Genomic DNA, 54,531 nt, shown 5'->3' on the forward strand with positions numbered 1-54,531 from the left:
GGAGAGCGCCTACGGCCTGGGCGCCACCACCTGGGAGGTGATGAAGGGCGTGGTGCTGCCCTATACCCGGGTCTCGGTCGCCGGCGGCGTCATGCTCGGCCTGGGCCGGGCGCTGGGGGAGACCATGGCGGTCACCTTCGTCATCGGCAACGCCAACCGCATCACCACCACGCTGTTCGGCCCGGGCAATACCATCGCCTCGGTCGTGGCGCTCGAGTTCGGGGAGAGCGAGACCGGCTCGCTGAAGCTCTCGGCCCTGCTGGCGCTCGGCTTCATCCTCTTCGTGCTGTCGTTCATCGTGCTCGCCACCTCGCGCTACCTGCTGCGCTCGCGGCTGAAGGTGTGACCCGATGAGCGCCTCCGCCTCCCACCCCGCCCTCACCCCGGTCAAGGACCGCGCGATCGCCACCCGGCTCGGCCGCCGCCGCCGCCGGACCGACCGCATCGCCCGCACCCTCTCGCTGGTGGCGACCGGCATCGGCCTGGTCTTCCTCGCCTCGATCCTGGCGACGCTCTTCGTGAAGGGCTTCGGCGCCCTCAACCTCTCGGTCTTCACCGAGGTGACGCGGCCGCCGGGCTCCGACGGCGGGCTGCTGAACGCCATCGTCGGCAGCCTGATCCAGGTGGCGCTGGCGACCCTGGTCGGCACCCCGATCGGCATGCTGGTCGGCACCTACCTGGCGGAATACGCCCGCGGCTCCCGCTTCGGCGACGTGGTGCGCTTCGTCTCGGACATCCTGCTCTCGGCGCCCTCGATCCTGATCGGCCTCTTCGTCTACCAGCTGCTGGTGCTGCCCTTCGGCGGCTTCTCCGGCTGGGCCGGGGTGGTCGCGCTCAGCATCATCATCATCCCGATCGTGGTCCGCACCACCGAGGACATGCTGAGCCTGATCCCGAACACCCTGCGGGAGGCGGTGATCGGCCTCGGCAGCCCGAAGTGGAAGATGATCGTGCTGGTCTGCTGGCGCTCGGCCATCTCGGGCATCATCACCGGCATCCTGCTCGGCATCGCCCGCATCGCCGGCGAGACGGCGCCGCTGCTCTTCACCAGCCTCGGCAACAACGCCTGGTCCACCGACCTCAGCCAGCCGATGCCGAGCCTGCCCATCACCATCTATTCCTACGCCGGCTCGCCCTTCCAGGACTGGATCGAGCTGGCCTGGGCCGGGGCGCTGCTGATCACCCTCGCCGTCCTGCTGTTGAACATCGCGGCCCGCAGCCTGCTGCGCGGCGGAAAGTAAGGGAGGCCCTCATGAGCTCGACCACGACGACCGCCACCAGCCGCCCCGCCCTCGGCGCGATGCAGGCCCGCTCCGGCGCCGCCCTGAACGAGGCCAAGGTCGCCATCCGCAACCTCGACTTCTTCTACGCCGACAACAAGGCGCTGAAGGGCATCAGGCTCGACATCCCGGACCGCCAGGTCACCGGCATGATCGGCCCCTCCGGCTGCGGCAAGTCGACCCTGCTTCGGGTGCTGAACCGGATGTACAGCCTCTACCCCGGCCAGCGGGCGACCGGCGAGGTGCTGCTGGACGGCCAGAACATCATCAGCGACGACATGGACCTGAACGAGCTGCGCTCCAAGGTCGGCATGGTCTTCCAGAAGCCGACCCCCTTCCCCATGACCATCTACGAGAACATCGCCTTCGGCGTGCGGCTGCACGAGCAGCTCTCGAAGGCGCAGATGGACGAGCGGGTGGAATGGGCGCTGACCCGCGCCGCGCTTTGGACCGAGGCCAAGGACCGGCTGAACTCCTCCGCCATGGGCATGTCGGGCGGGCAGCAGCAGCGGCTTTGCATCGCCCGCACCATCGCGGTGCGGCCCGAGGTCATCCTGTTCGACGAGCCCACCTCGGCGCTCGACCCGATCAGCACCCTGAAGATCGAGGAGCTGATCGACGAGCTGAAGCGCGACTTCACCCTGGTCATCGTCACCCACAACATGCAGCAGGCCGCCCGCTGCGCCGACCAGGTGGCCTTCTTCTACCTGGGCGAGCTGATCGAGGTGGCGCCGGCGCTCGAGATGTTCACCGCGCCGAAGCACGCCAAGACCCAGGAATACATCACCGGCCGGTTCGGCTGAGGCAGGGGCCAGGATCATGGAACAGATGGCCAAGCACACCGTCCGCAGCTACGCCGAGGAACTGCGCCGTCTGCGCGACATGATCGCCCGCATGGGCGGCCTCGCCGAACGCCAGGTGAACGATGCCGTCGCCTCGCTGCTGCGGCGCGACACCGACCTCGCCACCGAGGTGGTCGGGCGCGACGCCGCGATCGATGCGCTGGAGCGGGAGGTGGAGCAGTTCTGCATCCAGATCCTGGCGCTGCGCCAGCCGGTCGGCCAGGACCTGCGCCTCATCATCGCCTGCCTCAAGATCAGCCACGGGCTGGAGCGCATCGGCGACTACGCCCGCAACGCCGCCAAGCGCAGCATCGTCCTGTCGCAGCAGCCGGCGATCGGCAGCCTGAACGGCTTCAACCGCATGGCGAAGCTGGTGCAGGAGAACCTGAAGGGCGCCATCGACGCGCTGGTCAACGACGACGTGGCCCGCGCCGACGAGGTCTGGGCCGCCGACGAGCCGGTCGACCAGGTCTACAACGGCATCTTCCGGGAGATGCTGACCTTCATGATGGAGGACCCGCGCAACATCACCGCGGCGACCCACCTGCTGTTCGTGGCGAAGAACCTCGAGCGCATCGGCGACCACGCGACCAACATCGCCGAGACCGTGCATTACGCCCTGCGCGGCGACAACCTGCCGGACGAGCGGCCGAAGGGCGACAGCTCGGCCTATGCCGTGGTCCGGCCGCCGCTGGACCAGCTCGGCGGATGAGCGGCGTCCGCGCCGCGCCGGACCTCGCCCGGCCGACCATCCTGGTGGTGGAGGACGAGGCGCCGCTCATCACCCTGCTCCGCTACAACCTGGAGAAGCAGGGCTTCCAGGTCGACGAGGCGACCGACGGCCAGGAGGCGCTGCTGCGGGTGGCCGAGGCCCGGCCCGACCTGATCCTGCTGGACTGGATGCTGCCGACGCTCTCGGGCATCGAGGTCTGCCGCCAGCTCCGGCGCAAGCCGGCGACGCGGGACCTGCCGATCATCATGGTGACGGCGCGGACCGAGGACCAGGACGCGGTCCGCGCCCTCGACACCGGCGCCGACGACTACATCGCCAAGCCCTTCGCCATGGACGGGCTGATGGCCCGCATCCGGGCGCTGCTGCGGCGCTCGGGCAGCATCGCCACCAAGGGGGTGCTGGCCTTCCTCGACATCAGCATGGACCAGGACGCCCACCGGGTGACGCGGGCCGGCAAGCCGCTGCACCTCGGGCCGACCGAGTACCGCATGCTGGAATTCTTCCTGCAGAACCCCGGCCGGGTGTTCAGCCGGGAGCAGCTGCTGGACGCCGTCTGGGGCCGCGACATCCATGTCGAGCCGCGCACCGTGGACGTGCATATCCGCCGGCTGCGCAAGGCGATCAACATCCCGGGCTGCGTCGACGTGATCCGCACCGTGCGCTCCGCCGGCTACGCCCTGGACCAGGACGGCGACTAGGCCGCGGCTTCGGCCAGCCGCCCGTCCTGCACCCGCAGCGCCCGGTCGTGGTACTGCGCGACGGCCGGGCGATGGGCGATGGAGATCAGCGCGGTGCCCGGCAGCCGTTCCTTGAGCAGGGTGTAGAAGCGCGCCTCGGCTTCCGGGTCGAGGCTGGCGGTCGCCTCGTCGAGGAACAGCCAGGCCGGCTTCAGCAGCAGCGCCCGGGCCAGCGCCACCCGCTGCTGCTCGCCGCCCGAGAGCTGGCGATCCCAGGCCTCCTCGGTATCGAGCCGGGGCGCGAGATGGCCGAGCCCGGCGTCGGCCAGCGCCGCCTGCACCGCCGCCTCGGGGAATTCCGCGGCATCGCGGGGGTAGCAGAGCGCCCGCCGCAGGCTGCCGAGCGGCAGGTAGGGCCGCTGCGGCAGGAACAGGCTCGCCCCGGCGGAGGGCCCATGCACCGTGCCATGGCCGAAGGGCCAGATGCCGGCCAGCGCCCGGAACAGGGTGGACTTGCCGCTGCCGGACGCCCCGGCGATGACCACCGAGTCCCCGGCGCCGATCCGCGCTGCCGCCTCCCGCAGCAGCACCCGGCCATCCGGCAGCGCGACCTCCAGCCCCTCCAGCACCAGCGCATCGCCGCCGTCGGGCCGGGCCTGGATGCCGCTGCCCGCCGCCACCGCGGCGCGGGCGGCGGCGATGGCATCGAGGAAGCCGGTGACGCGCAGCACCGTCGCCCGCCATTCGGTCAGCGCCGCGTAATTGTCGACGAACCAGGAGAGCGCGCCCTGCACCTCGGAGAAGGCGCCCGAGGTCTGGGTCAGCCCGCCGAGCGGGATCCGCCCGGCGAAGAAGGCCGGCGCCGCGACGATGAAGGGGAAGATGATCGCCGCCTGGGAATAGGCGGCGGTGAAGAAGGTCAGCCGCTTGGTGGCGACCATGATCGCCCACCAATTGCCGATCAGCGCGCCGAAGCGCTCGACCAGCCCGCGCTTCTCGTCCGCCTCGCCGCCGTAGAGCGCGATGCCCTCGACATTCTCCCGCAGCCGCACCAGGGCAAAGCGGAAGTCCGCCTCCACCCGCTGCTGGGCGAAGTTCAGGCGGATCAGGCTGCGGCCGATCAGATGCGCGAGGCCGGTGCCCGCCAGGGCATAGAGCAGCGCCACCCAGACCATGTAGCCGGGGATGTCGAGGCCGAGGACGGTGAGCGGCCCGGACAGGCCCCAGAGCACGATGACGAAGCTGAACAGCGTCACCACCGAGCGCATCAGCCCGAGCCCCAGCGCCAGGGTATTGTCCACGAACATGCGCAGGTCCTCGGCGATGCGCTGGTCCGGGTTGTCGGTGCCGGGGTCGGAGAGCGCGACCCGGTAGTAGGCGCGGTCGGCTAGCCAGCGGTCCAGCACCTCCCGGGTCAGCCAGCTCCGCCAGCGGATCTGCAGCGCCTGGCGGAGGTAGAGCGCATAGACCGCGATGAGGATATAGAGCGCGGCGACGAAGACGAAGCCGGGCATCGGCCCGCTGTCGGTGCTGCGCCACCAGAACAGCAGCGACCAGAAGGCCTCGGCGTCCTTCTCCTGCAGGCTGTTGAAGAACTCGCGGTTCCAATAGCTCAGCAGCACGCTCATGCCGACCAGCGAGAGGTTCAGCAGGACGACGACGCCGAGCAGCAGCCGGGCGCGCCAGCGCTCCTCGCTGCGCCAGTAGGGGCCGGCGAGGCGCCAGGCATCGCTGAGGAAGTGGCCGATGCGGCGCATGGCGGTCTCCGGAAGGCTGGGTCGTGAAGGGGCGGGCGGTCAGCCCTGGCGCAGCGCCGCCTCGAGGGCGGCGAGCCAGCGGTCCACCCGGCGGCGGTTCACCCCGAGGTCGGACCAGCCGAGCAGGCTGCGGGAATAGAGGTACAGCCCGGCGCCGCCGGGCAGCGGCACCACCTCGGCGGCGATGATGTCGGGGTAATTGACCAGGGCGGAGCGCTCCACCCATTGCGCCTGGCGGCGGTCGGGCCAAGCCTCGATCAGGCTGGTGCGGGGGAAGCGCTCGCCGAGGCTCCGCAGCACGCCCCAGGCGGTCGCCGCATCCACCGGCAGGAGTGGCACCGTGACATGCGCGCCGGGATGCCCCCCTGCCGGGGCGGCGAGGCAGGTATTGGGCGAGGGCGGCAGCACCAGATGGGCGAAGTCGACCGGCACGGCGGGCGGCAGGCCCCGGGCGCCCCGGCCGAACAGCAGGCCGAGCTTGCTCATATCCCCTCCCCTTCGGTACCGGCCTGGTCGGGCGGCAGCGCCGCCTCCTGGTCCCGGGAAGCGGCCTCGGGGGGCGCCTGGCGCAGCCGGATCACCCCGCGGACCTGCTCGGCCGGGACCGCCTTGCCCTTGCGCAGGATCTCGATCGCCCCGGCCTGCTGCAGCACCAGCGCGGCCTGCCGCACCGGGGTCATCAGCGGCCGCCAGGGGCCGTCGTCGCCCCCCGCCAGGGCGCGGGCGACCTCGCTCGGGCAGATCGATTTGTCCGGGCCGCGCTCGGCGGTCAGGCGCAGGATTTCGGCGGCGATGCTCGCCTCGGTCGGGATGCTCATGCGGGCGGCACCATAGGCCGGAATGCCCGGCTGTCAGCTTGGTTTTCCGCCATCCCGGCGTCATCCGAGCAGGGCGGCCGCCAGCGCCTCCCCGCTGTCGAAGGCGGCCTCGGCCCGGCCGCCGAGGCACCAGTCGCCGGCCAGGCCCAGCCGGCTCGCCGGGTCCCAGAGGCAGGGCTGGCCGAGCGGCGCCTCGACCAGGGAATAGCGCCAGCGATGCGCGGCGGCATGGTCCAGCGCCGGCAGCGGCCCGCCCGCGAGGTCCGCCAGCGCCTGCAGCAGCGGTGGGATGACCGCGGCCGGCGCGGCCTCGAGCCAGGCGCGGGACCAGTCCGGCCCGGCCTGCACCACCCAGCATTCCCGCCCGGCATCCCGGCCGGGCTTGCTGCTGTCCCGCGCCGCCCAGCCGATCGGGCCGGTGCCGGGGCGCAGGCTGTCCGGCAACGGCAGCCGCGCGGCGAAGCCCAGCATCACCGTCCAGCAGGGCGCGATCCGCACCGCGGCGAGGCGCGGCGGCAGGCCCGGGGCATGGGCGGCGACCAGCGGCGCGGCCTGGGCCGGCGGCAGGGCCAGGGCGACGGCGTCGAAGGGGCCGTCCTCCTCGGGCGCGATCCCCGGCAGCGGCCGGCCCGGCCGGACCAGCGCCGCATCCCAGTGCCGCAGCCGCCAGGCGCCGGGCCCTCCGGCGAGGCTGCCGACATGCCGTGCCGCGCGCAGGTCGAGCCCGGCCGCGAGGGCCCGCGGCAGGGCCGACATGCCGGGGGTGCCGACCCAGCGCCCCGCCCCGCCCCAGGGCGCGGCGCCGGCCGCGGCCAGGGCGGCGGCGAAGCCCGGGCCGCGGGCGGTGAGGTATTGCGCCCCATGGTCGTATTGCCCGCCCTCCCCCCGGCGGGTGGCGAGGCGGCCGCCGGCGGCGCGGCCCTTGTCGAAGAGGGTGGCGACGGCGCCGGCGGCGGCCAGGGCGCGGGCGCAGGCGAGGCCGGCGAGGCCGGCGCCGACGACGGCTACCCGGCGTGGCTCGATACGGGAATGGGACATGCGCTGCCAGGAATGGGAAGGCCGGCGCATCCCGCAAGGGGCCCGGCCTGCTCCCAGGCGCGGCGCAGCGCCTCGGCGGGCATCGGCCGGCCAAAGAGCCAGCCCTGCGCCTCGATGCAGCCGATGCCGCGCAGGAAGTCCCGCTGCGCCTCCTGCTCCACCCCCTCGGCCACCAGCCGCATGCCGAGGGCGGTGGCGAGCCCCTGCACGGCGCGCAGGATCGCCTCGTCCTCCCGGTCGCCGGGGATGGCGCGGAGGAAGCTACGGTCCAGCTTCAGGGCGTTGAAGGGCAGCCGCCGCAGCCGGGCGAGCGAGCTGTAGCCGGTGCCGAAGTCGTCGAGCGAGAGGCTGATCCCCTCCCTCCGCAGCGCCAGCAGCAGCTCGCGGGTCTCCGGCCGGTCCTCGACCGCGAGGGATTCCGTCAGCTCCAGCTCCAGCCGCGTGGGGGGCAGGCCGGACCCGGCCAGGGCGGCGGCGACCTGGGCCGAGAGCAGCCCGGTTTCCAGCTGCCGGGCGGAGACGTTGACCGAGATGGTCCCGGCCGCCGCCGGCCAGCGCGCGGCCTCCAGCGTCGCCTGCCGCAGCACCCAGCCGCCGAGCCGCAGGATGAGGTCCGAGGCCTCGGCCAGGGGGATGAAGACATGCGGCGGGACGGCGCCGTGCCGCGGATGCTGCCAGCGCAGCAGCGCCTCCGCCCCGGCCGGCTGGCCATCCGCCAGGAAGATGCGGGGCTGGTAGTGGATGGCCATCTCGCCACGGCCGATGGCGCCGCGCAGGTCGTTGGTCAGCCGGCGGCGCAGGCCGCGATCGAGCATGTCGATGGCCGGGGCAAGCGAGTCGGTCATGCTGGTCGGCGGCATCAAGCCCTTCCTTTCCGGCTCCGCCCAAAAGCGCAGGACCGGATGAAGGAACCGCTAAATCAGCCGCCCCGACCGGCCTCGGCCTCGGCCGCCACCCCCTCCCGCACCGCCCGCCCGAGCAGGATCGCCAGCAGGCAGACCAGGCCGCCCGGCAGCCAGGAGAGCTGCAGGCCGCCGCCGAGCTGGCCCCGCACCGTCGCCTCGATCAGGCGCGAGCCGAAGCCGCGCCGGGCCGGCGGCCGCAGCACCGGCGGCCCGCCGGTCTCCGACCAGCGGAGCTCCAGGAACCCCGGCCGCGCCTCGACCGACCAGGCGACCTCGACCTGCCCGGCGGGGCGGGACAGGGCGCCGTACTTGGTCGAGTTGGTCGCCAGCTCGTGCACCACCATCGCCAGGGGCTGCACCGCCTCGGCGCGCAGCATCAGCGGCGGGCCGGCCAGCCTGGTCCGCCCGGCGGCGCCCGGCCTGGCCGGCAGGAAGGGCGCCAGCTCGCCGGCCACCACCGCTTCCAGCTCGGCGCCGCTCCAGCCGCCATGCGCCAGCAGACCATGCGCCCGGGCCAGGGCGGCGACCCGCGCCTCGACCGCCGCGGCATAGGCGGCGGCATCCTCCTGCGGCGTGAGCCGGATGGCGGCCTGCACCACGGTCAGGGCATTGACCGCGCGATGCGCCAGCTCCCGCGTCAGCAGGCGCTGGCGCTGGGTATCGCGATGCCGGCCGGACATGTCCTCGAGCACGACGACCACCCGGGGCGGCTGGACCGCCGCGTCGCGGATCGCGGCCAGCCCCAGCTCGAGCCAGAGCGTCGCCCCGTCCGGTCGGGCGTATTCGGCCGCCAGGGTCACCGCCCGGCCCTGGCCGAGCGCGGCCCGCTGCGCCTCGGTGAGGGCGGTGGCCAGGAGGGTGAAGAGGTTGCCGCCGTCCAGCAGCGCCGCGGCCGGGTGGCCGAGGATGCCGCAGAAGCGGTCGTTGGCGAGCAGGATGGCGCCGGTCGCCAGATCGATCTGCGCCATGCCGATCACCGGCGCCTCGAAGGCGGCCCGGAAGCCGGCCTCGCGCCGGGCCAGGGCGGCCTGGGCGGCCTCCTGCCGGGCCCTGGCCCCGGTCAGGGCGGCGGCGGCGGCGTCGATCTCGGCGAGGCCCTGCCGGTATCCCATGCGCTGCGGCACCGGATCGGCCAGGGTGCCGAGCCAACCGATGCCGCGGCTGACCCGCCGCGCGAGCAGCAGCAGCAGCAGCAGCGCCGCCAGCACCAATCCGCCGCCGGCGAGCAGGGCGAGCAGCAGCGTGGTGCCGAGCCGCGCCAGGAAGGCGTCCTGCGCCACGCCGATGGCGATGCGGAAGCCGGAGGCCGGGGCCCGGACCAGCCCGATGCTGGCCGGGACGCCGTCGACGCGGCGGGTCCGCACCACCGCCTCAGCCTCGCCGGCCTCGACGGTGGCGCGCACCTCGGGCACCAGGCCGGTACCGGCGTATTCGCGCTGCCCGGGGCTGCGGGCGACCACCACCCCGGCGGTGTCGATGAGGGCGGCGACGGTGCCCGGCGGCAGCCCCTGCGCCGCCAGCGCCTCGGCCAGGCCGTCGGCCGGCAGCGCCAGGCTCAGCACGTAAAGGTCGGCCGGCCCGGCGGCGGGGCCGGGCACCGGGACCGCGACCAGGACCACGCCGTCGAACAGGTCGCTGACCGCGGTGCGGCCCGAGGCCGCGGCGCGGCCGATCGCGGTGTTGCCCGCCAGCCCGGCCGGCGGCGCCGCGCCCTCGACCGCCCGGTGCAGCAGCAGGGTGCCGTCGGCCCGCGACAGGGCGAGGCTGCCGAGCCGGGCGCGGTCGGCGGCCGACCCCAGGTCGCGGCCGAAGGCCTCGAGATCCCCGGCGCGCAGGCTGGGCGAGACGGCGAGGCCCTGCAGCAGCGCCGCCGCGGTGGCGAAGCGGTAGTCCACCATCTGCGCCAGCGCCCGGGCGGTCGCCAGGGTCTCGGCCTCGGCCCAGGCGCGGGCGCCGGCATGCGCCCGCTCGATGACGAGGGCGGAGAGGCCCAGCAGGGCGCCGGCGACGACCGCCACCAGCAGGATGAACCGGCGGCGGAGGCTGTCGCCGCGGGTGACCGGCAACAAGGACGACAGGGCGGCCATCGGCGTCTCCCAGGACCGCCTGCCGCGGCGACGGAGCCGACGCATCGGGTCGGACCGGCTCCCTATAGCCGCGACCAATGCCACCGTTGTAGTATGCAATGGTTACATCGCCACCGAAAACCTCGGGCCATGGGTAACGTTTCCGGGATCGAACCGGTACGGCGCCGGCTCAGGCAAAGCGTTCGGTCGACGGCCCGGCCGGCGGCACCGCGGCGATCTCGCGGATGATCTTGCGCCGCACCGCCGCCTCGAAGGCTTCGAAGCCCTCGGCCACCACCAGGAAGGCGCCGGGGCCGCCGATCACCTCCTGCTGGTAGTAGGTGTCGAGCGGCGGCAGGGCGGAGGCGAGCGAGAGCGGCGTCGGCGTCCTGTCCAGCACGGCCAAGCCGTTCAGCACGATGCCCTGCGCCAGCGCCTCGGCCCGCGCCTCGGCGACCGGGCGGCCGGAGTTGTTCACCCCGTCGCCGGAGATGTCGACCACCTTGCGGGTGCCCTCGAAGCCCTGGCCGAACTGCCGGGCGGCGAAATCCATGGCGCCGGAGATCGAGGTATAGAGCCAGGTGCGGCGGGGCGCCCGGGCCACGGCATCGGCGAAGCGATGGGCGCCGGCGGCGCCGTCCAGCAGCATCCAGGGCACCACCGTGTCCTGGATCTGCCAGTCCGACCAGGTGAACATGGTGACGGCGATGGCGCCGAGCGGCCCGCCCATGATGCCCTCGATCAGGCGGCGGTCGCGGAAGGCGGCCTCGTAGCCGGAGAACTGCATCTCCTGCTCCTCCGGATCGACCGAGCGGCTGACGTCGACCGCCAGCACCAGCTCCACGTCGACCGGCACCGCGGCCCTGGCCGGGACGGACCGGAGCAAGGCTGGCATCGCCAGGGCGGCGCCCAGCATATCGCGTCTACGCATACGACCCCTTTCTGGCCGCGGGGCGGTGGCGCGGGCTGCGCGCCAGGCCACGCGGCATGGATAGGCAAGGCCGTGACTGCCGTGGCTCCCGAGTTTGCGGACTGATATCCGGCCGCATGCGGCGCCGCAAGGTTTTTGCTGCGTCGCAGCAATTCGTGAAGCCGGCTGCCGGCGAAGGCTCAGCCGCTGCCGGGCTGGGCGAGATAGGCCGCCTCGGCCGGCGTGTCCTTTCGCCCGAGGGCGGCGTTGCGGTGCGGGAAGCGGCCGAAACGGGCGATGACGGCGCGGTGGCGCCAGGCCTGGTCGATGCCGCCGCCGGGGGCGGCCGAGACCGGGTCGTCCCGCAGCCCCTCGAAGAGCGCGACCGAGAGGTCCTGCTCCGGCATCGCCTCGGCATGCGCGAAGGGGAGGTACAGGAAGCCGCGCTCGGTCGCGGTCAGCGCCAGGTCCAGCCGGTCCCGCAGCACCGCGGCGCGGGCGACGGCCCGGGCCCTGGGGTCGAGCGCGAAGGCGGCGGCGCTGCCGCGGCGGAGGTTGCGGGGGAATTGGTCGAGCAGGATGACCAGCGCGAGGGCCCCGGCGGGGGTGGTGGCCCAGGCGTCGAAGGCCCCTGCCCCGGCCGGCGCCAGCAGGCCGCCGAAGCGGCCGGCGATGGCCGCGTCGAAGGCCGCATCCGCCCGGAACCAGCGGGGGCGGAAGGTGGTGCGGTCGCCCTCGAACCAGAATTCGAGGATCGCCTGCCTCACGCCAGCGCCAGGTCCAGCACCCGCACGCTGTGCAGCGCCTCCCGCCCGGTCAGGTCCTTGATCTGGTGCCGGCAGGAGGTGCCGTCGGCGACGATGAGCTGCCCGGCCGGGATGGCGCGGATGGCCGGCAGCAGCGCCAGTTCCGCCATGGCGCGGGAGACCGCGAGGTTCTTCGCCTCGTAGCCGAAGCTGCCCGCCATGCCGCAGCAGGAGGAGGCGATGGGCGTCACCTTCAGGCCGGGGATGCCCGCCAGCACCGCCACCGCCGCCGGGAAGGCGGAGAAGGCCTTCTGGTGGCAATGGCCATGGATATGCGCGGCCGTCGCCACCGGCTTCAGCGCCAGCGCCGGCTTCTCCCGCGCCAGGAACTCGCCGATCAGCACCGCCCGCCCGGACAGCGCCTCGGCCGCCGCCCCCGGGAGCAGCGACAGGAATTCGTCCCGCAAGGTCAGCAGGCAGGAGGGCTCGATGCCGACCACCGGCAGGTCGAAGGCGGCGAGCGCGTCCAGGGTCCGCCGCGCCTCGGCGCGCGCCTCGGCCACCAGCCCGGCCGCCAGGTAGGTCCGCCCGCTGTCGAGTGGCCGGGCGCCCTTCGCCGGGCGGGCGACCACCGGCCGGTAGCCCGCAGCCCGCAGCACCCTGGCGGCGGCGCGGATGTTCTCCGGCTCGAAGTAGCGGTTGAAGAGGTCGGGGAAGAGGATGACCTCGCCGGCCGCGCCCGAGGGTGCCGGCAGCTCGGCATCGTGGAAGGCATTGCCGACGAAGCGCGGCAGGCTGCGGCCGGCGGCGAAGCCGAGCAGCTTCTCCGAGAGCCAGGCGAGGCCCGGCACCCAGCCGCGGGCATTGGGGATGAAGGGCGCCATGGCGGCGAAGGGCGCCCAGCGCGGCATGGTGGCGATGACCCGGTCCTTCAGCGAGAGCCCATGCGTGGCGGCGCGGGCGGCCTGGACCTCTATCTTCAGCTTGGCCATGTCGACGCCGGTCGGGCATTCCCGCTTGCACCCCTTGCAGGAGACGCAGAGCTCCATGGCGGCGGCGACCTCGGCCGAGGCGAGGCCACCCGGCAACTGCCCGGTCAGCGCCAGCCGCAGCGTATTGGCGCGGCCGCGCGTCAGGTGCTGCTCGTCCTGCGTCGCCCGGAAGCTGGGGCACATGACGTTGGCGTCGGACTTCCGGCAGGTGCCGTTGTTGTTGCACATCTCGACCGCGCCGAGCAGCCCGCCCTGCGGACCGGGCCAGGCGGACCAGTCGAGCGCCGGGGCGATGGCGGGGTCTGCGGCATAGTCCGGGCCGTAGCGGAACAGCGTCCGGTCATCCATGCGCGGGGCGCGGGTGATCCTGCCGGGATTCAGCAGCCCCTTCGGGTCGAAGGCGTCCTTGACCTGCTCGAAGGCGCCGACGATGCGCGCCCCGAACATGCTCTCGTGGAACTCGGAGCGGACGATGCCGTCGCCATGCTCGCCGGAATGCGATCCCTTGTATTCGCGGACGAGCGCGAAGCATTCCTCGGCGATGGCGCGCATCTTCGCCACATCCTCGCCGGCCTTCATGTTCAGCACGGGACGGACATGGAGGCAGCCGACGCTGGCATGGGCGTACCAGGTGCCCTTGCTGCCGTAGCGGGCGAAGACATCGTTCAGCCGCTCGGTGTAGTCGGCGAGGTCGGGCAGCGCGACGGCGCAATCCTCGATGAAGGAGACCGGCTTCCCGTCGCCCTTCATGCTCATCATGATGTTGAGCCCGGCTTCGCGCACCTCGGCGATGGCGGCCTGGAAGCCGGGCTCGACCACCCGCACCACCTGCCCGGGGTGGCCGAGGTCGGCCATCATCTCATCCAATGCATCGAGCGAGCGCAGCAGCGGCGCATCCTCATGGCCGTGGAATTCGACGATGAGCAGGCTGTCCGGCTCGCCGATCAGGATGCGGTCGATCGTCGCCCGGTACATGGCGATGGAGCGGCCGAGGTCGATCATGGTGCGGTCGACCAGTTCCACCGCCTCGGGGTCCAGGGTGACCAGGTGCTGCGAGGCCTCCATCGCCTTGCGGAAGCTGGGGAACTGGCAGATGCCCAGCACCTTCCGCGGCTTCACCGGTGAGAGCTTGAGGTCGAGCGCGGCGGAAAAGGCCAAGGTGCCCTCCGAGCCCACCAGCAGCCGGGCAAGGTTGCCGCGGCCGGCGGCGCGGGCGGCGGGGGTCAGCGCCTCGATGTTGTAGCCGCCGACGCGGCGGAGCTGGTCGGGGAAGCGCGCGGCGATCTCGGCGGCTTCCCGCACGCCGAGCGCCCGCAGCGACTGGATGAGGTCGGCGACGCCGGCCGGGACCCCGGCCCCGAGGTTGTCGGGCAGCTCGCCGAAGTTGAAGCGCGTGCCATCGGCGAGCAGCGCATCGATCGCCCGGACGTTGTCGGCCATCAGCCCGTAGCGGATGGACTTGCTGCCGCAGGAGTTGTTCGCCGCCATGCCGCCGATGGTGCAGCGCTGCCAGGTGGAGGGATCGACCGGGAAGAACTTCTTCTCCTTGGCAAGGGCTGCGTTCAGCGCGCCGAGGGTGATGCCGGGCTGCACCGTGGCGGTGTCGCCCTCAACCTTCAGGACGTTCCGCAGGTACTTGGTGCAGTCGATCACCAGGGCCCGGTTCACCGTCTGGCCGCATTGGCTGGTGCCGCCGCCGCGGGGCAGGACGGGAATGCCCTCGGCCCGGCAGAGCGACATCGCCGCCTCCACATCGGCGACGGTGCGGGGGACCAGCACGCCGACCGGCTCCATCTGGTAGATGCTGGCATCCGTCGCGTAGCGGCCGCGGTCGCCGGGCGAGAACAGCACCTCGCCGGCGGTCTCGCGCCGCAGCGCCTCGGCAAGGCGGCTGTCGCCGATACGGTCCTTGGGGATGGTGAAGGCGTTCATGGGGCGAGACTAATCCTGGGCCTTGTCCCTGTCCGATCTATAATGCTCATCAATCCGACAAGCCCTTCTCATTGGCGGAAACGCATGGATCGCGCCCATAAGCGGCGCGACACGGGAGCGACCAGACCATGGCCTATTACCAATCCTCGCCCAGCGCCGGCCGGCATTTCCTGCAGATCCCGGGACCGACCAACGTGCCGGACCGCGTGCTGCGGGCCATGGACAACCCGACCATGGACCACCGCGGCCCGGATTTCGGCAGGTTCGGCGGCCAATTGCTGGAGAAGGTGAAGCAGGTCTTCAAGACCTCGGGCCCGGTGGTGATCTATCCCGCCTCCGGCACCGGCGCCTGGGAAGCGGCGCTGGTCAATACGCTGTCGCCCGGCGACCGGGTGCTGATGTGCGAGACCGGCTGGTTCGCCCACCTCTGGCAGGAGATGGCCGAGCGCCTGGACCTCCGGCCCGAGCTGCTGCGGACCGACTGGCGCCGCGGCGCCGACGTGCCGGCGATCGAGGCGGCGCTGCGGGCCGACCGCGACCACGGCATCAAGGCGGTCTGCGTGGTGCACAACGAAACCAGCACCGGCGCCACCTCGCGCATCGACGAGGTCCGCCGCGCCATCGACGCCGCCGGCCACCCGGCCCTGCTGCTGGTCGACACCATCTCCTCGCTCGGCTCGATCGACTACCGGCACGACGAATGGGGCGTCGACGTCACCATCGCCGGCTCGCAGAAGGGGCTGATGCTGCCGCCCGGCCTCTCCTTCAACGCGGTCTCGGCCAAGGCGCTGCGCGCCGCCGAGACGGCGAAGCTGACCCGCAGCTTCTGGGACTGGCGGCCGATGATCGCCTCCAACGCCACCGGCTACTTTCCCTATACGCCCGCCACCAACCTGCTCTACGGCCTCGACGCGGCCCTCGACATGCTGGCCGAGGAAGGCCTCGAGAACGTCTTCGCCCGGCACGACCGCTTCGCCGAGGCGGCCCGCCGCGCGGTGCGGCACTGGGGCGGGGCCGGCGCCGGGATCGAGATCCAGTGCGACGACCCGCGCCATTTCTCCTCGGTGCTGACCGCGGTGCGGCTGCCGGAGGGCCACAGCGCCAATGCGCTGCGCGGCATCATCCTCGAGAAGTTCAACATGAGCCTCGGCAACGGCCTCGGCCGGCTGAACGACCGGGTCTTCCGCATCGGCCACCTCGGCGACTTCGGCCCGCTGTCGTTGGTCGGGGCGCTGGGCGGGGTGGAGATGGGCCTGGCCGCGGCCGGCATCCCGCACCAGGCGGGCGGCGTGCAGGCGGCGATGGCCTACCTCAACGGCAACGCCTGAGGCCGGCTCAGCGCCCGGCGAAGGCCCAGCGCAGGGTCTGGGCGACGCCGAAGGTGCCGGCGCGGACCAGGGGCCGCCCGATCCCCGGGTTGGCCAGCCCGTGCATCCGCGCCGCCCAGCCCGGCAGCAGGTCGATCCCGGCCTGCATCGTCAGGCGCTGCAGCGGCTCGGCCAGCGGCTTCGGCGCCGGCTGGCTCAGCACCAGCCGGGCGACCTCCCGGCTGCGGGCATCGGCGCGCAGCAGCGGCCGGGTCGCGGCCAGCAGCGCCTCCGCCTCGGCCCGGCTGCGCGGCACCGGATCGGCGCCGAGCGCGGTGCCGATCCGCGCCATCTCGGCGAAGTAGCGGTCCTGCTCGGCCCTCGGCATGCCCGGATCGGCATAGCGGAGGTAGCCCTGCAGGAAGGTGGTCGTCTCGGTGACATGCACCCAGGCGAGCAGGGCGGGGTCGTTGGCGGCATAGGGGGTGCCGTCCGGCAGGGTGCCCCGGACCTGGTCGTGGATGCGGCGGATGCGGGCCAGCAGCGCCTCGGCCTCCTCCCGCCCGCCGTAGGTGGTGGTCGCGATGAAGCGGGCGGTGCGGCGCAGCCTCCCGTGCATGTCGGCGCGGAAATTCGAATGGTCCCAGACGCCTGCCAGCACCGCCGGATGCAGCATCTGCAGCAGCAGCCCGGCGATGCCGCCGACCATCATGCCGGCGACGTCGCCATGCACCCGCCAGGCGACCGAGCGCGGCCCGAACAGCCCGTCCGGCCGCCGCTGCACCGGCGCCTCGCCGCGCGAGCGGTCGTTGAACAGCCCGACCACCTCGGCGGTGATCGCCGCCCGGAGCGACCCGGCCAGGCCGGGGGCCGGGAGTGCGGCGGCGCGGGGCAGCAACGCGGGTCCGCCCCGGATGGGGCCTGCATGATCGCTCATGCCCTTCATCTGGGGCGGCCGCGGCCGCTGGCGACCCCCGGGCGCAGGCCAGGCGCCGAATTCCCGCCGCCGGCCCCGCCCCTGGACCCGCAGGCCGGCCCGCCGCAGATTGATCCGGCGCATTACCCGCCTCAGCGGCGTTGGCATGATGCCATCGCCGCGGCGCCCCGACCGGGCCGAGCGCGGGGAGATGTTCGACAAGACGCAGGTCGCCGCCGGCTGAGACGGCGGCGCGCAAGGGGAAGTAGCATGGCCGAAATCGACCACATCGTGCTGGGCGCCAGGACGCTCGCGGAAGGCGCCGCCTATGTCGAGCAGCACCTGGGCGTCGCACCCCGGCCGGGCGGCGTGCATGCCGGCTTCGGCACCCACAACATGCTGCTGGGCCTCGGCCGCGCCTGCTACCTCGAGGTGATCGCGCCCGACCCGGGACAGCCGAACCCGCCGCATCCGCGCCTCTTCGACCTCGACGACCCCGCGGTGAAGCTGATGCTGGAGGCCGGGCCCTGCCTGATCGGCTGGGTCGCCCGGACCCCGGCGCTCGATGCCGTGGTCTCCCGCCTCGGCCCGCGGGGGGGCGAGGTGAAGTCCATGACGCGCGGCGACCTGTCTTGGCGCATGGCCTTCCCACCGCAGCGCCAGGACATGAACAACCTGATCCCGGCGCTCATCCAGTGGGAGAGCGACAGCGCCTCGACCCGCCTGCCGGACAGCCACGTGCGGCTGCTGGCGCTGGAGGCCGAGCACCCGGAGGCCGATGCAGTCCGCGACGGGCTGGCGGAACGCGGGCTGGAGACGGTGCTCAAGCTGCGGCAGAGCCCGCATGCCCGGCTGCTGGCCAGGCTCAAGCGGGCGGATGGCACCGAAGTGGCGCTGTCGAGCGGCTGAGACCAAAAGTTTCACAACCAAAGGTTGTGAACCAGACGGTTACCAAGCGCGCTTCTACCCTAGACGATGATTTATGATAGAGTGTTGAACCTCACAGGTGACCCGGTGGGCCCGCATCGCAGCGCGGTGCAGGCCCCCGGGTCCCTGGCCCGGGGATGGGGACCGCATCGTTGAGGCTTGCGCCGGCGGCAGGTTTCGGAAGGGCGATAGGAAAGGGATGCTGCAGTTGACCCCGATTCGGTACTGCCGTCCGGCCGGCCCGGCCCTGCCCCGCCGGCGGACGACGCCATGACCGCACGCATCCTGGTGGTGGACGACATCGCCGCCAACCTCCGGCTGCTCGAGGCCAAGCTGCTGAACGAATACTACGAGGTGGCCCTCGCCGCCTCCGGGCCCGAGGCCCTGGCCACCGCCGGGCGCTGGTCGCCCGACGTCATCCTGCTCGACGTCATGATGCCCGGCATGGACGGCTACGAGGTCTGCGAGCGGCTGAAGGCCAGCAGCGCCACGGCGCACATGCCCGTGGTCATGATCACCGCCCTGGTCGACCCGGCCGAGCGGGTGCGCGGGCTGGAGGCCGGGGCGGACGACTTCCTCTCGAAGCCGGTCGACGACGCGACCCTGTTCGCCCGGCTGCGGGCGCTGCTGCGGGTGAAGCAGGTGCAGGATGCCTGGCGGCTGCGCTCCGACACCGCCCGGGACCTGGGCTTCGAGCCGCCGCCCGAGCCCTCCCCCAGCATCCAGGGCGCCAGCGTCATGGTGCTCTCGGAATCCGCCGCCGAGGCGGCGCAGATCGCCGCCATCCTCGGCACCGACGGCGTGGAGGTGCAGACCGCCACCGAATCGGAGGCGGCCCGGCGGATCCTGGGCGAGGGCAATTTCGACCTCGCGGTGCTCTGCCTCCCCGGCGAGGGCGGGGACGTGCTGCGGCTCGCCTCCCGCCTCCGGGCCCAGGGGGCGACGCGGGACCTGCCGGTGCTGCTGGTGGCCGATGCCAACCAGCGCGGCCTGGTGCTGCGCGGCTTCGACCTCGGCGCCAACGACCACGTGCTGCGGCCGATCGACCCGAACGAGCTGCGGGCCCGGGCGCGCAACCAGATCCGCCGCAAGCGCTACCAGGAAAGGCTGCGCGCCGACCTCGACCGCAGCCTGGAGATGGCGGTGACCGACCCGCTGACCGGGCTGCGCAACCGCCGCTACGTCCGCCGCCACCTCGACGGCGTGCTCCGGGGCACCGACGCGGCGGTGCTGCTGCTCGACGTCGACCGCTTCAAGTCGATCAACGACAACTACGGCCACCCGGCCGGCGACGCCGCCCTGCGCGAGGTGGCGAACCGGCTGAAGATGCATCTCCGCGCCGCCGACGTCGTCGCCCGCTACGGCGGCGAGGAATTCATGGTGGTGCTGGCGGGGGCGCCGACCGACTACGCCAATGCGGTCGCGGAGCGGCTCTGCGCCTCGCTCAGCGCCACCCATTTCGAGATCGCCGGGGTGCTGCTGCCGGTGACCGCGAGCATCGGCCTGGCCGTGGCGCCGCCGGGGACCAGCGTGAACGCGGCGGTGGCGGCGGCGGATGCGGCGCTCTACCGGGCCAAGGAGGCCGGGCGGAACCGGGTGGTGCAGGCGATCGCGGCCGAGTTCGTCGACGACGGCCTGCCCGACCAGTTGCAGGATGTGCCGCCGCCGCCGCGGCTGCGGGCCGGCTAGCGGCCTGCCGCCGGGGCCCACAAAAGCGAACGGCGGGCCGAGGCCCGCCGTGTTCTCGATCCGACAGTGGCCCGCAGGCTACTTGATCTTCGATTCCTTGAAGACGACGTGCTTGCGCGCGACCGGGTCGTATTTCTTCAGCTCGAGCTTGCCGGTGGTGTTCCGCACGTTCTTCTTGGTGACGTAGAAGAAGCCGGTTTCGGCGCTGCTCACGAGCTTGATCTGGATGGTGTTCGACTTGGCCATGGCGAAGCCTGTTGATCCTGAGGTACCTGAAGGGGCCGCAACCTAACGTGCTGCGCCGCCCCGTCAAGCCAAAGCTTGGGGCGGGCCTCAGCGCCAGAAGGGACTGGCCTGCAGCAGGCTGTCCCAGGCGTCCAGGGCGTGGCGGCGGGCGCGGCCGCTGCGGCCGGCGGCGAAGCCCTCCATCGCCCCCACCGCCCAGCCCGGCACCGCGCCACCCCTGCCCCGGCTCCCCTCGGCGGCCGCGCCCGGCGCCAGGCTGGCGACCAGGGCGCGGGCCACGGCGGTGTCGTTGGCCACCCCCAGCTCCTCCTGCAGCGCGGCCAGCCGGCGGAGGAAGCGCCGGGCCGCCTTGCCCGGCCAGAGCGGGGCGAAGAGCTCGGCCGCGTAGCGCAGCCGCTTGGCGTCCAGCCGCACCTCGTGCAGCGCCTCGGCGCCATGCGCCTCGATCGCCTCGCCGCGCTTGCGGAGGCGCTGCCAGCGCTTGTCCAGCAGCCCGGCGCCGAATTCGGCCAGCGGCTGGTCCAGCAGCGCGGCGCGGCCATCGGCCTCCGCGCCCTCCCGCCAGGGCCGCAGCAGCATCAGCGACAGCCCGGCCAGCACCAGGCGCGGGAAGGCCGGCCCGTCCAGCAGCCGGCCGAGGGAATCATAGGACTCGGCCCGGCGCGCCTCGGCGGCCTTCAGCAGGGCGGCCAGGCGGCGGTCGGGGCCGATCGCCTCGGCCGCGGCGGCGGCGGTGCCGGCCAGGAACACGTCCCAGTCCCGCGCCGGGCCGAGCGCCCCGGCCAGGGCGGCGAGGCCGGCGTCGAATCCGGCGACCGCCGGGCAGCCCGCGGCGGGGCGGAAGGACTTCAGCACCGAGCGCAGCCGGCGCAGCGCCACCCGGGTCTGGTGGACGCCCTCCATCCCGGCGCCGGGGCGGCAGCCGGGGGCATGGCTCAGCATGGCTTCCAGCAGGTGGCCCAGCGCCGCCTGCAGCGCCGCCTCCACCGTGCCGGCATCGGCCAAGGCCGGGGCGCCACGGCGGCGCGGCCGGGGCGCCTCGCCCCGGGCCAGGGCGCGGCCTTCCTCGGCCAGGCTGGCGGTGGCCGGCAGCAGGTGCAGGTCGGCCGCCAGCGCCGCCGCCCGGGCCAGCACCGCCTCGGCCGGGCCGGTGAGGCGCAGCCGGGCCACCGGCGTCTCGGCGGCGACGGCGCGCAGCTTGCCGGCCAGCAGCTCGGCCTCGACCTCGCCCAGCTGCATCAGGCTGCGGCGGCCGCTGAAGGCGGCGATCGGCACCAGCGCCGCATCCTCGGGCGGCAGGCCGTCCCGGGGCGGCACCGGCTCGGCCGGCGTGCCGGGGCGCCAGGCCTGGCCGGCGGCGGGCATGCTGCGCAGCAGCTGGCGCTCGCCCTTCGCCGGGGCGGCCAGCGCCAGGCCGGCGGCCGCCAGGCTGCCCTCGGCGGTGTCCAGCCAGATCAGCTCCTCCGCCAGGCTGCGGCTGCGCCCGGCCCGCGCCGTGGCGATGGCGGCATGCCGCGGCAGCCGCTGGGCGGCGGCCGGGTCGAGGGCGAATTCGAGGCTGACGGAGGCGGGAGTCGTGGCCGGCGGATCGGGCTCGGCGGGGGGCGGCATGGCGGGATCGGTCGTCTCGGATCGGGTCAGGCCGGTTGCTCCGCGGCAGAGAGGTCGCGCGGCGCCAGGAAGCGGACCAGCCTTCCGCCGCCGGCGGCGAGCTGGCGCCAGGGCGAGGCGATGGTGAATTCGGCCAGCGCCCCGGTCGGGTAGCCCTCCGCCAGGCGCCGGGCATCGGCGCCGCCGCGGGCCAGGGTGGCCGGGTCGGCCAGGGCCAGGGCCAGGTCGTGCAGGCCGGGGTTGTGGCCGATCAGCAGCAGGCTGCGCGCCGTCTCCGGCACCCGCCGCAGCTCGTCCAGGAGCTGCTGCCAGGGTGCCAGGTAGAGCGCATCCATCGGCTCGACCAGCGCGCCATCCTCGAAGGGGGTCAGCGCCTCCAGCGTCTGCAGGGTGCGGCGGGCCGAGGAGACGAAGACGATATCGGGCGAGAGCCGCAGCTCCCGCATCGCCTCCGCCATCGCCTGGGCGGAACGGCGGCCGCGCGCATTGAGCGGTCGGGCGTGGTCGGGCAGCGCCGGATCGTCCCAGGAGGACTTCGCGTGCCGCAACAGCAGGAGCTGGCGCATCGGGGGCGATCCTGCCACGGCGCCGCGGCTTTGTCCCGCCTATTGCGCCCCGCCGCCCCTTCCATGGCCGCGGCGAGGTCCCATCTCGGCGCGACAGACGTCGAGGAACGGGCATGGCCGGAGCTGTTGTTATCCTGGGCGCCACCGGCGGCATCGGCGGGGCGCTGGCCCGGCGGGTGGCGACGCGCGGCGGGTCCCCCTTCCTCATCGGCCGCGACGCCGGGACGCTGGAAGCGCTGGGACGCGAGCTCGGGGCGCCCTCGGCCGCCTGCGACGTCACCGACGCGGCGGCGCTCAAGGCGGCGCTGCAGGCGGCTGGCACCCCCCTCGCCGGCCTCGCCTTCTGCATCGGCTCGATCGTGATGAAGCCGCTGGCCCGGGCGACGGCGGCGGATTTCGCCACCGCCTTCGCGCTCAACGTCACCGCCGCGGCGCTGGCGGTGCAGGCCGCCGCCCCGGCGCTCGCCGCCGGCCAGGGCAGCGTGGTGCTCTTCTCCTCGGTCGCGGCGCGGGCCGGATTCCCGGGCCATGCCGTCATCGGCGCCGCCAAGGCGGCGGTCGAGGGGCTGACGGTGGCGCTGGCGGCCGAGCTGGCCCCGGCGGTCCGGGTCAATTGCATCGCCCCCAGCCTGACCCGCACCGGCATCGCCGAGCCGATGACGAAGAACCCGCAGATGGCCGAGGCCATCGCCAGGCTGCACCCCATCCCCCGCCTGGGCGAGCCGGAGGACGCCGCCGCGCTCGCCGACTTCCTGCTGTCCGAGGCCTCGGGCTGGATCACCGGCCAGGTCATCGGCGTCGACGGCGGCCGCTCCACGCTGCGGGGAAAGGGCTGATGCGGCGCCGCCACCTGCCGCTCATGGCGCTCCCCATCCTGGCCCGCCCGGCGCTGGCCGCACCCGGCGAGCTGCGCTTCCGCATCATGCGGGAGGGCTCGGCCATCGGCACCCATACCGTCACCTTCACCGAGGCCGCGGGCGGGCTCACCGCCCATACCCTGGTCGCCATCCAGGTGAAGCTGATGGGCATCACCGTCTTCCGCCTGACCCACGACTTCACCGAGACTTGGGCCGGCAACCGCCTCGCCGCCCTCGCCTCCCGCCACGACCGCAACGGCACCGTCACCAGCCTCAGCGCCCGGGCCGAGAGCAACGCCCTGCTGGTCCAGGGCCCGGCCGGGCCGCAGCGGCTGCCGGCCGAGGCGGCGCCGTTGAGCTGGTGGGACAGCCACCGCTTCGGCGGCCCGCTGTTCGACAACGAGACCGGCAAGCCGCTCGCCCTCCAGTGGAGCCGCAGCGCCCTGCCCGGCGGCGGCACCCGCTGGCGCGCCTCGGGCCCGGAGGAGAGCGAGGGCAGCTATGCCGCCGACGGCACCTGGCTCGCCTGGAGGACCAAGGGCGACGACGGCAGCCTGGTGACCTACGAGCGGCTCTGATGGGCCTGCTGCGGGTTCTGCTCGGGGACCAGCTGACGCCCGGGGTCTCGGCCCTGGCCGGGCTCGACCCGGCCGCCGACGTGGTGCTGCTGGCCGAGGTGATGGGCGAGTGCGCCTATGTCCCGCACCACAAGCAGAAGCTGGTGCTGGTGCTCTCGGCGATGCGGCACTTCGCCGCGGCGCTCGAGGCCCGCGGCGTGCGGGTCGACTACGTCCGGCTTGATGATCCGGCCAATACCGGCACGCTGTCCGGCGAGGTCGCCCGCGCCGTGGCCCGCCATCGCCCGGCCGGCATCGTCGCCACCTTCCCCGGCGAGTACCGGGTCCTGGCCGACATGCGCGGCTGGGAGGAGGCGACCGGCCTGCCGGTCGACATCCGCGACGACGACCGCTTCCTCGCCGATCTCGGCTGGTTCCAGCGCTGGGCCCAGGGCCGCAAGCAGCTGCGGATGGAATTCTTCTACCGCGAGATGCGGCGCGAGACCGGCCTGCTGATGGAGGGCGAGGCGCCCGCCGGCGGCGCCTGGAACTACGATGCCGAGAACCGCCGCAGGCTCGACCGCGGCGTGGTCCCCCCCGCCCCCCGGCGCTTCGCCCCGGATGCGGTGACGCGCGAGGTGATGGCCCTCGTCGAGGCCCGCTTCCCCGCCAATTTCGGCACGCTGGAGGAATTCGCCTGGCCGGTGACGGCGGCCGAGGCGGAGGCGGCGCTGGCCGATTTCATCGCCCATCGGCTGCCCCGCTTCGGCGACTACCAGGATGCCATGGCGAGCGGCCAGCCGGTGCTCTTCCATGCCCTGGTCTCGACCAGCATGAACCTCGGCCTGCTCTCGCCACGGGCCTGCTGCGAGGCGGCTGAGGCGGCCTGGCGGGCCGGCGCCGCGCCGCTGAACGCGGTGGAGGGCTTCATCCGGCAGATCCTCGGCTGGCGGGAATACGTGCGGGGGATCTACTGGCTGAAGATGCCGGCCTATGCCGGGCTGAACGCGCTGGAGGCGACGCGGCCGCTGCCCTGGTCCTGGTGGGGCGGCGAGACCCGGATGAACTGCATCCGCCAGACCGTGCGGCAGACCCGCGACATGGCCTATGCCCACCACATCCAGCGGTTGATGGTCACCGGCAATTTCGCCCTCCTCGCCGGGCTGGACCCGGCGGCGGTGAACGAATGGTACCTGGCGGTCTACGCCGATGCCTATGAATGGGTCGAGCTGCCCAATACCCACGGCATGGTGCTGCACGCCGATGGCGGGGTCATGGCGAGCAAGCCCTATGCGGCCAGCGGCGCCTACATCAACCGCATGTCCGACTACTGCCGCGGCTGCGCCTATGACGTGAAGCAGTCGACCGGTCCCGACGCCTGCCCCTTCAACGCGCTCTACTGGGACTTCCTCGCCCGCCACGCCCAGCGCTTCGCCGGCAACAACCGGCTGGCGATGCCCTTGCAGACCCTGCGGAAGATGCCGGCGGAGAAGCTCGCCGGGCTGCGCGCCCAGGCCGCGGCCTTCCTCGCCGGGCCGGAGCTGCGCCCCGACCCCTGAGGCGCCCCCCTCGACAGCCGCCGCCGGCGATGCCGCAATGCGGCATCCCGAGGAGACCCGAGCCATGAGCGCCTACGAATTCGAATGGATGCGGCTGACCGCCGAGGAGCTGCGCGCCCGCGCCGCCGAGGATGCCATGGTCATCATCCCCGTCGCCTCCATGGAACAGCACGGCCCGCACCTGGCGACCGGCGTCGACATCATCCTCGGCACCGCCGTCGCGCATGAGACGGCGAGGCGCCTGGCCGCGGCCGGCCAGCCCGTCGTCGTCACCCCCTGCGTCTGGACCGGCCTTGCCGAGCACCACATGGCCTTCGGCGGCACCGTGACGCTGGAGTACGAGAGCTTCGCCGGGGTGCTGCGGGGGATCGTGAGATCCGCCTCCCGCCACGGCTTCCGCAAGGTGATGCTGCTGAACGGCCATGGCGGCAATGCCGAGGCGGTCGCGGTCTGCGCCGGGGAATGCGCCATCGAATTCGGCATCAAGGTGGCCGGCGGCACCTACTGGCACGTGGTGCCCGAGGTGATCGGCCCGCTGCTGGACCGCCAGGCCGGGCTGATGCATGCCTGCGAGGCCGAGACCAGCATGATCATGCACCTCCGCCCCGACAGCGTCCGCACCGGACGCCTGGCCGAGGCCTTCGGCCCGATGTCGACGCGCATCGAGGGCCAGCCGACCGGCCTCGCCATGCGGCGCTCCTTCAAGGCGCTGTCGCCCAGCGGCGTCATCGGCGACGCCCGCACCGCCACCGCCGAGAAGGGCGAGGCGCTGCTGGCCGCCATCGCGGGCAGGATGGCCGAGGTGCTGGCCAACCCGAAGCTCTGGGCATGAGCCCGGATACGACCCCGGCGCTGCTGGTCGGCCATGCCGCCTGGGCGGCGCTGGCGGTGCCGCCCCCGGGCCATGCCTTCGCCCGCGAGGAGGGCCGGCTGGACCCGGCGGAATACACCGCCGTGGTCCGCGCCTCCGGCCTGGCGCGGCCGGTCGGGGACGCGGCGCGGATGGCGGCCATGGTCGCCGGCTCCAACCTCATCGTCACCGCGCGGGATGCGGCCGGCCGGCTGGTCGGCGCCGCCCGCAGCTTCACCGACTTCGCCTATGGCTGCTACCTGTCGGACCTCTGCGTCGACCCGGCGGCGCAGGGTCGGGGCATCGGCCGGGCGCTGATCGCCGAGACCAAGCGGATCATCGGCCCCGGCTGCATGCTGCTGCTGCTCTCGGCACCCGATCCCATGACCTGGTACCCGAAGCTCGGCATGGAGCCGGTGGCAAATGGTTTCATCATCCGCCGCGACGGCTGAAACCGCTGCCGCTCCCGGTAGTTCAACCTGAAGGCTTCGCGATGGCGGCGGGGCACAGGGTGAGGGTCGATGCTGAACCGGGTCTGGGCACTGCTGCGCGCGACGGTCGAGGGCTACATCGAGGACGAGGCGATGGGCCGCGGCGCCGCCATCGCCTACTACACCATCTTCTCGATCGCCCCGCTGCTGGTCATCGCCACCGCCACCGCCGGGTTCTTCTTCGGCGAGGCCGCGGTGCAGGGCGCCCTGGCCGAGGAATTGCGCGGCCTGCTCGGCGTCACCGGCGCCGAGGCGGTCGAGGCCATGGTCCGCGGCGCGAACAACCGCACCTCCGGCACCATCGCCACGCTGATCGGCGTGGCGACGCTGCTGCTGACCGCGAGCGGCGTCTTCGGCGAGCTGCAGTCGGCGCTGAACGCCATCTGGCGGGTGCAGCCGGCCGAGGGCGACACCGTGACCCGGCTGATGCGGGCGAAGCTGGCCAGCCTCGGGCTGGTCGCCGCCACCGGCTTCCTGCTGCTGGTCTCGCTGGTCGCCAGCGCCGTGCTCTCGGCCATCGCCACCTGGTTCGACTCGGTGCTGCCCGGCACCCTGCTCCTGCTCGGGCTGGCGAATTTCCTGCTGTCCTTCCTGATGGTCGCGGTGCTGTTCGGGGCGATCTACAAGATCCTGCCGGCCCGCCCGGTCGCCTGGCGGGACGTGACGGTGGGCGCGCTGGTCACCGCGATGCTGTTCACCATCGGCAAGTCGCTGATCGGCTGGTACGTCGGCAGCAGCAGCTTCGGCACCGGCTACGGCGCCGCCGGGGCGCTGATGATCGTGCTGCTCTGGGTCTACTACTCTGCCCAGGTCTTCCTGCTCGGCGCCGAGTTCACCCGCGCCTGGGGCGGCTTCCACGGCACCGAGGCGGCGGTCGCGGCGCTCTCCGAGCCGGCCCAGCCGCGCCAGCACCTCCGCCAGCAGCAGAAGAAGACCGAGGCCGGGCATTTCCTCGGCGGCGCCGCGGCCATGGCGCTGGTGATGGCGGTCTTCCGCCGCCGGCGCTGAGCGTTCAGGCCCGGTCCCGCACCACCCGCAGCACCGCGTCGGCGTAGCGCTCGAGCTTGCTGCGGCCGACGCCGGGGATCATCGCCAGCTCCTCGGCATCCTCCGGCCGCCGCTCGGCGATCGCCGCCAGCGTGTCGTTCTGGAAGATGACATAGGCCGGCACGCCCTGGTCGGCGGCCTCGCGCTTGCGCCACGCGCGCAGCGCGTCGAACAGCGCGTCGCCGGCCATGGCCGGCTCGGCGGCGCGGCCGGCGCGGGTGGTGCGCGGCTCGGCCCGGGCGGTCAGCATCTCCTCGCGCAGCAGCACCTTCTCCTCGCCCTTCAGGATCGGCCGCGCGGCATCGGTCGGCACCAGCTCGCCATGGTTCTCGATGGCGACGTCGAGCGCGCCGCGGGCGACCAGCTGCCGGGCGACGCCCTTCCAGGCGGCCTCCGACAGGTCGGTGCCGATGCCGAAGGTCTTCAGCTTGTCATGGGCGAATTGCGCCACCTTCGGCGTCAGCTTGCCGCGCAGCACGTCGACCACGTGGCCGAGGCCGAAGTGGGAGCCGTTGTTCAGCCGGGTCCGCAGCACCGCGCTCAGCAGCTTCTGCGCCGGGACGGTGCCGTCGAACAGCTTCGGCGGCTCGCGGCAGATGTCGCAGGCGCCGCAGCTCTCGGGGTTGTCGCCCTCGAGGGATTCGCCGAAGCACCGCAGCAGGATCTTGCGCCGGCAGGTCGCCGCCTCGGCGATCGAGACCATGGCCTCGAGCCGCGCCCGCTCGATCCGCTTCTGCTCCGGCATGGCCGGGCTTTCCTGGATGCGGTGGCGGGCCAGCGCGATGTCGCCGGCGCCATACAGCAATAGGGCCCGGGCGGGCAGCCCGTCGCGGCCGGCGCGGCCGATCTCCTGGTACCAGCTCTCGGGCGACTTCGGCAGGTCGAGGTGGCAGACCCAGCGGACGTCGGGCCGGTCGATGCCCATGCCGAAGGCGATGGTCGCGGCCATGATGACGGCATCGCCGCGGGCGAAGCGGCGGTGGCTGTCCCGCTTGGCCGCCGGGTCCATGCCGGCGTGGAAGCAGAGCGCGTCGTGGCCGTCGGCGCGCAGCCATTCGGCGGTCTGCTCGGTCTTGGCCCGGGTGCCGCAGTAGACGATGCCGGCGCCGGCGCCGTCGCCGGCCGATTTCACGAAGGCCCGGAGCTGCGCCCGCTCCTGCTCCCGCGCCGCGGCGCTGATGAAGATGTTCGGCCGGTCGAAGCCGCCGCGGAACACCGGGCTGTCCTGCAGGCCGAGCTGGACCCGGATGTCCTCGACCGTGCGCGGGTCGGCGGTCGCGGTCAGCGCCAGCCGGGGCACATCGGGGAAGCGCTCGGCCAGCATGCCGAGGCCGCGGTATTCCGGGCGGAAGTGGTGGCCCCACTGGCTGACGCAATGCGCCTCGTCGATGGCGAACAGCGCGATCGGGTGCTCGGCCAGGCGGGTGAGGGTATTGTCGAAGGACAGCCGCTCGGGCGAGACATACAGCAGCTTGATGGCCCCGCGCGCCAGGTCCCGCCGGACCTCCCGCGCCTGGTCCTCCGGCAGGTCGGAGTGCAGCGCCGCCGCGGCGACGCCCTGCTGCCGCATGGCGGCGACCTGGTCCTCCATCAGCGCGATCAGCGGCGAGACCACGACGCCGAGGCCCTCGCGGCAGAGCGCCGGCACCTGGAAGCACAGCGACTTGCCGCCGCCGGTCGGCATCAGCACCAGGCCGGAGCCGCCCCCCAGCACGTGCCGGACGATCTCCTCCTGCCGGCCGCGGAAGCCGGTGTGGCCGAAGATGCGGTGCAGCACCTCGGCCGGGTCGGTGCCGGGCCGGACCGGCACCGGGGAGTCCATCGCAGCGGGCACGGGCAGATCGGGCATGGGAGTGTCATGCCATGTCCCGCCCCCCGCGTCAGCCGGCAAGCACCGGCCGCAACGGCTGCGGCGGCCGGCGCCCCGCGCTATTCGCCGATGAGGACTTCGACCCGGCGGCTCTCGACCGCCATCTGCTCGAAGGCCACGGGGCCGCGCGGCTCCAGCCGGATGCGCCCGCGGTCGATGCCGGAGGCGACCAGCTGGTCTGCCACGTTGCGGGCCCGCGCCTCGGCCAGGCTGCGGGCGAAGGCGGGGCTGCTGGCGGAATCGGGCGCGGCGAAGCCGCGCACCCGGACCGGGGCGCTGCCCATGGTCTTGGCCCGCTCGGCGAGGTCGGCGACCAGGGCCCCGGCATTCTCGTCGAGCGCCGCGCTGTCGGCGGTGAAGTAGATCACCGTCCGGGGCGCCGGGCGGGACGCCGTGCCGGGCGTTTGGCAGGCGGCGAGGCCGAGCAGCGGCAGGGCGGCGAACAGAAGGCGGCGGCGCATCAGGATGACTCCGGAAAGGATGGGACTGATCAGTCGTGTAAACGCCCGCGGGCGTCAACCGTTGAGGGTGGCCTCCGGCGCATCCAGGCGGCTTGGCGGCAGCGGCGGCCCGCCGCCTCAGCGCGAGCAGGCGGCCCCGCCGAGCACGCAGAAGCGGGCGCAATGCGGGTGGTTCAGCGCCACCGGGCGGGACGCCTCGGCCAGGGTCCCGCCCAGCTCGAACTGCGGGTCGTAGGGCAGCAGCGTGCAGGCGACCACCGCCGGCCGCGCCGCCCCGCGCCGCTTCACCACCATGCGCGAGGAGGCGCACATCAGGCTCTCCGGGCTGAGCCGCAGCAGGCCCCAGCAGGCGGTGGTGATCTCCGGCACGTCGACCGCGGCATCCATCTCGGGGAAGAGCATCAGCGCCACCGGGTCGGCGGCATCGACCGGGATGCCCCGGTCGGCAAAGAGCGCGGCGAAGCCGGCCCGCAGCGCCGCCTCCCCTTCCCCGCCGAAGGCGGCGCGGCCGGCGACGTTCACCCGGAAGCCGTTCTGCGCCAGCCAGGCCAGCCCCTCGATGGCGACGGCGAAGCTGCCGTCCTGGCGTTCGAGGTCGTGCAGCAGGGCGCCGTAATGGTCGAGGCTGACCCGGAGCGTCAGCCGGTCGCCGTAGCGGTCGCGCAGCGCCAGCAGCGCCGCGGCCTGGTTGCGCATCGGCTTCATCGCGTTGGTCAGCACCAGGGCGCGGTGGCCGCGGGCCAGCGCCTCCTCCAGCATCGCCGGCAGGTCGCGGTTGAGGAAGGGCTCGCCGCCGGTGAAGCCGATCTCCTCGACCGGCAGCGCGTCCCGCTCGATCTCCTCGAGGAAGGTGCGGCACTCGGCGGCGGTCAGGTAGACCAGCGCGTCGTTGCGCGGGCTGCTCTCGATGTAGCAGTTGCGGCAGGTGACGTTGCACAGCGTGCCGGTGTTGAGCCAGAGGGTGCGCAGCCCGGCGAGCGCCACGCTGGCCCGCGCCTCCCCCCGGGCGGTCAGCTGCGGGTCGCGGAATTTGGCCGGGTCCAGGCGAAGCGGGGCAACGGGGGGGCTGACGGACACGCGGCGGGCTCCTTGCGAGGCAGGCGGCAGGCAACAGGGTATTCGCCGGGGCCGGCCAGCCGGATACCGCGCCACCCTAACGCGGCAGCCGGGCAAAGGCGGCATCCCCTCGGGCCGGAGTCCGATCCGGCTTTTTTCCGGCGTATCGTTTCAGATGCGTCGGAATATGTTATTGTCAGGCCGAAACCGAATTGCGCCCGGGAGGACGACCCATGTCCGGAATGGCGATCCCCGCGACGACCCGGCTGCGGCAGCGCGGCCTGGCCTCCTGGCGCCGCGCCGCCGCCCCTGCCGCCCCCGGGGCCGCCCGCCTGCCCGGCCTGGGCCTCGCCCTGCTGGCCGCGGTGCTGCTGCCGGTCCTGACCCTTTCCGCCATGAGCCGCATCAGCTGGCTGGCCAGCTGGTCCGGCGCCGAGCGGGAGCTCTCGCGCAGCGCCGAGGCGGCGGCGGAATACGCCGTCCGCACCATCGAGGCCCAGCGCTTCGCCGCCGACGTGACCAACGACCTGCTGCAGGGCCTGTCGGACGCCGAGGTGCGGGACCGGGAAGCCGAGCTGCACCAGGCCCTGGCGCGGCTGGCCGGCCGGCTGGCCCTGGTGCGGCACATCACCGTCTCGGACCGCGAGGCCCGGGTGCTGCTCAGCACCAGCACCGCCTCGGTGCCGCAGCCGCTGTCCCTCGCCGACCGGGACTGGGTGATCGCGCTGCGCCAGCCCGGGGCGCCCCGCTGGCACGTCAGCCGGCTCTTCGCCGGCCGGCTCGACGGCCGGCTCTTCTTCGCCGTCAACCGGCGCCGCGAGGCGGGCGGCAACGGCCTGGCGGCCGGCGCCTACGACGGCGCCATCAGCGTCTCCATGGATCCGAACGCGGTCGCCGCCGGCTTCACCGCGCTGGGCGGCGAGCCCGGGGACGTCACCGCCCTGGTGCGCTCGGACGGCGAGGTGCTGGTGCGGACGCCGGGCGCCCAGGAGGCCCTGCCGCCGATCCCGGCCGGCAGCGCCCTGCGCCGGGCCGCGGCCGAGGGGCGGGCGCGGGGCAGCTACGTCGGCCACCCCCTCGCCGGCAACGCCGGCCAGGCCGGCGCCCGCCGGCTCATCGCCTTCCGCCAGGTGGCGGACCTGCCGCTCTATGTCACCGTCGCCAGGCCGCAGCGGCTCATCGCCGCGCAGTGGCGCCGGACCGTCGCGCGGCAGCTCGCCATCGGCGTCCCGGCCTCGCTGCTGGTCATCGGCCTCGCCCTGCTGGCGCTGCGGCGGAGCCGGGCGGCGGCGGCGGCCGAGGCGGCGCTGCAGCGGGAGACGGCGCAGCGCGCCGTGGCCGAGGCGCGGCAGCAGGCCGGGGCCGAGTTCCGCGCCGTCTTCGACAGCGGCATCATGGGCATGGCGATCATCGATTTGCGGGACTGGCGGGCGCTGGCGGTCAACGACCGGCTGCTGGAGATGACCGGGCTGCGGCGGGCGGAGCTGCCGGCGCGCGGCATCGCCTGGCCGCCGCCCGGGCCCGCGGCGGGCGCGGCCGGCCCCTACTGGCCGCCGGTCGAGCGGGACTGGCTGCGGCCGGACGGCTCCGCCCTGCCGCTGCGCCTCGCCTCCGCCCTGCTGCCGGGCCGGCCGGGCCGCTGCGTCGTCATCGCCCAGGATATCACCGAGCAGCGGCAGGCGGAGCACCGCCGCGACCTGCTGCGCCGGGAGGTCGACCACCGCGCCAAGAACGCGCTGGCCACCGCCCGCGCCGCCCTGCGGCTGACCCGCGCCCCGGACCTCGACAGCTTCGTCCGCGCCGTCGACGGCCGGATCAGCGCCCTGGCCGAGGCCATGTCGGTGCTGGCCGACACCGGCTGGGAGGGGGCCGAGCTGGAGACCCTGCTGGCCACCGCGGTGAAGCCCTTCGAGAGCCAGGGCGACGGCGCCCGGCCCCGCATCAGCCTCGCCGGCCCCGGCCTGACCCTGGCCCCGACCGCGGTGCAGCCGCTTGCCATGGCCATCCACGAGCTGGCGACCAACGCGACGAAATACGGCGCCCTCTCGGTCGCCGGGGGCGAGGTCTCGATCCGCTGGGAGATGGTCCGGGCCACGCCGCCGCAGCTGCGGATCCTCTGGCGCGAGAGCGGCGGGCCGGCCGCCGGGCAGCCGCCGGCGCGGCCCGGCTTCGGCACCCGGGTGCTGGAGGCGACCATCCGCAGCCAGCTCGGCGGCAGCTTGACCCAGCACTGGCAGGAGGCCGGGCTGGCCTGCGAGATCGGGATGCCGGCGGCCCGGGTGCTGCGCGGCGCCGAGGCCTGAGCCGACGCTACCCCGCCGCCTGCCGCGCCCAGCCGCCGGCCAGCAGCAGGATGCGGCCCGGCCGTTCCACCCCGGTCAGGCGGTGGGTGATGAGGATGACGGTGCGGCCGGTGGTCACCGCCTCCAGCGTCTCGAGGAAGGCCCGCTCGGTCTCGGCATCGAGGCCGGCGGTGGGCTCGTCCAGGATCAGCACCGGCGCCGCCGAGAGCAGCACCCGGGCCAGCGCCAGCCGCCGCGCCTGGCCGCCGGAGAAGCGGGCGCCGCCCTCGCCGCAGCGGGTCTCGAGCCCTTCCGGCAGGGCCCGCACCAGGGTGCCGATCCCGGCCCGGTCGAGCGCCCGCCACAGCGCCGCCTCCGGCGCCAGCGGGGCTGCGATGCGGAGGTTGGCGGCGATGCTGTCGTCGAACAGCCTTGCGTCCTGGGTCAGGCAGGCGATCCGGCGGCGGACGTCGGCGGCCGCCAGGGTGGCGATGTCGACCCCGCCCAGGGTGATCCGCCCGGCCTGCGGCGCCGCCAGCTTCAGCAGCAGCGCGGCGAGGCTCGACTTGCCGATGCCGGAGGGGCCGAGCAGGGCGAGGTGGCTGCCCTCGGCGATCTCCAGCTCCAGCCCCGCGAAGACCGCCGGGCGGTCCGGCGCCCAGCGGAAGTCGAGCCCCTCGATCCGCAGCGCGTGGCCGGTGGGCAGTGCGGCCGGCCGGGCCGGCTCGGTCAGCGGCGCCGGGGCGTCGGCCGCCTCGAACAGCCGGCGGGCGCCGGCGGCGGCGGCGGCGAGCGCGGTGCCGGCCCGCGGCAGGATGCCGATGCTCTCGGCGGTGGCGAGCGCCAGGAACAGCGCCAGCACCGCCAGCGCCACCCCGGCGCTGCCGGCGGCCAGCCCCCAGGCCAGGGCGCCGAGCAGGGCGGCCTGGGTCAGCAGGGTGCCGGCGGCACCGGCGAGGGCGGCGCGGCCAGCCAGCCGGCGCTGCGCTTGCCCGAGGCTGGTCGCCTCCCGCGCCAGCGCGGCGCCGGCCGCGGCCTCGCCATTGGCGGCGAGCGTGTCCTCGATCCCGAGCAGCGGGTCGACGGCGGCGGCGCGCAGGCGCCCCTGGGCCTCGGCCGCCTCGGTCGCGGCACGGGCGGCGCCGGGGGCGAGCAGCAGCGGCAGCGCCAGGGCGACGGCCAGCGGCAGGGCCACGGCGGCGGCCAGCAGCGGCGCGCCGAGCAGCAGCGCCGCGACCACCGCCACCATGGCCAGCGCCGCGGCGACCGGGATGATCACCTTGAGATAGAGCCCGTCCAGCGCCTCGACATCCGCCACCATCCGGCCGAGCAGGTCGCCCGAGCGGCGCAGCCCGATGCCGGCCGGCAGGCGCTCGGCCAGCCGGCGGAAGAACCAGACCCGGGTATCGGCCAGCGCCCGGAAGGTGGCGGCGTGCGTGACCATGCGCTCGGCCCAGCGGGCGGCGGGCCGGAGGCCGATCAGCGGCCGCAGCAGCAGGAAGGCGACGGTGCCGGCCACCGCGGCGCCGCCCAGCACGGCGGCGACCGCCTGGCCCGCCAGCGCCAGCAGCGCCGCGCCGATCAGCGCCGAGAGCATGGTGATGCCGACGCCGGCCAGCAGCCAGCCGGTGCGGCCGCGCCAGAGGCCGAGGACGCGGAGCAGGTCGGCGGTCACGCCTGGATCGCCCGGTTGCTGCCGGCGACCCGGCCGCCGCTGATCTCGAGCACCCGGCCCAGCCGGGCGCGGGCGGCGGCGGAATGGCTGGCGATGATGGCGGTGCGGCCCAGGCAGAGCTTCAGCAGGCTGTCGATCACCTCGGCCTCGGTGCCGGGGTCGAGATGCGCGGTCGGCTCGTCCAGCAGGACCAGCGGGGTGTCGCGCAGGAAGGCGCGGGCCAGCGCCACCCGCTGCGCCTGGCCGCCCGAGAGGCCCCAGCCGCCCTCGCCCACCAGGGTATCGAGCCCCTGCGGCAGGCCGGCGGCGAAATCCGCGACCCGGGCGGCGCGGGCGGCGGCCTCGACCTGCGCCGCGGTGGCCTCCGGCCGGGCGAAGCGGATGTTCTCCCGCAGGCTGGCGCGGAAGAGGTGCGGCTTCTGCCCGATGTAGGAGGAGATCCGGCGCAGCTCGGCCGGGCGCAGCGCCGTGGCGTCCTGGCCGTTGATCGCGATGCGCCCGGCCTCGGGCCGGTTGAAGCCCATCAGCAGCCGCAGCACCGAGGACTTGCCGGCGCCCGAGGGCCCGGCCAGCACCAGCGTCTCCCCGGCATTGACCCGGAAGGACAGGCCATCGAGGGCCGGGGCGCGGGCGGCGTCGTAGCTGAGCCGGACCTCGGTGAAGGTGACCACCACCTTGGGCGGCATCTCCTGCAGCAGCAGCCCCTCCGGCTCGGGCTCCAGCAGCAGCGGCGCCAGGGCGGCGGCGGCGCCGGCGGCGGCCATGCGCTCGTGGTAGGCGGCGGCGAAGGCCCGCAGCGGGGCGAAGAAGGCCGGGACCAGCAGCAGGCAGAAGAGCCCGGCGGTCGGGTCGCCGCCGGGCAGCCCGCCGTGCCGCCAGGCGATGCAGGCGAGCGCCAGCGCCGAGAGCAGTTCCAGCGCGGTGCCCGAGAGGAAGGCGACCCGCAGCACCTTCATGGTGCGGACGCGGAGTTCGTCGGCCGCCTCGCCCAGTGCCTCGGCCTCGGCCTCCTGCCGGTTGAACAGCACCAGCGTCGGCAAGCCGCGCATGCGGTCGAGGAAGCGGCCGGAGAGCCGCTCCAGGGATTCGAACTGGCGGCGGCTGGCGGTCGCCGCGCCGATGCCGGTGGCGGCCATGGCGAAGGGATACAGCAGGCCGGCGATGGCCAGCAGCAGGCCGCTTTGCGGGTCGGCCCAGGTGGCGGCGGCGATGACCAGCAGCGGCGCCAGCAGGGCCAGGGTCGCGGTCGGCAGCCAGCGGCCGAAGTAGCCGTCCAGCGCCTCGACCCGGTCGACCACGAGGCTGGCCCGCTCCCCCACGCCGCGCGGGTCGGCCGGGCCGGCGGCGAGCAGCCGGGCGAAGGTGAGGTCGCGCAGCCGGGTGCGGGCGGCCTCCCCGGCGGCGAGCTGGGCGCGTTCCTGGGCCAGGCCCAGCGCGACGCCGAGCGCCGCCAGCGCCGCGGCGGCGGCAAGCTCGGGCCAGCCGGCCGCGGCCGAGCCAGCGAGCTGGCCCAGCAGCGCCGCCAGCAGCCGGGCCACCAGCCAGGTGGTGCCCAAGGCCGCCAGGGTCGCGGCCACGCCGAGGCCGACGGGCAGCATCACATGCGCACGGAGCGCCCGGGATTCACGGCGCAGCAGGATGCGCGCCGCATCCTGCTGGCCAGCCGAGGAAGAAGCCATCGTGCCAGTCTATGCCTTGGACGGCGGCGCGTCACCTTGCGCCGCCGCAAGCCGGCGGGCACATGCGGGCAACATTCCGCGGAGCCTGCGCATGCTGCCGAGCCACGGCCGATACGCCTATGCCCCCTGGCCCGGCCGGGCGCGCTACGCCTGGCCGGGCGGGGCGAAGCTCGCCGTCTACCTCGGGGTGAACCTCGAGCATTTCGCCTTCGGCGAGGGGCTCGGGGCCGAACTCGCACCCGGAGGGCCGCAGCCGGACGTGCTGAACTTCGCCTGGCGCGACTACGGCAACCGGGTCGGCGGCTGGCGGCTGCTCGAGCTGCTGGACCAGCTCGGGCTGCCGGCCACGGTGCTGCTGAACAGCGCGATGTACGGCCATGCCCCGCAGCTGGTCACGGCCCACCGGGCCCGGGGCGACGAGATCGCCGGCCACGGCCGGACCAATTCCGAACGCCAGTCGGTGATGCCGGAAGCGGCGGAGCGGGCGCTGATCGCCGAGAGCACCGCCGCCATCCTGGCGCATGAGGGGGTGGCGCCGCGCGGCTGGCTCTCCCCCTGGATCGCCGAGAGCCGGGCGACGCCGGAGCTGCTGGCCAAGGCCGGCTACCGGTACACGCTGAACTGGTGCGCCGACGACCAGCCGATCTGGCTGGCGACGGAGGCGGGGCGGCTGCTCGCCATCCCCTATCCGCAGGAGGTGAACGACATCCCCGCGGTGGTGGCGCGGAAGGACGGCGCCGAGGCCTTCGCCGCCATGGTGCTGGCGGATTTCGCGGAGCGGCTGGAACAGGTGGCCCGCGACGGCATCCCGCAGGTAATGGGGATCGCGCTGCACCCCTACATCATCGGCCAGCCCTACCGGCTGCGGGCGCTGCGCCGGGCGCTGGCGGCGATCGCCGCGCGGCGCGGCGAGGTCTGGATCACCACCGCCGGCGCCATCCACGACCACGTGACGGGCTTGCCGGAGGGGAGCATCCCCTGAAGCCCGCCGCCCCGGTCAGCGCAGCAGCGCGCGGTAGCGCTCCAGCATGGCGCGGCCCTCGGGGCCGGCCTTGGCGACCCATTCCTCCTCCTGCCGGACGCCGATGCCGCGGAGGCCGGTCATCAGCGCCTCGCTCGGCTCCGGCGTCAGCATGCCCTGCGCCTGCAGCCGGGCGGTCATCACCTGCTCCGAGGCCTCGGAGGCCTCCCAGCCGCGGGTCGTGGCGCGGTCGGCCGCGGCCATGATGGCGGCCTGGGTCGGGGCGTCGAGCGACCGCAGCGCCCGGGTATTCGCCACCACCACGTTGCGCGTCAGGGTGAAGCCGATGTTGTAGAAATACCGCGAATAGTCCCAGGCGGCGCTGTCGACGCCGGTCTGGGCGCTGGTGATCATCGCGTTGATGATGCCGGTGGCGAAGGCCTGGGGGATGTCGGCCGCCTGGACCAGCACCGGCGTGGCGCCCAGCAGTTCCGCCATGCGGGCGAGGACCGGGGTCTGGGCCCGGAAGCGGCTGCCCTTCAGGTCCTCGGCGCTGCGCAGCTCGGTGCGGCTATAGAGGCCCTGGCTGGGCCAGGGGACCATGTACAGCGCGGTCAGCCCCTGGCGTTCCAGCCGGGCGCGCACCGCCGGCTCCATCGCCTGGCCGAGGGCGCGGCCCTGGGCCCAGGTGGTCGCCAGGAAGGGCAGGTAGTCGACCTCGTAGATCGGATCCTCGTTGCCATGGGCGCCGAGCAGGAATTCGCCGAGCTGGACCTGGCCGGTCTGCACCCCCCGCTTGATCTGCGGCAGCGGCATCAGCGCGGCATTGGCATGGAGCTGCACCGCGAGCTTGCCCGGCGCCGCCGCCTCGATGTCGGCGAGGAAGGCGCGGATGGTCTGGGTGTGGAAATTGGCCTCCGGGTAGGCGGTGGCCATGACCCAGCGGGTCTGGGCAATGGCGGGGGTGGCGAGCGTGACGAGCGCGGCGAGGGCCGCGGTGATGATGCGGTGCATGCCGCTCCTCCGGATGGTGGTGGTGGCCGTGGAGGGCGGGCGTTCGTCCCGGTCCTGTTATGGCAGGCGGCGGCCGGGCTTGGGAAGCGGCAGCGGCCAGGCCGCGCTCAGGCCGGCGGATGCAGCCGTGGGTCGAGCGCGAAGCGTTCCTGGGCCCGCAGCGCATGGCGGCCGGCGGCGGCGAGGAAGACCAGGTTCCAGCTATGGGAGGAGATGACGCTCGGGACCAGGGCGCAGCCATGCCGGGCCAGCAGTTCGTCGCCGAAGGCCTGCTGCCCGGCCGAGGGGATGCCGGGATGCAGCCAGTGCGGGTTGGGCACCGCCTCGGGGCGCAGCACGTGCACCCGCCCCGGCTCGTCCAGCGTCAGCGCGGTCAGCACGTGCGGCACGGTATCGAGCACCCGGAAGCCCTTGTGCACCGCCACCTCCAGGATCGCGGTCGCCGGGTCGAGGGCGCAGTAGACCGCCCGGACCCCGCGGCTGTTCCAGCGCCCGCCGGCCTGGAAGGCGCCCTCCCCGCTGTCCCAGCTCTCGGCGAAGCGGAGGGTGTCGAGCCGCCAGGCGACGAGGTCCGCCGGCCCGCCGAGGGCGGGCGGCAGCGGGGTCATGCGTAGACGCCGTACTCGAGGCGCTGGAGGAATTCCTCGACCAGCTGCAGCCCGGCCGGCGTCGCCAGCAGGTCCATCGGGCGGCGCTGGTCGAGCCCGATGGCCGGGCGCTCCAGCCATTCCTCGGCCGCCTGGCGGTCGCCGAAGACGCTGGTGGCGCGGGCCAGGATCTCGGCGAATTTCCAGGTCCGGCCGCTCTGGTCCGGGCTGAGCGGCCGGCCCGGCCGGTCCTTCCAGCGCTGGAAGGTCCGCAGGCTGATGCCCATGGCCTTCTCCAGGGATTCGGTGCGGTCCAGCACGATGAGGCTGTCGAGCAGATGCGCCAACGCCTGCCCGGGCAGCCCGGCCAGCAGCATCTCATGCGCCTCGAGCGTCGTGTGCAGCGGCCGGGCGAAGACCTCGTCGCCGCCGAGCAGGCCGGCGATGTCGTGGGGTGCCGTCGGCGCCATGCCCGCGGGTGCCATGCCCGCGGGTACCAGGGCGGCGGCTGCGGCGGGTGGGTGGTGCATGGAAGGTCCTGCCATCTGTCGCTGAATATATGACAAGTGGCGGCGAAAACTTCAAGCAGGATCGGAGGCCGCCCCGGCCCCGGGGCGGCCCCCGCGCGCCCTCAGTGCATCACGTCGCCGCCGTTGGGCGAGAGCGTGGCCCCGACGTAGTAGTCCCCGCCCGGCCCGGCCAGCAGCAGCGCCGTCGCTGCGATCTCCTCCGGCCGGCCCAGCCGCCCGGCCAGGATGGTCCGCTCGATCATCGCCTTCCATTCCGGGCCGCGCGCCCGGGTCAGGTCGGTCTCGATCGGCCCGGGGGCGATGGCATTCACCTGGATGCCCTTCGGCGCCGCCTCCCAGGCGAGATTCCGGGTGAAGCCGATGATGGCGCCCTTGGCCGTGCCGTAGGGGGTGATGTCCGGCCCGCCCTTCAGCGCGAGCTGGCTGGCGAGGTTGATGATCTTGCCGCGGCCCCGCGCCACCATCCCGGCGTAGACCGCCTGGGCCATGAAGAACATGCCCTTCACATGGACGTCGATGACCCGGTCGTAGACTTCCTCGGTCACGCCCTCGAAGGGGCCGCGCAGGTTGATGCCGGCGTTGTTCACCAGGATGTCGCAGGGCCCGAGCGCCGCCTCGGCGGCCGCGGCGAAGGCCCGGGTCGCCGCCGGGTCGGCCACGTCGCATTCCGCGGCGAAGCCGTGCCGGCCGCGCGCCGTCACCGCCTGCACCAGCGTCGCCGCCCGCTCGGCATCGCCGAGGTGGCAGATCGCCACGTCGGCGCCGGCCTCGGCGAAGGCCAGGGCGATCGCCCGGCCGATCCCGCGGCTGCCGCCGGTGACCAGGGCGACCTTGCCCCGCAACATCCCTTCGCTCATGCCAGCAGCCTCCGCATCACCGCGGCGAATTCCTCGGCGATCTCGCGCCCGAGCAGGTGCCGCCCCGCCTCCACCACCGCCCGGCCGCCGGCGACGACGGTGCGGATGGGGTTGTGCTGGCCGGAGAAGACCCAGGCGTCCAGCAGGGTATCCCCGGAATGACCGGCCAGCGAGGGGTGCTCGGTGTCCAACTCCACCAGGTCGCAGCGCAGCCCGGGGGCGATCGCCCCGACCGGCCGGCCCATCGCCCGGGCGCCGCCGGCCAGCGCGGCCTCCAGCAGCCGCCGCCCGGGATGCGGCGAGGCCTCGGTCGCCGCGACGGCGCGGGACTGCCGCAGCAGGCGCTGGCCGGTCTCGAGCAGCCGCAGCTCGTCCCGGGCCGCGGTGCCGACATGGCTATCGGTGCCGATGCCGAAGCGGCCGCCGGCGGCCAGGAATTCGGCCAGCGGGAAGACCCCGTCGCCGAGCGAGGCCTCGGTGGTGGGGCAGAGCCCGGCGACCGCCCCGGTCGCGGCCAGGGCGGCGGTCTCGGCCGCGGTCATGTGGGTGGCGTGCACCAGGCACCAGCGCGGCCCGACCGGCAGGTTGGCCAGCAGCCACTCGACCGGCCGGGCGCCGGTGGCGGCCAGGCATTCCGCCACCTCGCGCGGCTGCTCCGCGACATGGATGTGCAGCGGCCCGTCCTCCCCGGCCAGCGCCGCCAGCATCGCCGGGGTGACCGCGCGCAGGCTGTGCGGGGCGATACCGACGGCGGCCTGGGGATCCCCCGCCACCGCCGCCCGCGCCGTGGCGACGATCCGGAGGTACGGGTCGAGGTCGTTCAGGAAGCGCCGCTGCCCCGCCGCCGGGGCCAGGCCGAAGATGCCGCCGTGGCGGTACAGCACCGGCAGCAGGGTGATGCCCATGCCGGTCCGCCGCGCCGCCGCGAGGTGCCGCAGCAGCAGCTCGGCCGGCTCGGCATAGGGCGTGCCGTCGGGGGCGTGGTGCAGGTAGTGGAACTCGGCGAGGCCGGTGAAGCCGCCTTCCAGCAGCTCGACGCAGAGCTGCGCCGCGACCGCCTCGACCTCGGCCGGGCCGAGCCGCGCGGCGAAGCGGTACATCACCTCCCGCCAGCTCCAGAAGCTGTCCTGCCCGGCCGGGCTGCGGCGTTCGGTGGCGCCGGCCATGGCGCGCTGGAAGGCGTGGGAGTGCAGGTTCGGCACCCCGGGGACGACGGCGCCGCGCAGCCGCCGGACCGGACCGCCGGCGGCGCCCGGGGCCATGCCGGGCCGGACGGCGGTGATCCAGCCGGCGGCATCGGCGGTGATCAGGACATCCGCGGCCCAGCCATCGGGCAGCAGGGCGGCGGGGGCGAGGAATGCGGGCATGCCGCATCATGCCGGGGCCGGCGCCCCGGCGGAATGCCGGATGCGCCCGCCGCCGGTCAGGCCGCGGGCGGCGGGGCGAAGACCCGCAGCGCCGCCGGGTGCAGCCGGAACACCGCCGGGGTATGGGTGGTCAGCTCGCCATCGGTGTTCACCGCCCGCGGCCGCCGGGTGCGCAGCTCCAGCGCCGTGGTGCGGAAGGCCCGCACGTCCTTCCAGCGCCCCTGGGTGCCGCTGCGCAGCCAGGGCAGCAGCGCCACCAGCCGCCACCAGTGCTCGACCTCAAGGCTGTAGACGTCGAAGACCCCATCGTCCGGCCGGGCGTCCTCGGCCACCGTCATGCCGCCGCCGTGGTGCTTGCCGTTGCCGACCGAGACCTGGATGGTCCTGATCCGCTTCACCTGGCCGTCGTGGATCAGCGTCGCGGTGAAGGGCCGGGCGCGGCGCAGCAGGCCGAAGGCGGCGATGGCGTAGCCGAGCTTGCCCCAGCGGCGCTTGGCCTCGGCCTTCATCTCCTTGGCCAGCTCGGCGCTGAAGCCGATGCTGGCGACGTTGAAATAGCGGTGGCCGTTCACCTCGCCGAGGTCGATCGGCCGCGCCGCCTCGGTGGCGATGACCTGCGCCGCCGCCTCCAGGTCGAGCGGGATGCCAAGGCTGCGGGCCAGGTCGTTGGCGGTGCCGAGCGGCAGGATGCCGAGCGGCAGGCCGACCTGCAGCAGCCCGGGGATGGCGCCGTTCAGGGTGCCGTCGCCGCCGCCGACCACCACCCGGTCGACGTCGCCGCCGGCGGTGCCGGCCAGGATCGCCTCGGTGCAGGACATGCCCGCCGGCGCCTCGAATTCCGCGACCGTGAGGCCGGCCTCCACCAGGGCGGCGCGGGCCGCGGCGGCGGATTCGGCGCCGTTGCGGGCGTGGCGGTTGACGATCAGCAGGGCATGGCCGCCCGGCATCGCCGCGGCTCTGGTCGCTTCGGAAATGGGTCGGCCCCCAACGGCTGTTGCGCGCATGCAACCGCCGAACCGCCCATGGGTTGCGCCCGGACCCGCAGGAGGATCGCCGCCGCATGGACCGCACGCCCCTTCCCTTCCGGCCTCCCCTGCCCCGCCGCCTGCTGCGGCTGGCGGCGGGGCAGGCGGTGCCGCTGCTGGCGCTGGCGGTCTGCGCCGCCGGCCTGCTCGGCTTCGCCCTGCTGGCCGACATGCTGGAGGATGGCGAGCACCGCTTCGACGAGGCCCTGATGCTGGCGCTGCGCCAGCCGGGCGACGCGGCCCAGCCGATCGGCCCGCCCTGGCTGGCGCTTGCGATGCGGGACCTGACGGCGCTCGGCGGCATCCCGGTGCTCGGGCTGCTGTCCCTGGTCGCGCTGGGCTACCTGCTGCTGGCCCGGCAGGGCCGGGCGGCGCTGCTGCTGCTGGTCTCGCTGCCGGGCGGGCTGCTGCTGAACACCCTGCTGAAGCAGGGCTTCGACCGGCCGCGCCCGGCGCTGGTCGCGCATCTGGTCGACGTGCAGACGCTGAGCTTCCCGAGCGGCCATGCCATGCTCTCGGCGGTTGGCTACCTGACGCTCGGCGCGCTGCTGGCCGGGGCGGCGGCGCAGCGGCGGCAGCAGGGCTACATCATGGGGGCCGCGGTGCTGCTGGTGCTGCTGATCGGCGCCAGCCGGGTCTACCTCGGGGTGCACTGGCCGACCGACGTGCTGGCCGGCTGGTGCCTCGGCGCCGCCTGGGCCATGGGCTGCTGGCTGGTGCTGCAGGTCTCCGGCTGGCGGCGTCGGGACCGATGACGCGGGACGGCCGGCGCCGTAGTCTGCCGGCATGACCCTCGCCCCGGACCGCTTCCGCAATGCCCCCGCCATCCGCGCGCCGCGCGGCCTCGGGAAATCCGCGCTCGCCTGGACCACCGAGGCGCCGCTCCGGATGCTGATGAACAACCTCGACGCCGAGGTGGCGGAAAAGCCCGGGGAGCTGGTGGTCTACGGCGGCATCGGCCGGGCGGCGCGGGACTGGGCCAGCTACGAGCGCATCGTCGAGACGCTCCGCCGGCTGCGCGAGGACCAGACCCTGCTGGTGCAGTCCGGCAAGCCGGTCGGCGTCTTCGAGACCCATGCCGACGCGCCGCGGGTGCTGATCGCCAATTCCAACCTCGTCCCCCGCTGGGCGAGCTGGGAGCATTTCTCCGAGCTCGATCGCCGCGGCCTGATGATGTACGGCCAGATGACCGCGGGGTCCTGGATCTACATCGGCTCCCAGGGGATCGTGCAGGGCACCTACGAGACCTTCGCCGAGTGCGGCCGGCAGCATTTCGGCGGCGACCTCGCCGGGCGCTGGATCCTGACCGGCGGGCTCGGCGGCATGGGCGGGGCGCAGCCGCTGGCCGGCGTCTTCGCCGGGGCCTGCGTCCTGGCGGTGGAGTGCCAGCCATCCAGCATCGAGAAGCGGCTGGAGACGAAGTACCTCGACCACAAGGCAGACGACCTGGATGCCGCCCTCGCCATGATCCGCCGCGCCTGCGACGAGCGCCGCGCCATCAGCGTCGGCCTGCTCGGCAACGCGGCGGAGGTCTTCCCCGAGCTGGTCCGCCGCGGCGTGGTGCCGGACATCGTCACCGACCAGACCAGCGCGCACGACCCGGCCAATGGCTACCTCCCCGCCGGCTGGACCCTGGCGAAATGGGCGGAGCTGCGGGAGCGCGACCCGGCCGCCGTCGCCGCCGCGGCCAAGCGCAGCATGGTGGCGCAGGTCCAGGCCATGCTGGATTTCCAGGCCCGCGGCGCCCAGGTGGTCGACTACGGCAACAACATCCGGCAGATGGCCAAGGAGGAAGGCCTCACCGGTGCCTTCGGCTTCCCCGGCTTCGTCCCGGCCTATATCCGCCCGCTGTTCTGCCGCGGCATCGGCCCCTTCCGCTGGGCGGCGCTGAGCGGTGACCCCGAGGACATCTACCGGACCGACGCCAAGGTGCGCGAACTCATCCCCGACGACGCCCACCTGCACCGCTGGCTCGACATGGCCCGCGCCCGGATCAGCTTCCAGGGCCTGCCGGCGCGCATCTGCTGGGTCGGGCTCGGCGTCAGGGACAGGCTCGGCCTCGCCTTCAACGAGATGGTGGCGCGCGGCGAGATCGGCCCCATCGTCATCGGCCGCGACCACCTGGACAGCGGCAGCGTCGCCTCGCCGAACCGGGAGACCGAGGCGATGCGGGACGGCTCGGACGCCGTCTCCGACTGGCCCCTGCTCAACGCGTTGCTGAACACCGCGAGCGGGGCGACCTGGGTCTCGATCCACCACGGCGGCGGCGTCGGCATGGGCTTCTCCCAGCACGCGGGGATGGTCATCGTGGCCGACGGCACGCCGGATGCCGCGCGGCGGCTCAGGCGTGTCCTGTGGAACGACCCGGCGACCGGGGTCATGCGCCACGCCGACGCCGGCTACGAGACGGCGATCGACTGCGCGCGGGAGCATGGGCTGGACCTGCCCATGATCGGCCGGTGATCGCGCCCGGCTTCGCCACCCTGCCGGCGCTGCGCGCGGTGATGGAGGGCGGGCCGCTGGCCCTGCCCGCGGATTGGCGCGGCCCGGTCGAGGCCTCGGCCGCCGCGCTGGCCGCCCGGATGGCGACCGGCGAGGCGATCTACGGCGTCAACACCGGCTTCGGCAAGCTGGCCGGCACCCGCATCCCGGCGGAGAAGCTGGCGCAGCTGCAGCTCAACCTGGTGCGCAGCCATGCCGCCGGGGTCGGGCCGCTGCTGCCGCGGCCGGTGGTGCGGCTTATCCTGGCGCTGAAGGCGCTGTCCCTGGCGCGCGGCGCCTCCGGCGTGGCGCCGGCCACGGTCGAGGCGCTGCTGGCGCTGCTCGCCGCCGATGTCCTGCCGGCGATCCCGGCGCGCGGCTCGGTCGGCGCCTCCGGCGACCTGGCGCCGCTGGCGCATCTCGCCCTGGTGCTGATCGGCGAGGGCGAGGCCTTCGTCGGCGAGGCCGTGCTGCCCGGCGCCGAGGCGCTGGCCCGTGCCGGCCTCGCGCCGCTGGCCCTCGGCCCGAAGGAGGGGCTGGCGCTGCTGAACGGCACCCAGGTCAGCACCGCCCTGGCGCTGGCGGCGCTGTTCGCGGCGGAGGACCTGCTGGCGACGTCGCTGGTCGCCGGCGCGCTCTCGGTCGATGCGGCGCGCGGCAGCGACACCCCCTTCGATGCCCGCATCCATGCGCTGCGCGGCCAGCCCGGGCAGATTCGCGTCGCCGCCGCGCTGCGGGCGCTGCTCGCCGGCAGCGCCATCCGCGACAGCCACCGCGACGGCGACCCGCGGGTGCAGGACCCCTATTCGCTGCGCTGCCAGCCGCAGGTGGCCGGCGCCTGCCTCGACCTGCTGGGCCATGCGGCGCAGGTGCTGGAACGCGAGGCCAATGCCGTCACCGACAATCCGCTGGTGATCGGCGCGGAGGTGCTGTCGGGCGGCAATTTCCACGCCGAGCCGGTCGCCTTCGCCGCCGATGCCATGGCCCTGGCGCTGGCCGAGCTCGGCGCCATCGCCGAACGCCGCATCGCCCTGCTGGTGGACCCCGTGCTCTCCGGCCTGCCGGCCTTCCTGGTGCGGGACGGCGGGCTCAACTCCGGCTTCATGATCGCCCAGGTCACCGCCGCCGCGCTGGTCGCCGAGAATCGCGCCCTGGCCGCGCCGCGCAGCACCGACAGCATCCCGACCAGCGCCAACCAGGAGGACCACGTCAGCATGGCGACCGGCGCCGCGCTGCGGCTGCACGACATGGCGGAGAACCTGGCGGCGATCCTCGCCATCGAATTGCTCGCCGCCGCCCAGGGCCTCGAATTCCACCGACCCCTGCAGAGCGCGCCGCCGCTCGAGGCCGCGCATGGGCTGGTGCGCGGCGTCGCCGCCGCCTGGGACGCCGACCGGGCGATGGCGCCCGACATCGCCGCGGTGCAGGCGCTGGTGGAGCGCGGGCGCTTCGCCGCGCTGGTCGCCTGGGGCGAGGCATGAGCGCCCCCTTCGACCGCGTCTGGCTGAACGCGAACCTCGCCACCATGGATGGCCCCGGCCTCGGAGTGATCGAGGATGGCGCCGTCGCCGCGCGGGGCGGCCGCATCGCCTGGGTCGGCCCGCGCGCCGCCCTGCCCGGCCCGGCCGCCGAGACCATCGACTGCGCCGGCACCTGGATCCTGCCCGGGCTGATCGACTGCCACACCCACCTGGTCTTCGGCGGCGACCGCGCGGACGAGTTCGAGCGGCGGCTGGCCGGCGAGGACTACGCCGCCATCCTGGCCGCGGGGGGCGGCATCCTCTCGACCATGCGCGCCACCCGCGCGGCCGATGAGGCGACGCTGCTCGCCGCCGCCCTGCCCCGCGCCCGGGCGCTGCTGGCCGAGGGCGTCACCACGCTCGAGATCAAGTCCGGCTACGGGCTGGAGCAGGCGGCCGAGCTGCGCCAGCTCCGCGTCGCCCGGCGGATCGCGGAGCTGCTGCCGGTCTCGGTGGTGACAACGCTGCTGGCCGCCCATGCGGTGCCGCCGGACTACGCCGGGCGCCGGGGCGACTACGCCCGGCTGGTGGCCGAGGAGATCATCCCCGCCGCCGCCGGCCTCGCCGATGCCGTCGATGTCTTCCACGACCGGCTCGCCTTCGACGATGCCGACACCCTGCTGGTGATCGCGGCGGCGCGGCGGGCCGGCCTGCCGTTCAAGCTGCACGGCGACCAGCACGCCGACATGGGCAGCGCCGCCCTCGGCGCCCGGCACGGCGCGCTCTCGGTGGATCACCTGGAGCGGGCCGATGCGGCCGGCCTCGCCGCCATGGGCGCGGCCGGCACCGTCGCGGTGCTTCTGCCCGGCGCCACCTACTTCCTGCGGGAGGCGGCCATGCCGGATATCGCCGCCATGCGCGCCGCAGGCGTCCGGATGGCCCTCGCCACGGACATGAACCCCGGCTCCTCCCCGGCGCAGTCGCTGCTGCTGATGCTGAACCTCGGCTGCACCCTGTTCCGGCTGACGGTGGCCGAGGCGCTGCGCGGCGTCACGGTCGAGGCCGCGGCGGCGCTGGGGCTGGCCGACCGCGGCCGGCTGGCGCCGGGGCTCCGCTGCGACCTGGCGCTGTTCGGGGTCACCCGCCCGGCCGAGCTCTGCTATTGGTTCGGCCGCAATCCCTGCCTGGGTCGTGTTTTCCTGGGCCGGGTGTTGGAAGGACGCTGATGCAAACGCCGAGCTTGGCCGAGATGCAGGCCATCATCCATCGCGGCGTGCCGCTGGCCGGGGCTTGGGGGGTCGAGGTGATCTCGGCCGCCGATGGCGTCGCGGTGGTGCGGCTGCCGGCGCAGCCGCTGCTGCTGCGCCCGGGCAATACCGTCTCCGGCCCGGCGCTGATGGGGCTGGCCGACGTGGCGATGTGGGCGGCCCTCCTCTCGGTCACCGGCGGGAAGGACGAGAGCGTGACGTCGTCCATGACGGTCAATTTCCTCCGCCCGGCGGGCTCGGGCCCGGTGCTGGCCGAGGCGCGCATCGTCAAGCGCGGCCGCCGCATGGTCTTCGGCGACATCATGCTGCGGGCCGAGGGCAGCGACGCCATCGCCGTGCATGTCACGACAACCTGGGCGGTGATCGCGCCCTGAGGCATCGGCCGGCGCCGGGACCCTGGCCGGCCGAGGTTGGCGTACCATCCCAGATGCGGCACGGTGCGGCGCCGGAGGGACCCTTATGCGCCGACTGCTTGCTTCACTGCTCATCCTTGCCGCGGGCCTCGGTGCCAGGCCCGCCGCCGCGGCCGGCTTCGACGAGTTCCAGATCTTCGACGGCCGCATCGGCGAACCGGGCGCGGTCGACTTCAACCTGCACTACAATCTCGGCCGCCGCGGCCGGCTGGACAGCCCGCGCGAGGCCGGGGCGCCGCGCAACGGCATGCTCCTCACCCCCGAGATCGGTTTTCCCACCGCCCCCTGGCACGAGATCGCGGTCTTCCTGCCGGTCGCCCGCGAATTCACCGGCGACATCTACGGCGGCGGCTTCAAGGTCCGGAACACCTTCGTCAGCCCCGGCGCCGCCGACCGGCCCTTCGCCTATGGCCTGGACGTCGAGCTGCGCCACCAGTCCGCCCGCTTCTCCGAGGCCGACTGGGCGGTGACGCTGCGGCCGATCATCGACCTGCGGACCGGGCGCTGGCAGCTCATCCTCAACCCGGCGGTCGAGATGCCGCTGGGCCGTGGCGGCGCGATCTTCGCCCCGGCGGTGCGCGGCGTGCGGCAGGTGTCCGACATCGTCTGGCTCGGCCTCGAGCACTACATGGATTTCGGCCGCTTCGACCGGCCCGAGGCGCCGCGCGGCCAGGCGCACCAGCTCTTCGTCACCACCGACGTCAAGCTGACCAACCGCTTCGCCTTGCATGTCGGCCTCGGCCACGGGCTGACCCATGCCAGCGACCGCTGGGCCGGCAAGGTGATCCTCTCCGTCGACTTCTGATAGCCTCCCCCGGCACAAGCGGGGAGCAAGACGATGGCCGGCAAGACCTACGTGCTGCTGCACGGCGCCTTCCACGGCGCCTGGTGCTGGCGGGAGGTGGCGGCGCTGCTGCGGGCCGCCGGCCATGGGGTGACCACGCCGACCCAGACCGGCCTCGGCGAGCGCCGGCACCTGCTCTCGGCCCAGATCACGATGGACACCTTCGTCGAGGACCTGGTCCAGCACCTCGAGGCGGAGGAGCTGGAGGATGTGGTGCTGGTCGGCCACAGCTTCGGCGGCAATGCCGTCTCGGGCGCCGCCGACCGCGTCCCCGGCCGCATCCGCCACCTGGTCTACCTCGATGCCATGATCCTCGAGGATGGCCAGACGCCCTGGGGCCGGATGCGGCCCGAGGTCGCGGCCGAGCGCCGCCGGCTGGTGGCCGAGCAGGGCGCCGGGCTGGTGGCGCCGCCGCCGCCGGTCAACGCCTTCGGCGTGCCCGAGGACCACCCCCTCGCCCCCTGGGTGCGGCGGCGGCTGACCCCGCATCCGGCCGGGACCTACCGCACCCCGCTGCGGCTGGGCGCACCGCCCGGCAACGGCCTGCCCTGCACCTACATCGCCTGCTCCGCCCCCTGGTACGCGCCGCTCGACTGGGCACGGGACTGGGTGCGGGCGCGACCGGACTGGACCTGGCAGGAGATCGCCACCGGCCACGACGCCATGGTGACGGCGCCCGCCGAGCTCGCCCGGATGCTGGCGGCGATCGGCTGAGGCCTCGCGAACGTCCCAATCCGCACGAAACGACCGCGGGGTGGGACTTGCGGTTACAGGACCGAGCCGCTTCTCTGCCGCCATGGCAGCGGACCCTTCCCTCGAATCGGCCCCGAGACGCGGCTACCACCATGGCAACCTGCGGGAGGCCCTGCTGGAGGCCGCCCGCGCCCTGGTCGCGGAACGCGGCCCGCAGGGCTTCACCCTGACCGAGGCGGCGCGCCGCGCCGGCGTCTCGCCCTCCGCGCCCTATCGCCATTTCCGCGACCGCGACGAGGTGCTGGCCGAGCTCTGCCGGCGCGGCTTCGCGGCCTTCGGGCGGCACCTGCAGGCCGCCGCCGCCGGGGCCGGCGCGCCGGCCGAGGCGCTGGCCGGCCTGGGCCCGGCCTACCTCGCCTTCGCGCGGGAGGAGCCGGGCTACTACGCCGCCATGTTCGCCTTCCGCCCGGCCGAGGCGGCCCCGGCCGAGGCCACTCCCGGCGGCCCCTTCGAGGGGCTGGCCCATGCCGTGGCCGGCGTGCTGCCGGCCGGCGTCGCCGACCCGCGGCTGGTGGCGCTGCAGATCTGGGCCCTGTCGCACGGGGTGGCGATGCTCGAGCGGGCCGGCATGCCGGCCCCGGGCAGCGGCGCCCCGCCGCCGGAGCGGATCCTCGATGCCGGCGTGGCGGCGCTGCTGGGCCAGCGCTGACCGCTCAGCCCATCCCCTCCAGCGCGGCCCAGGCCGAGAGCACCGCCCCCTCCTGCCAGCCGGTGAGCCAGGAGAGGTATTCGCCGGCGAAGTGGTAGGGGCCCTCGGGCGCGCGCAGCAGCGGGTAGAGGGCGCGGCGCTGCGCCGCGGTCCATTCCGCCCAGGCGCCGCCGGCCCGCGGCAGGCGCGACCAGGCGACGGAGACGGGCGCCGCCACCTCCCGCCCCAGGCCCGGATGCAGCGCCTCGCCATCGGCGGCGACGGCAGCGGCGCGTGCGGCCGGGCTGCGCGCGGCAAAGCGCGCGCCCAGCTCGTCGTCCCAGATGTAGGCGCCGGTCAGGATGCCGCCCTCGGCGTGGAAGCCGTGCGAGGGGTACCAGAGCTGCGTCGCATCCCCGGGGGTCCAGGAGATGCCGCCGTAGATGGCGTGGTCCTCCTCCCAGAAGCGCCGCGCGCAGTGGAAGGCAAGCTTGGCGGCGGAGGAGTAGTGCAGCGCGGCGAGGCCGGCGCGGCGCGCCGCCGGCAGGTCGGTGTCGAGCCGCGCCAGCAGCGGCGCCGGCAGGGTGACGAGGACCTGGGCGGCCTCCTCCTCGTGCGGACCATCGGCGCCCTGCCAGCGCACCCGGGCGCCGGCTTCGGTGCGGCGGAGCGAGACGACCTCGGCGCCCAGCACCAGCGCATCGCCCAATGCCGTGGCCAGGGCGGCGGCGATGCGGTCCATGCCGCCCACCGGCTGCAGCATGGTGGCGGCATAGTCGATGCCCTCGGCGAAGGCGGCCCCGGCCCAGAGCGTCGGCTCCAGCAGCAGCCGGGGATCGAGCGGCACCATGGCGCGCGGCGCCTCGAGCCCGGCGCCCGGCGGGCTCGCCCAGCCGGCGCGGCTGCTGCCGTGGTAGCGGTGGTCGGCCCCCAGCGCGCCGAAGCGGCGCAGCATGGCGCGCAGCGCCTCGAGGTCGGCCTCGCCCAGCGGCGCCTCCGCCGTGCCGCGTTCCAGCCCCTTGGCGGCGAGCTCGGCGACGAGGCCGCGCAGATCCGCCTGCACCCGCCGCTGCGGCACCGGGCCGGCGGAGGATTGCAGCAGCGCGGCGCGGTTCTCGTTCACCTGCACCTCCAGCGGCACGCCGAGCGCGCGGCAATAGCCGAGGATGCCGCGGTGGTGGTGCGGGATGCGGGCCGGGCCGGGGTTGAAGTAGAGGTGCGGCGCGGCCTCCCAGGCCACGCGCTGCGGCGGCGCCCCGCTCTCCCGCACCGTGTCGCCGGCCCGGAGGGTCAGGCAGCGGCCGCCGGCGCGGTCGGCGGCTTCCAGCACGCGCACCGACCAGCCGGCGCGCCGCATCTCATGGGCCGCGACCAGCCCGACGATGCCGGCGCCGATGACGATGACCCGGCGGTCGCCGCGCGGCAGCACCGGCGCCGCCGCCCGCGCCGGCGCCGCCGGCAGCCGGCCGAGCGCCGCCAGGGTGGCGATCGCCGCCGGCAGACCGCCGGGCGCGCCCACCCCCTGCAGCAGCGCCCGGCGGGAGATCACGCGCCGAAGCGGGCGGCGACGGCCCTGGCGACCGCCGCCGTCCCATCGGGACCACCGATATCCGCGGTGCGGAGGCCAGCGGCGAAGGCGCCGTCCACCGCCGCCTCCAGCTCCGCCGCCGCATCGGCGAAGCCCTGCCCGGCGCCGCGCGCCGCCAGCCAGTCCAGCATCATCGCCGCCGAGAGCAGGGTCGCGGTCGGGTTGGCGATGCCCTTCCCGGCGATATCCGGCGCCGTGCCATGCGCCGGCTGGAAGACCGCGTGGTCGTCGCCGATGTCGGCGCTGGGCGAGAAGCCCATCCCGCCCACCAGCCCGGCCGCGAGGTCCGAGAGGATGTCGCCGAACATGTTCTCGGTCGGCAGCACGTCGAAGGCCCAGGGGTGGCGCACCAGGTCGAGCGCCATGGCATCGACGTAGTGATGCGCCGACTCCACCGCCGGGAATTCGCGCGCCACGCCGTCGAAGACGCCGCGCATGAAGGCGAAGGCGCGGAAGACATTGGCCTTGTCCACCAGCGTGACGCGACCCTTCCGGCCGCGCTTCGCCGCGCGCCGCTCGGCCAGGCGGAAGGCGAAGCGGGAGAGCTTCTCGGTCGTGGCGCGGGTGATGCGCAGCGTCTCCTCGGCGTAGTCCTCAGTGACCAATCCCTTGCCGCTGGAATGGAACAGCCCCTCCGTGCTCTCGCGGATGAGCACGAAGTCGATCCCCGCCGCGCGCGGATCGGCCAGCGCCACCGGCACGCCGGGGATGGCGCGGACCGGCCGCACCCCGGCATAGAGCTTGAGGCGGAAGCGCAGGTCGAGCTGCGGCGCGATCTCGGTGCCATCCGCCTTGCGGATGCCGGGCCAGCCCATGGCGCCGAGCAGGATGGCATCCGCGGCCTCGGCGGCGCGGAAGCTGGCCTCGGGGAAGGCATCGCCGGTCGCCTGGTAGTGGAAGGCGCCGGCCGCCAGCGTCTCCGTACTGATCCCGATGCCGTGGCGCTTCGCCAGCGGCTCCAGCACGCCGAGCGTCGCCTCCGTCACCTCGGTGCCGATGCCGTCGCCGGGCAGGACCGCGATCCGTACCGTGTTGCTGGCCATGTGCATTCCCCCTGTGCCGATTGGCCCCTATCCTGCGGCAAAGCCCCGCCCAGGGCCAACGGAGGAACCCCCATGTCCATCATCACCCGGCGCGCGCTGCTCGCCACGGCTGCCGTGCTCGCGGCCCCGGCGGTTCGCGCACAAGGGTCCTGGCCCGAACGGCCGGTGCGCATCATCGTCCCCTTCCCGCCCGGCCAGGCCGCCGACATCTTCACGCGGGTCTACGCCGATGAATTGTCGCGTCGCTGGCCGCAGCGCGTCGTTGTCGAGAATCGCGGCGGCGGCGCCGGCGCCCCGGCGCTGGAAGCGGGCGCGCGGGCGGCCCCCGATGGCTATACGCTGACCGCCGGCACCTCCGGCACGCTCGGCGTCAACCCTTCCGTCCTGCCGCGGCTGCCCTATGACGCCGAAAAGGACTTCGCCTTCATCACCAACGTCGTGGTGCTGCCGCTGCTGATCGTGGCGCATCCCTCGCTCGGCATGAAGACCGCCGCCGAGATCGTCGCCGCCGCCAAGGCCGCCCCCGGCGCCATCGACCTCGCCACCGCCGGCCCCGCCACCAGCCAGCACATGTCGGCCGAGCTGTTTGTCCACCGCACCGGCATCCGGCTCAACATGGTGCACTACCGCGGCAGCGGCCCGGCCATGGCCGACCTGCTCTCGGGCAACGTCAAGCTGATGGTCGACAGCGTCGCCTCCGCCCTGCCCCATATCCAGGCCGGCAAGGTCATCCCCATCGCCGTCACCACGCCCGAGCGCGCGCCGCAATTGCCGGATGTGCCGACCATCGCCGAGACGGTCGCGCCGGGCTACGGCGCCTATGGCTGGACCGGGCTCTGCGCCCCGGCCGGCACGCCCGAGGCGATCATCCAGAAGGTCAACGCCGATGTCGGCGCCATCCTGCGCCAGCCCGCCGTGCAGGCCCGCTTCCTCGAGCTGGGCGGCACCGCCGCCCCCGGCACGCCGGAGGAATTCGGCGCCTTCGTCCGGCGGGAGATCGCGCAATGGCGCGAGGTCGCCCGCATCGCCAATGTCCGGCTGGAGGGCTGACGCCATGCAGCGCCGCAGCCTGCTCGGCGGCAGCCTGCTGCTGGCGGCGCCAGCGCTGGCGCAACCCGCCGGCCGCCCGGTCCGCGTCATCGTGCCCTACGGGCCCGGCGGCAGCAGCGACCTCGTGGCCCGCATCCTGGCCCAGCGCGCCGGCGAGATCAGCGGCCTCTCCTTCGTGGTCGAGAACCGCGGCGGCGGCGCCACCGTCCCCGCCACCCAGCAGCTCATCGCCGCGCCGCCCGACGGCAGCACCATCGGCACCGCCGACAACGCGCTGGTGCTGAACCCCTACCTGCTGGCAGCCAAGCTGCCCTACGACA

The 54,531-nt window shown here is 74.3% G+C and carries 52 protein-coding genes (2 of these 52 only partly in view); 26 read left to right on the forward strand and 26 right to left on the reverse strand.

The window, feature by feature from the left end; all coding sequences use genetic code 11:
* The 5 genes in view from pstC to phoB are tightly spaced (at most 16 nt apart) and all read left to right on the forward strand, a layout consistent with a single transcriptional unit that may run on beyond the window.
* Positions 1-346 carry the final stretch of a phosphate ABC transporter permease subunit PstC gene (gene pstC, locus QWZ14_RS19510; protein WP_290318493.1) on the forward strand. Its footprint begins 626 nt before the window's first position, so the window shows 346 of its 972 coding nt (coding positions 627-972); its start codon lies off the left edge, out of view; it ends in the stop codon at positions 344-346.
* Positions 347-350: 4 nt separating this feature from the next.
* A complete protein-coding gene (gene pstA, locus QWZ14_RS19515) occupies positions 351-1,241 on the forward strand; it encodes a phosphate ABC transporter permease PstA (RefSeq protein ID WP_290318494.1) in 891 nt (296 codons plus the stop codon).
* A gap of 11 nt (positions 1,242-1,252) precedes the next feature.
* Positions 1,253-2,083 carry a phosphate ABC transporter ATP-binding protein PstB gene (gene pstB / locus QWZ14_RS19520; RefSeq protein ID WP_377750634.1) on the forward strand — a complete coding sequence of 277 codons (831 nt, stop codon included), beginning with the start codon at positions 1,253-1,255 and terminating at the stop codon, positions 2,081-2,083.
* A 16-nt stretch (positions 2,084-2,099) separates the two neighbouring features.
* Positions 2,100-2,834 carry a phosphate signaling complex protein PhoU gene (gene phoU, locus QWZ14_RS19525; protein ID WP_290318495.1) on the forward strand — a complete coding sequence of 245 codons (735 nt, stop codon included), beginning with the start codon at positions 2,100-2,102 and terminating at the stop codon, positions 2,832-2,834.
* Entirely contained in the window at positions 2,831-3,553 is a 723-nt protein-coding gene (gene phoB, locus QWZ14_RS19530; RefSeq protein WP_290318496.1) for a phosphate regulon transcriptional regulator PhoB, read from the forward strand. The genes phoU and phoB overlap by 4 nt, the downstream gene beginning before the upstream one ends.
* Here phoB and QWZ14_RS19535 read toward each other — a convergent pair.
* The 9 genes from QWZ14_RS19535 to QWZ14_RS19575 form a co-directional block, all read right to left on the reverse strand.
* Complete coding sequence (locus QWZ14_RS19535) at positions 3,550-5,289, reverse strand: ABC transporter ATP-binding protein/permease (protein WP_290318497.1); 1,740 nt, start codon at positions 5,287-5,289, stop codon at positions 3,550-3,552. The two genes, phoB and QWZ14_RS19535, sit on opposite strands and share 4 nt — an antisense overlap.
* Positions 5,290-5,328: 39 nt before the next feature.
* Positions 5,329-5,775, reverse strand: a complete 447-nt coding sequence (locus QWZ14_RS19540; RefSeq protein ID WP_290318498.1) for a DUF1499 domain-containing protein — start codon at positions 5,773-5,775, stop codon at positions 5,329-5,331.
* Positions 5,772-6,107 carry a DUF3253 domain-containing protein gene (locus QWZ14_RS19545; protein ID WP_290318499.1) on the reverse strand — a complete coding sequence of 112 codons (336 nt, stop codon included), beginning with the start codon at positions 6,105-6,107 and terminating at the stop codon, positions 5,772-5,774. The genes QWZ14_RS19540 and QWZ14_RS19545 overlap by 4 nt, the downstream gene beginning before the upstream one ends.
* A gap of 60 nt (positions 6,108-6,167) precedes the next feature.
* A complete protein-coding gene (locus QWZ14_RS19550; protein WP_290318500.1) occupies positions 6,168-7,145 on the reverse strand; it encodes an NAD(P)/FAD-dependent oxidoreductase in 978 nt (325 codons plus the stop codon).
* Positions 7,112-8,005, reverse strand: a complete 894-nt coding sequence (locus tag QWZ14_RS19555; RefSeq protein ID WP_290318501.1) for a putative bifunctional diguanylate cyclase/phosphodiesterase — start codon at positions 8,003-8,005, stop codon at positions 7,112-7,114. The genes QWZ14_RS19550 and QWZ14_RS19555 overlap by 34 nt, the downstream gene beginning before the upstream one ends.
* 59 nt (positions 8,006-8,064) lie before the next feature.
* Positions 8,065-10,137, reverse strand: a complete 2,073-nt coding sequence (locus QWZ14_RS19560) for an HWE histidine kinase domain-containing protein (protein WP_290318502.1) — start codon at positions 10,135-10,137, stop codon at positions 8,065-8,067.
* 169 nt (positions 10,138-10,306) lie between these two features.
* Positions 10,307-11,047 (reverse strand): DUF1194 domain-containing protein, encoded by a 741-nt coding sequence (locus QWZ14_RS19565; protein ID WP_290318503.1) that lies wholly within the window; start codon positions 11,045-11,047, stop codon positions 10,307-10,309.
* 179 nt (positions 11,048-11,226) lie between these two features.
* Positions 11,227-11,793 carry a DUF924 family protein gene (locus QWZ14_RS19570; RefSeq protein ID WP_290318505.1) on the reverse strand — a complete coding sequence of 189 codons (567 nt, stop codon included), beginning with the start codon at positions 11,791-11,793 and terminating at the stop codon, positions 11,227-11,229.
* Positions 11,790-14,696 (reverse strand): FAD-binding and (Fe-S)-binding domain-containing protein, encoded by a 2,907-nt coding sequence (locus QWZ14_RS19575; protein WP_290318506.1) that lies wholly within the window; start codon positions 14,694-14,696, stop codon positions 11,790-11,792. Before QWZ14_RS19575 ends, QWZ14_RS19570 begins: the two co-directional genes overlap by 4 nt.
* Positions 14,697-14,824: 128 nt before the next feature.
* Here QWZ14_RS19575 and QWZ14_RS19580 point away from each other — a divergent pair, with 128 nt between their 5' ends.
* Positions 14,825-16,024, forward strand: a complete 1,200-nt coding sequence (locus QWZ14_RS19580) for a pyridoxal-phosphate-dependent aminotransferase family protein (protein WP_290318507.1) — start codon at positions 14,825-14,827, stop codon at positions 16,022-16,024.
* A gap of 7 nt (positions 16,025-16,031) precedes the next feature.
* Here QWZ14_RS19580 and QWZ14_RS19585 read toward each other — a convergent pair whose 3' ends face one another.
* The gene (locus tag QWZ14_RS19585) at positions 16,032-16,940 is read right to left on the reverse strand and encodes an oxygenase MpaB family protein (protein WP_290318508.1); all 909 of its coding nucleotides are present in this window, start codon (positions 16,938-16,940) and stop codon (positions 16,032-16,034) included.
* A 249-nt stretch (positions 16,941-17,189) separates the two neighbouring features.
* On the opposite strand from QWZ14_RS19585, the gene QWZ14_RS19590 reads away from it, so the two are divergent.
* Both QWZ14_RS19590 and QWZ14_RS19595 read left to right on the forward strand, forming a co-directional pair.
* The gene (locus QWZ14_RS19590; RefSeq protein WP_290318509.1) at positions 17,190-17,828 is read left to right on the forward strand and encodes a VOC family protein; all 639 of its coding nucleotides are present in this window, start codon (positions 17,190-17,192) and stop codon (positions 17,826-17,828) included.
* Between the two features lie 288 nt (positions 17,829-18,116).
* Positions 18,117-19,535, forward strand: a complete 1,419-nt coding sequence (locus QWZ14_RS19595; protein ID WP_290318510.1) for a PleD family two-component system response regulator — start codon at positions 18,117-18,119, stop codon at positions 19,533-19,535.
* 78 nt (positions 19,536-19,613) lie between these two features.
* On the opposite strand, the gene rpmG is transcribed toward QWZ14_RS19595, so the two are convergent.
* The 3 genes from rpmG to QWZ14_RS19610 all read right to left on the reverse strand — a co-directional run bounded on the left by rpmG (position 19,614) and on the right by QWZ14_RS19610 (position 21,958).
* On the reverse strand, positions 19,614-19,781 hold the full coding sequence (gene rpmG / locus QWZ14_RS19600) for a 50S ribosomal protein L33 (RefSeq protein ID WP_290318511.1): 168 nt from the start codon (positions 19,779-19,781) through the stop codon (positions 19,614-19,616).
* A gap of 87 nt (positions 19,782-19,868) precedes the next feature.
* Positions 19,869-21,392 (reverse strand): CHAD domain-containing protein, encoded by a 1,524-nt coding sequence (locus QWZ14_RS19605; protein ID WP_290318512.1) that lies wholly within the window; start codon positions 21,390-21,392, stop codon positions 19,869-19,871.
* 26 nt (positions 21,393-21,418) lie between these two features.
* A complete protein-coding gene (locus QWZ14_RS19610; protein WP_290318513.1) occupies positions 21,419-21,958 on the reverse strand; it encodes a SixA phosphatase family protein in 540 nt (179 codons plus the stop codon).
* A gap of 113 nt (positions 21,959-22,071) precedes the next feature.
* On the opposite strand from QWZ14_RS19610, the gene QWZ14_RS19615 reads away from it, so the two are divergent.
* The 6 genes from QWZ14_RS19615 to QWZ14_RS19640 all read left to right on the forward strand — a co-directional run bounded on the left by QWZ14_RS19615 (position 22,072) and on the right by QWZ14_RS19640 (position 27,280).
* On the forward strand, positions 22,072-22,794 hold the full coding sequence (locus QWZ14_RS19615) for an SDR family NAD(P)-dependent oxidoreductase (RefSeq protein WP_290318514.1): 723 nt from the start codon (positions 22,072-22,074) through the stop codon (positions 22,792-22,794).
* Positions 22,794-23,393 (forward strand): DUF6134 family protein, encoded by a 600-nt coding sequence (locus QWZ14_RS19620; protein ID WP_290318515.1) that lies wholly within the window; start codon positions 22,794-22,796, stop codon positions 23,391-23,393. Before QWZ14_RS19615 ends, QWZ14_RS19620 begins: the two co-directional genes overlap by 1 nt.
* A complete protein-coding gene (locus QWZ14_RS19625) occupies positions 23,393-24,931 on the forward strand; it encodes a cryptochrome/photolyase family protein (RefSeq protein WP_290318516.1) in 1,539 nt (512 codons plus the stop codon). Before QWZ14_RS19620 ends, QWZ14_RS19625 begins: the two co-directional genes overlap by 1 nt.
* A 64-nt stretch (positions 24,932-24,995) precedes the next feature.
* Positions 24,996-25,763, forward strand: a complete 768-nt coding sequence (locus tag QWZ14_RS19630; RefSeq protein ID WP_290318517.1) for a creatininase family protein — start codon at positions 24,996-24,998, stop codon at positions 25,761-25,763.
* Positions 25,760-26,233 (forward strand): GNAT family N-acetyltransferase, encoded by a 474-nt coding sequence (locus QWZ14_RS19635; RefSeq protein ID WP_290318518.1) that lies wholly within the window; start codon positions 25,760-25,762, stop codon positions 26,231-26,233. Before QWZ14_RS19630 ends, QWZ14_RS19635 begins: the two co-directional genes overlap by 4 nt.
* Positions 26,234-26,302: 69 nt before the next feature.
* On the forward strand, positions 26,303-27,280 hold the full coding sequence (locus tag QWZ14_RS19640) for a YihY/virulence factor BrkB family protein (protein WP_290318519.1): 978 nt from the start codon (positions 26,303-26,305) through the stop codon (positions 27,278-27,280).
* A gap of 4 nt (positions 27,281-27,284) precedes the next feature.
* On the opposite strand, the gene recQ is transcribed toward QWZ14_RS19640, so the two are convergent.
* The 3 genes from recQ to QWZ14_RS19655 form a co-directional block, all read right to left on the reverse strand.
* Positions 27,285-29,168, reverse strand: a complete 1,884-nt coding sequence (recQ, locus tag QWZ14_RS19645; protein WP_290318520.1) for a DNA helicase RecQ — start codon at positions 29,166-29,168, stop codon at positions 27,285-27,287.
* A gap of 80 nt (positions 29,169-29,248) precedes the next feature.
* Positions 29,249-29,650 carry an OmpA family protein gene (locus QWZ14_RS19650; protein ID WP_290318521.1) on the reverse strand — a complete coding sequence of 134 codons (402 nt, stop codon included), beginning with the start codon at positions 29,648-29,650 and terminating at the stop codon, positions 29,249-29,251.
* Positions 29,651-29,767: 117 nt separating this feature from the next.
* Positions 29,768-30,727, reverse strand: a complete 960-nt coding sequence (locus QWZ14_RS19655) for a radical SAM protein (RefSeq protein WP_290318522.1) — start codon at positions 30,725-30,727, stop codon at positions 29,768-29,770.
* A 212-nt stretch (positions 30,728-30,939) separates the two neighbouring features.
* On the opposite strand from QWZ14_RS19655, the gene QWZ14_RS19660 reads away from it, so the two are divergent.
* Entirely contained in the window at positions 30,940-33,009 is a 2,070-nt protein-coding gene (locus QWZ14_RS19660; protein WP_290318523.1) for an HWE histidine kinase domain-containing protein, read from the forward strand.
* Positions 33,010-33,016: 7 nt separating this feature from the next.
* On the opposite strand, the gene cydC is transcribed toward QWZ14_RS19660, so the two are convergent.
* Positions 33,017-34,663 (reverse strand): thiol reductant ABC exporter subunit CydC, encoded by a 1,647-nt coding sequence (gene cydC, locus QWZ14_RS19665; RefSeq protein WP_290318524.1) that lies wholly within the window; start codon positions 34,661-34,663, stop codon positions 33,017-33,019.
* Complete coding sequence (cydD, locus tag QWZ14_RS19670; RefSeq protein ID WP_290318525.1) at positions 34,660-36,342, reverse strand: thiol reductant ABC exporter subunit CydD; 1,683 nt, start codon at positions 36,340-36,342, stop codon at positions 34,660-34,662. The genes cydC and cydD overlap by 4 nt, the downstream gene beginning before the upstream one ends.
* Positions 36,343-36,433: 91 nt before the next feature.
* On the opposite strand from cydD, the gene QWZ14_RS19675 reads away from it, so the two are divergent.
* A complete protein-coding gene (locus QWZ14_RS19675) occupies positions 36,434-37,324 on the forward strand; it encodes a polysaccharide deacetylase family protein (RefSeq protein WP_290318526.1) in 891 nt (296 codons plus the stop codon).
* Positions 37,325-37,339: 15 nt separating this feature from the next.
* Here the strand turns inward: QWZ14_RS19675 and QWZ14_RS19680 are convergent, their stop codons facing one another.
* The 6 genes from QWZ14_RS19680 to QWZ14_RS19705 all read right to left on the reverse strand — a co-directional run bounded on the left by QWZ14_RS19680 (position 37,340) and on the right by QWZ14_RS19705 (position 42,605).
* A complete protein-coding gene (locus QWZ14_RS19680; RefSeq protein ID WP_290318527.1) occupies positions 37,340-38,317 on the reverse strand; it encodes a TRAP transporter substrate-binding protein in 978 nt (325 codons plus the stop codon).
* 107 nt (positions 38,318-38,424) lie between these two features.
* Positions 38,425-38,925, reverse strand: coding sequence for an RES family NAD+ phosphorylase (locus tag QWZ14_RS19685; protein ID WP_290318529.1), 501 nt, complete (start codon positions 38,923-38,925; stop codon positions 38,425-38,427).
* Positions 38,922-39,434 carry a type II RES/Xre toxin-antitoxin system antitoxin gene (gene parS, locus QWZ14_RS19690; protein WP_290318530.1) on the reverse strand — a complete coding sequence of 171 codons (513 nt, stop codon included), beginning with the start codon at positions 39,432-39,434 and terminating at the stop codon, positions 38,922-38,924. The genes QWZ14_RS19685 and parS overlap by 4 nt, the downstream gene beginning before the upstream one ends.
* Positions 39,435-39,535: 101 nt before the next feature.
* Positions 39,536-40,291, reverse strand: a complete 756-nt coding sequence (locus QWZ14_RS19695) for an SDR family NAD(P)-dependent oxidoreductase (RefSeq protein ID WP_290318531.1) — start codon at positions 40,289-40,291, stop codon at positions 39,536-39,538.
* Positions 40,288-41,658 (reverse strand): formimidoylglutamate deiminase, encoded by a 1,371-nt coding sequence (locus QWZ14_RS19700; RefSeq protein ID WP_290318532.1) that lies wholly within the window; start codon positions 41,656-41,658, stop codon positions 40,288-40,290. Before QWZ14_RS19700 ends, QWZ14_RS19695 begins: the two co-directional genes overlap by 4 nt.
* 56 nt (positions 41,659-41,714) lie before the next feature.
* The gene (locus tag QWZ14_RS19705) at positions 41,715-42,605 is read right to left on the reverse strand and encodes a lipid kinase (protein ID WP_290318533.1); all 891 of its coding nucleotides are present in this window, start codon (positions 42,603-42,605) and stop codon (positions 41,715-41,717) included.
* A gap of 113 nt (positions 42,606-42,718) precedes the next feature.
* Between QWZ14_RS19705 and QWZ14_RS19710 the strand changes: the two genes are divergently transcribed.
* The 8 genes from QWZ14_RS19710 to QWZ14_RS19745 all read left to right on the forward strand — a co-directional run bounded on the left by QWZ14_RS19710 (position 42,719) and on the right by QWZ14_RS19745 (position 50,551).
* The gene (locus QWZ14_RS19710; protein ID WP_290318534.1) at positions 42,719-43,438 is read left to right on the forward strand and encodes a phosphatase PAP2 family protein; all 720 of its coding nucleotides are present in this window, start codon (positions 42,719-42,721) and stop codon (positions 43,436-43,438) included.
* Between the two features lie 31 nt (positions 43,439-43,469).
* A complete protein-coding gene (gene hutU, locus QWZ14_RS19715) occupies positions 43,470-45,146 on the forward strand; it encodes a urocanate hydratase (RefSeq protein WP_290318535.1) in 1,677 nt (558 codons plus the stop codon).
* Entirely contained in the window at positions 45,143-46,645 is a 1,503-nt protein-coding gene (gene hutH, locus QWZ14_RS19720; RefSeq protein WP_408903726.1) for a histidine ammonia-lyase, read from the forward strand. Before hutU ends, hutH begins: the two co-directional genes overlap by 4 nt.
* Positions 46,642-47,850, forward strand: a complete 1,209-nt coding sequence (hutI, locus tag QWZ14_RS19725; protein ID WP_290318536.1) for an imidazolonepropionase — start codon at positions 46,642-46,644, stop codon at positions 47,848-47,850. Before hutH ends, hutI begins: the two co-directional genes overlap by 4 nt.
* Positions 47,850-48,266: a PaaI family thioesterase gene (locus QWZ14_RS19730; protein ID WP_290318537.1), complete on the forward strand. Its 417-nt coding sequence runs from the start codon at positions 47,850-47,852 to the stop codon at positions 48,264-48,266. The genes hutI and QWZ14_RS19730 overlap by 1 nt, the downstream gene beginning before the upstream one ends.
* Positions 48,267-48,351: 85 nt before the next feature.
* Positions 48,352-49,110 (forward strand): hypothetical protein, encoded by a 759-nt coding sequence (locus QWZ14_RS19735; protein WP_290318538.1) that lies wholly within the window; start codon positions 48,352-48,354, stop codon positions 49,108-49,110.
* Positions 49,111-49,143: 33 nt separating this feature from the next.
* Entirely contained in the window at positions 49,144-49,863 is a 720-nt protein-coding gene (locus tag QWZ14_RS19740; protein WP_290318539.1) for an alpha/beta fold hydrolase, read from the forward strand.
* A gap of 82 nt (positions 49,864-49,945) precedes the next feature.
* Positions 49,946-50,551: a TetR/AcrR family transcriptional regulator gene (locus QWZ14_RS19745; protein WP_290318540.1), complete on the forward strand. Its 606-nt coding sequence runs from the start codon at positions 49,946-49,948 to the stop codon at positions 50,549-50,551.
* 4 nt (positions 50,552-50,555) lie between these two features.
* Here the strand turns inward: QWZ14_RS19745 and QWZ14_RS19750 are convergent, their stop codons facing one another.
* Together QWZ14_RS19750 and QWZ14_RS19755 are read right to left on the reverse strand one after the other, a co-directional pair.
* Positions 50,556-52,079, reverse strand: coding sequence for a flavin monoamine oxidase family protein (locus tag QWZ14_RS19750; protein WP_290318541.1), 1,524 nt, complete (start codon positions 52,077-52,079; stop codon positions 50,556-50,558).
* Positions 52,076-53,161, reverse strand: coding sequence for an isocitrate/isopropylmalate dehydrogenase family protein (locus QWZ14_RS19755; protein WP_290318542.1), 1,086 nt, complete (start codon positions 53,159-53,161; stop codon positions 52,076-52,078). The genes QWZ14_RS19750 and QWZ14_RS19755 overlap by 4 nt, the downstream gene beginning before the upstream one ends.
* Positions 53,162-53,233: 72 nt before the next feature.
* Between QWZ14_RS19755 and QWZ14_RS19760 the strand changes: the two genes are divergently transcribed.
* On the forward strand, positions 53,234-54,211 hold the full coding sequence (locus QWZ14_RS19760) for a Bug family tripartite tricarboxylate transporter substrate binding protein (protein WP_290318544.1): 978 nt from the start codon (positions 53,234-53,236) through the stop codon (positions 54,209-54,211).
* Between the two features lie 4 nt (positions 54,212-54,215).
* On the forward strand, positions 54,216-54,531 hold the 5' portion of the coding sequence (locus tag QWZ14_RS19765; RefSeq protein WP_290318545.1) for a Bug family tripartite tricarboxylate transporter substrate binding protein. The gene runs 641 nt beyond the window's last position; only the first 316 of its 957 coding nucleotides appear in the window; its start codon is at positions 54,216-54,218; its stop codon lies off the right edge, out of view.

The organism is Paeniroseomonas aquatica (assembly GCF_030409335.1).
Classification (GTDB): domain Bacteria; phylum Pseudomonadota; class Alphaproteobacteria; order Acetobacterales; family Acetobacteraceae; genus Belnapia; species Belnapia aquatica.

What these genes read in the sequence shown, in the direction of transcription:
- pstA (WP_290318494.1), top strand. Translation starts at nt 351, where the DNA reads ATGAGCGCCTCCGCCTCCCACCCCGCCCTCACCCCGGTCAAGGACCGC.
- pstB (WP_377750634.1), top strand. Translation starts at nt 1,253, where the DNA reads ATGAGCTCGACCACGACGACCGCCACCAGCCGCCCCGCCCTCGGCGCG.
- phoU (WP_290318495.1), top strand. Translation starts at nt 2,100, where the DNA reads ATGGAACAGATGGCCAAGCACACCGTCCGCAGCTACGCCGAGGAACTG.
- phoB (WP_290318496.1), top strand. Translation starts at nt 2,831, where the DNA reads ATGAGCGGCGTCCGCGCCGCGCCGGACCTCGCCCGGCCGACCATCCTG.
- QWZ14_RS19535 (WP_290318497.1), bottom strand. Translation starts at nt 5,289, where the DNA reads ATGCGCCGCATCGGCCACTTCCTCAGCGATGCCTGGCGCCTCGCCGGC.
- QWZ14_RS19540 (WP_290318498.1), bottom strand. Translation starts at nt 5,775, where the DNA reads ATGAGCAAGCTCGGCCTGCTGTTCGGCCGGGGCGCCCGGGGCCTGCCG.
- QWZ14_RS19545 (WP_290318499.1), bottom strand. Translation starts at nt 6,107, where the DNA reads ATGAGCATCCCGACCGAGGCGAGCATCGCCGCCGAAATCCTGCGCCTG.
- QWZ14_RS19550 (WP_290318500.1), bottom strand. Translation starts at nt 7,145, where the DNA reads ATGTCCCATTCCCGTATCGAGCCACGCCGGGTAGCCGTCGTCGGCGCC.
- QWZ14_RS19555 (WP_290318501.1), bottom strand. Translation starts at nt 8,005, where the DNA reads ATGCCGCCGACCAGCATGACCGACTCGCTTGCCCCGGCCATCGACATG.
- QWZ14_RS19560 (WP_290318502.1), bottom strand. Translation starts at nt 10,137, where the DNA reads ATGGCCGCCCTGTCGTCCTTGTTGCCGGTCACCCGCGGCGACAGCCTC.
- QWZ14_RS19565 (WP_290318503.1), bottom strand. Translation starts at nt 11,047, where the DNA reads ATGCGTAGACGCGATATGCTGGGCGCCGCCCTGGCGATGCCAGCCTTG.
- QWZ14_RS19575 (WP_290318506.1), bottom strand. Translation starts at nt 14,696, where the DNA reads ATGAACGCCTTCACCATCCCCAAGGACCGTATCGGCGACAGCCGCCTT.
- QWZ14_RS19580 (WP_290318507.1), top strand. Translation starts at nt 14,825, where the DNA reads ATGGCCTATTACCAATCCTCGCCCAGCGCCGGCCGGCATTTCCTGCAG.
- QWZ14_RS19585 (WP_290318508.1), bottom strand. Translation starts at nt 16,940, where the DNA reads ATGAGCGATCATGCAGGCCCCATCCGGGGCGGACCCGCGTTGCTGCCC.
- QWZ14_RS19590 (WP_290318509.1), top strand. Translation starts at nt 17,190, where the DNA reads ATGGCCGAAATCGACCACATCGTGCTGGGCGCCAGGACGCTCGCGGAA.
- QWZ14_RS19595 (WP_290318510.1), top strand. Translation starts at nt 18,117, where the DNA reads ATGACCGCACGCATCCTGGTGGTGGACGACATCGCCGCCAACCTCCGG.
- rpmG (WP_290318511.1), bottom strand. Translation starts at nt 19,781, where the DNA reads ATGGCCAAGTCGAACACCATCCAGATCAAGCTCGTGAGCAGCGCCGAA.
- QWZ14_RS19605 (WP_290318512.1), bottom strand. Translation starts at nt 21,392, where the DNA reads ATGCCGCCCCCCGCCGAGCCCGATCCGCCGGCCACGACTCCCGCCTCC.
- QWZ14_RS19610 (WP_290318513.1), bottom strand. Translation starts at nt 21,958, where the DNA reads ATGCGCCAGCTCCTGCTGTTGCGGCACGCGAAGTCCTCCTGGGACGAT.
- QWZ14_RS19615 (WP_290318514.1), top strand. Translation starts at nt 22,072, where the DNA reads ATGGCCGGAGCTGTTGTTATCCTGGGCGCCACCGGCGGCATCGGCGGG.
- QWZ14_RS19620 (WP_290318515.1), top strand. Translation starts at nt 22,794, where the DNA reads ATGCGGCGCCGCCACCTGCCGCTCATGGCGCTCCCCATCCTGGCCCGC.
- QWZ14_RS19625 (WP_290318516.1), top strand. Translation starts at nt 23,393, where the DNA reads ATGGGCCTGCTGCGGGTTCTGCTCGGGGACCAGCTGACGCCCGGGGTC.
- QWZ14_RS19630 (WP_290318517.1), top strand. Translation starts at nt 24,996, where the DNA reads ATGAGCGCCTACGAATTCGAATGGATGCGGCTGACCGCCGAGGAGCTG.
- QWZ14_RS19635 (WP_290318518.1), top strand. Translation starts at nt 25,760, where the DNA reads ATGAGCCCGGATACGACCCCGGCGCTGCTGGTCGGCCATGCCGCCTGG.
- QWZ14_RS19640 (WP_290318519.1), top strand. Translation starts at nt 26,303, where the DNA reads ATGCTGAACCGGGTCTGGGCACTGCTGCGCGCGACGGTCGAGGGCTAC.
- recQ (WP_290318520.1), bottom strand. Translation starts at nt 29,168, where the DNA reads ATGCCCGATCTGCCCGTGCCCGCTGCGATGGACTCCCCGGTGCCGGTC.
- QWZ14_RS19650 (WP_290318521.1), bottom strand. Translation starts at nt 29,650, where the DNA reads ATGCGCCGCCGCCTTCTGTTCGCCGCCCTGCCGCTGCTCGGCCTCGCC.
- QWZ14_RS19660 (WP_290318523.1), top strand. Translation starts at nt 30,940, where the DNA reads ATGTCCGGAATGGCGATCCCCGCGACGACCCGGCTGCGGCAGCGCGGC.
- cydD (WP_290318525.1), bottom strand. Translation starts at nt 36,342, where the DNA reads ATGGCTTCTTCCTCGGCTGGCCAGCAGGATGCGGCGCGCATCCTGCTG.
- QWZ14_RS19675 (WP_290318526.1), top strand. Translation starts at nt 36,434, where the DNA reads ATGCTGCCGAGCCACGGCCGATACGCCTATGCCCCCTGGCCCGGCCGG.
- QWZ14_RS19680 (WP_290318527.1), bottom strand. Translation starts at nt 38,317, where the DNA reads ATGCACCGCATCATCACCGCGGCCCTCGCCGCGCTCGTCACGCTCGCC.
- QWZ14_RS19685 (WP_290318529.1), bottom strand. Translation starts at nt 38,925, where the DNA reads ATGACCCCGCTGCCGCCCGCCCTCGGCGGGCCGGCGGACCTCGTCGCC.
- parS (WP_290318530.1), bottom strand. Translation starts at nt 39,434, where the DNA reads ATGCACCACCCACCCGCCGCAGCCGCCGCCCTGGTACCCGCGGGCATG.
- QWZ14_RS19695 (WP_290318531.1), bottom strand. Translation starts at nt 40,291, where the DNA reads ATGAGCGAAGGGATGTTGCGGGGCAAGGTCGCCCTGGTCACCGGCGGC.
- QWZ14_RS19700 (WP_290318532.1), bottom strand. Translation starts at nt 41,658, where the DNA reads ATGCCCGCATTCCTCGCCCCCGCCGCCCTGCTGCCCGATGGCTGGGCC.
- QWZ14_RS19705 (WP_290318533.1), bottom strand. Translation starts at nt 42,605, where the DNA reads ATGCCGGGCGGCCATGCCCTGCTGATCGTCAACCGCCACGCCCGCAAC.
- QWZ14_RS19710 (WP_290318534.1), top strand. Translation starts at nt 42,719, where the DNA reads ATGGACCGCACGCCCCTTCCCTTCCGGCCTCCCCTGCCCCGCCGCCTG.
- hutU (WP_290318535.1), top strand. Translation starts at nt 43,470, where the DNA reads ATGACCCTCGCCCCGGACCGCTTCCGCAATGCCCCCGCCATCCGCGCG.
- hutI (WP_290318536.1), top strand. Translation starts at nt 46,642, where the DNA reads ATGAGCGCCCCCTTCGACCGCGTCTGGCTGAACGCGAACCTCGCCACC.
- QWZ14_RS19730 (WP_290318537.1), top strand. Translation starts at nt 47,850, where the DNA reads ATGCAAACGCCGAGCTTGGCCGAGATGCAGGCCATCATCCATCGCGGC.
- QWZ14_RS19735 (WP_290318538.1), top strand. Translation starts at nt 48,352, where the DNA reads ATGCGCCGACTGCTTGCTTCACTGCTCATCCTTGCCGCGGGCCTCGGT.
- QWZ14_RS19740 (WP_290318539.1), top strand. Translation starts at nt 49,144, where the DNA reads ATGGCCGGCAAGACCTACGTGCTGCTGCACGGCGCCTTCCACGGCGCC.
- QWZ14_RS19745 (WP_290318540.1), top strand. Translation starts at nt 49,946, where the DNA reads ATGGCAGCGGACCCTTCCCTCGAATCGGCCCCGAGACGCGGCTACCAC.
- QWZ14_RS19755 (WP_290318542.1), bottom strand. Translation starts at nt 53,161, where the DNA reads ATGGCCAGCAACACGGTACGGATCGCGGTCCTGCCCGGCGACGGCATC.
- QWZ14_RS19760 (WP_290318544.1), top strand. Translation starts at nt 53,234, where the DNA reads ATGTCCATCATCACCCGGCGCGCGCTGCTCGCCACGGCTGCCGTGCTC.